Annotated in this window: 58 protein-coding genes and 1 pseudogene (1 of these 59 running past the window's edge); 38 read left to right on the top strand and 21 right to left on the bottom strand. The window is 35.8% G+C overall.

What is annotated here, in order from left to right:
- Positions 1–437, top strand: partial view of a DUF8464 domain-containing protein gene (locus AAKU52_RS11680; RefSeq protein WP_354333608.1) — the 3' portion only. The gene continues 502 nt to the left of window position 1, outside the view; 437 of the gene's 939 nt are visible here — the last part of the coding sequence; its start codon lies off the left edge, out of view; the stop codon is at positions 435–437.
- A gap of 186 nt (positions 438–623) precedes the next feature.
- On the opposite strand, the gene AAKU52_RS11675 is transcribed toward AAKU52_RS11680, so the two are convergent.
- The 6 genes from AAKU52_RS11675 to AAKU52_RS11650 all read right to left on the bottom strand — a co-directional run bounded on the left by AAKU52_RS11675 (position 624) and on the right by AAKU52_RS11650 (position 5077).
- On the bottom strand, positions 624–1070 hold the full coding sequence (locus tag AAKU52_RS11675) for a hypothetical protein (RefSeq protein ID WP_354333606.1): 447 nt from the start codon (positions 1068–1070) through the stop codon (positions 624–626).
- Positions 1071–1270: 200 nt separating this feature from the next.
- Complete coding sequence (locus AAKU52_RS11670) at positions 1271–1495, bottom strand: hypothetical protein (protein ID WP_354333604.1); 225 nt, start codon at positions 1493–1495, stop codon at positions 1271–1273.
- 1 nt (position 1496) lies between these two features.
- Complete coding sequence (locus tag AAKU52_RS11665; RefSeq protein WP_354333602.1) at positions 1497–2222, bottom strand: SOS response-associated peptidase; 726 nt, start codon at positions 2220–2222, stop codon at positions 1497–1499.
- A 57-nt stretch (positions 2223–2279) separates the two neighbouring features.
- On the bottom strand, positions 2280–3527 hold the full coding sequence (locus AAKU52_RS11660; protein ID WP_354333600.1) for a Y-family DNA polymerase: 1248 nt from the start codon (positions 3525–3527) through the stop codon (positions 2280–2282).
- Positions 3511–3945: a LexA family protein gene (locus AAKU52_RS11655; protein WP_354333598.1), complete on the bottom strand. Its 435-nt coding sequence runs from the start codon at positions 3943–3945 to the stop codon at positions 3511–3513. Before AAKU52_RS11655 ends, AAKU52_RS11660 begins: the two co-directional genes overlap by 17 nt.
- 361 nt (positions 3946–4306) lie before the next feature.
- Positions 4307–5077 carry a DNA-formamidopyrimidine glycosylase family protein gene (locus AAKU52_RS11650; protein ID WP_354333596.1) on the bottom strand — a complete coding sequence of 257 codons (771 nt, stop codon included), beginning with the start codon at positions 5075–5077 and terminating at the stop codon, positions 4307–4309.
- Positions 5078–5395: 318 nt separating this feature from the next.
- Between AAKU52_RS11650 and AAKU52_RS11645 the strand changes: the two genes are divergently transcribed.
- From AAKU52_RS11645 to AAKU52_RS11630, 4 genes are all read left to right on the top strand, one after another.
- Positions 5396–5713 (top strand): MGMT family protein, encoded by a 318-nt coding sequence (locus tag AAKU52_RS11645; RefSeq protein ID WP_354333594.1) that lies wholly within the window; start codon positions 5396–5398, stop codon positions 5711–5713.
- A gap of 689 nt (positions 5714–6402) precedes the next feature.
- Positions 6403–6966, top strand: coding sequence for a hypothetical protein (locus AAKU52_RS11640; protein ID WP_354333592.1), 564 nt, complete (start codon positions 6403–6405; stop codon positions 6964–6966).
- Between the two features lie 11 nt (positions 6967–6977).
- A complete protein-coding gene (locus AAKU52_RS11635) occupies positions 6978–7388 on the top strand; it encodes a hypothetical protein (RefSeq protein WP_354333589.1) in 411 nt (136 codons plus the stop codon).
- 247 nt (positions 7389–7635) lie between these two features.
- Positions 7636–8223 carry a recombinase family protein gene (locus AAKU52_RS11630; RefSeq protein WP_354333587.1) on the top strand — a complete coding sequence of 196 codons (588 nt, stop codon included), beginning with the start codon at positions 7636–7638 and terminating at the stop codon, positions 8221–8223.
- A gap of 169 nt (positions 8224–8392) precedes the next feature.
- Here AAKU52_RS11630 and AAKU52_RS11625 read toward each other — a convergent pair whose 3' ends face one another.
- Together AAKU52_RS11625 and AAKU52_RS11620 are read right to left on the bottom strand one after the other, a co-directional pair.
- Positions 8393–9619 (bottom strand): hypothetical protein, encoded by a 1227-nt coding sequence (locus tag AAKU52_RS11625; protein WP_354333585.1) that lies wholly within the window; start codon positions 9617–9619, stop codon positions 8393–8395.
- Positions 9620–9703: 84 nt separating this feature from the next.
- The gene (locus AAKU52_RS11620; protein WP_354333583.1) at positions 9704–10666 is read right to left on the bottom strand and encodes a hypothetical protein; all 963 of its coding nucleotides are present in this window, start codon (positions 10664–10666) and stop codon (positions 9704–9706) included.
- A gap of 525 nt (positions 10667–11191) precedes the next feature.
- Between AAKU52_RS11620 and AAKU52_RS11615 the strand changes: the two genes are divergently transcribed.
- The gene (locus AAKU52_RS11615; RefSeq protein ID WP_354333581.1) at positions 11192–12553 is read left to right on the top strand and encodes a hypothetical protein; all 1362 of its coding nucleotides are present in this window, start codon (positions 11192–11194) and stop codon (positions 12551–12553) included.
- 212 nt (positions 12554–12765) lie between these two features.
- On the top strand, positions 12766–13380 hold the full coding sequence (locus AAKU52_RS11610; protein ID WP_354333578.1) for a DUF2971 domain-containing protein: 615 nt from the start codon (positions 12766–12768) through the stop codon (positions 13378–13380).
- Between the two features lie 192 nt (positions 13381–13572).
- Here AAKU52_RS11610 and AAKU52_RS11605 read toward each other — a convergent pair whose 3' ends face one another.
- Complete coding sequence (locus AAKU52_RS11605; protein ID WP_354333576.1) at positions 13573–13980, bottom strand: hypothetical protein; 408 nt, start codon at positions 13978–13980, stop codon at positions 13573–13575.
- 529 nt (positions 13981–14509) lie between these two features.
- On the opposite strand from AAKU52_RS11605, the gene AAKU52_RS11600 reads away from it, so the two are divergent.
- From AAKU52_RS11600 to AAKU52_RS11580, 5 genes and pseudogenes are all read left to right on the top strand, one after another.
- Positions 14510–14851: a JAB domain-containing protein gene (locus AAKU52_RS11600; RefSeq protein ID WP_354333574.1), complete on the top strand. Its 342-nt coding sequence runs from the start codon at positions 14510–14512 to the stop codon at positions 14849–14851.
- A gap of 92 nt (positions 14852–14943) precedes the next feature.
- Positions 14944–16209, top strand: a complete 1266-nt coding sequence (locus AAKU52_RS11595; protein ID WP_354333572.1) for a site-specific integrase — start codon at positions 14944–14946, stop codon at positions 16207–16209.
- Positions 16202–17179 (top strand): tyrosine-type recombinase/integrase, encoded by a 978-nt coding sequence (locus AAKU52_RS11590; protein ID WP_354333570.1) that lies wholly within the window; start codon positions 16202–16204, stop codon positions 17177–17179. Before AAKU52_RS11595 ends, AAKU52_RS11590 begins: the two co-directional genes overlap by 8 nt.
- Positions 17166–18179 (top strand): site-specific integrase, encoded by a 1014-nt coding sequence (locus AAKU52_RS11585; protein WP_354333568.1) that lies wholly within the window; start codon positions 17166–17168, stop codon positions 18177–18179. The genes AAKU52_RS11590 and AAKU52_RS11585 overlap by 14 nt, the downstream gene beginning before the upstream one ends.
- A gap of 115 nt (positions 18180–18294) precedes the next feature.
- Positions 18295–18456, top strand: a pseudogene (locus AAKU52_RS11580) (JAB domain-containing protein); the annotation flags it as partial.
- A gap of 230 nt (positions 18457–18686) precedes the next feature.
- Here AAKU52_RS11580 and AAKU52_RS11575 read toward each other — a convergent pair.
- The 12 genes from AAKU52_RS11575 to AAKU52_RS11520 form a co-directional block, all read right to left on the bottom strand.
- On the bottom strand, positions 18687–20219 hold the full coding sequence (locus AAKU52_RS11575; RefSeq protein WP_354333566.1) for a reverse transcriptase domain-containing protein: 1533 nt from the start codon (positions 20217–20219) through the stop codon (positions 18687–18689).
- A 1271-nt stretch (positions 20220–21490) separates the two neighbouring features.
- A complete protein-coding gene (locus tag AAKU52_RS11570) occupies positions 21491–22687 on the bottom strand; it encodes an IS4 family transposase (protein WP_354333563.1) in 1197 nt (398 codons plus the stop codon).
- A gap of 74 nt (positions 22688–22761) precedes the next feature.
- The gene (locus AAKU52_RS11565) at positions 22762–23115 is read right to left on the bottom strand and encodes a hypothetical protein (RefSeq protein ID WP_354333561.1); all 354 of its coding nucleotides are present in this window, start codon (positions 23113–23115) and stop codon (positions 22762–22764) included.
- A gap of 4 nt (positions 23116–23119) precedes the next feature.
- Positions 23120–25816: a DEAD/DEAH box helicase gene (locus AAKU52_RS11560; protein ID WP_354333559.1), complete on the bottom strand. Its 2697-nt coding sequence runs from the start codon at positions 25814–25816 to the stop codon at positions 23120–23122.
- A 15-nt stretch (positions 25817–25831) separates the two neighbouring features.
- Positions 25832–27670 carry a site-specific DNA-methyltransferase gene (locus tag AAKU52_RS11555; protein WP_354333557.1) on the bottom strand — a complete coding sequence of 613 codons (1839 nt, stop codon included), beginning with the start codon at positions 27668–27670 and terminating at the stop codon, positions 25832–25834.
- A gap of 113 nt (positions 27671–27783) precedes the next feature.
- Entirely contained in the window at positions 27784–29448 is a 1665-nt protein-coding gene (locus AAKU52_RS11550; RefSeq protein WP_354333555.1) for an ATP-binding protein, read from the bottom strand.
- On the bottom strand, positions 29449–32352 hold the full coding sequence (locus AAKU52_RS11545; protein WP_354333553.1) for an SNF2-related protein: 2904 nt from the start codon (positions 32350–32352) through the stop codon (positions 29449–29451). It lies immediately after the preceding gene.
- 239 nt (positions 32353–32591) lie between these two features.
- A complete protein-coding gene (locus AAKU52_RS11540; RefSeq protein ID WP_354333636.1) occupies positions 32592–32939 on the bottom strand; it encodes a DUF1016 N-terminal domain-containing protein in 348 nt (115 codons plus the stop codon).
- Positions 32940–33117: 178 nt separating this feature from the next.
- Complete coding sequence (locus tag AAKU52_RS11535; RefSeq protein WP_354333551.1) at positions 33118–33720, bottom strand: recombinase family protein; 603 nt, start codon at positions 33718–33720, stop codon at positions 33118–33120.
- Between the two features lie 199 nt (positions 33721–33919).
- Positions 33920–34183 carry a hypothetical protein gene (locus AAKU52_RS11530; protein WP_354333549.1) on the bottom strand — a complete coding sequence of 88 codons (264 nt, stop codon included), beginning with the start codon at positions 34181–34183 and terminating at the stop codon, positions 33920–33922.
- 4 nt (positions 34184–34187) lie between these two features.
- Complete coding sequence (locus tag AAKU52_RS11525) at positions 34188–34940, bottom strand: ParA family protein (RefSeq protein ID WP_354333547.1); 753 nt, start codon at positions 34938–34940, stop codon at positions 34188–34190.
- Positions 34941–34997: 57 nt separating this feature from the next.
- Positions 34998–35399, bottom strand: a complete 402-nt coding sequence (locus tag AAKU52_RS11520; protein WP_354333545.1) for a helix-turn-helix domain-containing protein — start codon at positions 35397–35399, stop codon at positions 34998–35000.
- A 177-nt stretch (positions 35400–35576) separates the two neighbouring features.
- Here AAKU52_RS11520 and AAKU52_RS11515 point away from each other — a divergent pair, with 177 nt between their 5' ends.
- The 26 genes from AAKU52_RS11515 (at position 35577) to AAKU52_RS11390 (ending at position 57587) form a co-directional block, all read left to right on the top strand.
- Positions 35577–36146 carry a GNAT family N-acetyltransferase gene (locus tag AAKU52_RS11515; RefSeq protein ID WP_354333542.1) on the top strand — a complete coding sequence of 190 codons (570 nt, stop codon included), beginning with the start codon at positions 35577–35579 and terminating at the stop codon, positions 36144–36146.
- A gap of 34 nt (positions 36147–36180) precedes the next feature.
- The gene (locus AAKU52_RS11510) at positions 36181–37104 is read left to right on the top strand and encodes a response regulator transcription factor (protein WP_354333540.1); all 924 of its coding nucleotides are present in this window, start codon (positions 36181–36183) and stop codon (positions 37102–37104) included.
- A gap of 1090 nt (positions 37105–38194) precedes the next feature.
- Positions 38195–38596, top strand: coding sequence for a plasmid mobilization relaxosome protein MobC (mobC, locus tag AAKU52_RS11505; protein WP_354333538.1), 402 nt, complete (start codon positions 38195–38197; stop codon positions 38594–38596).
- A gap of 1 nt (position 38597) precedes the next feature.
- Positions 38598–40049, top strand: coding sequence for a relaxase/mobilization nuclease domain-containing protein (locus AAKU52_RS11500; RefSeq protein ID WP_354333536.1), 1452 nt, complete (start codon positions 38598–38600; stop codon positions 40047–40049).
- Between the two features lie 12 nt (positions 40050–40061).
- Positions 40062–40709: a ParA family protein gene (locus tag AAKU52_RS11495; protein ID WP_354333534.1), complete on the top strand. Its 648-nt coding sequence runs from the start codon at positions 40062–40064 to the stop codon at positions 40707–40709.
- Positions 40696–41103, top strand: a complete 408-nt coding sequence (locus AAKU52_RS11490) for a hypothetical protein (protein ID WP_354333532.1) — start codon at positions 40696–40698, stop codon at positions 41101–41103. Before AAKU52_RS11495 ends, AAKU52_RS11490 begins: the two co-directional genes overlap by 14 nt.
- 2 nt (positions 41104–41105) lie before the next feature.
- The gene (locus AAKU52_RS11485; protein WP_354333530.1) at positions 41106–41492 is read left to right on the top strand and encodes a hypothetical protein; all 387 of its coding nucleotides are present in this window, start codon (positions 41106–41108) and stop codon (positions 41490–41492) included.
- 37 nt (positions 41493–41529) lie between these two features.
- Positions 41530–41814 (top strand): DUF4134 family protein, encoded by a 285-nt coding sequence (locus AAKU52_RS11480; RefSeq protein WP_354333528.1) that lies wholly within the window; start codon positions 41530–41532, stop codon positions 41812–41814.
- 198 nt (positions 41815–42012) lie between these two features.
- Complete coding sequence (locus AAKU52_RS11475; RefSeq protein ID WP_354333526.1) at positions 42013–42324, top strand: DUF4134 domain-containing protein; 312 nt, start codon at positions 42013–42015, stop codon at positions 42322–42324.
- 5 nt (positions 42325–42329) lie between these two features.
- A complete protein-coding gene (locus AAKU52_RS11470; protein WP_354333522.1) occupies positions 42330–42641 on the top strand; it encodes a plasmid transfer protein in 312 nt (103 codons plus the stop codon).
- Complete coding sequence (locus tag AAKU52_RS11465; RefSeq protein WP_354333520.1) at positions 42613–45438, top strand: TraG/VirB4 family ATPase; 2826 nt, start codon at positions 42613–42615, stop codon at positions 45436–45438. Before AAKU52_RS11470 ends, AAKU52_RS11465 begins: the two co-directional genes overlap by 29 nt.
- A gap of 11 nt (positions 45439–45449) precedes the next feature.
- Complete coding sequence (locus tag AAKU52_RS11460) at positions 45450–46115, top strand: hypothetical protein (RefSeq protein ID WP_354333518.1); 666 nt, start codon at positions 45450–45452, stop codon at positions 46113–46115.
- 3 nt (positions 46116–46118) lie between these two features.
- Positions 46119–46769: a hypothetical protein gene (locus AAKU52_RS11455; RefSeq protein ID WP_354333516.1), complete on the top strand. Its 651-nt coding sequence runs from the start codon at positions 46119–46121 to the stop codon at positions 46767–46769.
- Entirely contained in the window at positions 46766–47431 is a 666-nt protein-coding gene (locus AAKU52_RS11450) for a hypothetical protein (RefSeq protein WP_354333514.1), read from the top strand. The genes AAKU52_RS11455 and AAKU52_RS11450 overlap by 4 nt, the downstream gene beginning before the upstream one ends.
- Complete coding sequence (locus AAKU52_RS11445) at positions 47428–48210, top strand: hypothetical protein (RefSeq protein WP_354333512.1); 783 nt, start codon at positions 47428–47430, stop codon at positions 48208–48210. Before AAKU52_RS11450 ends, AAKU52_RS11445 begins: the two co-directional genes overlap by 4 nt.
- Entirely contained in the window at positions 48207–49358 is a 1152-nt protein-coding gene (locus AAKU52_RS11440) for a TraJ family protein (protein ID WP_354333510.1), read from the top strand. Before AAKU52_RS11445 ends, AAKU52_RS11440 begins: the two co-directional genes overlap by 4 nt.
- Before the next feature lie 191 nt (positions 49359–49549).
- Positions 49550–50203 carry a conjugative transposon protein TraK gene (gene traK, locus AAKU52_RS11435; protein WP_502931029.1) on the top strand — a complete coding sequence of 218 codons (654 nt, stop codon included), beginning with the start codon at positions 49550–49552 and terminating at the stop codon, positions 50201–50203.
- Entirely contained in the window at positions 50181–50618 is a 438-nt protein-coding gene (locus AAKU52_RS11430) for a hypothetical protein (protein ID WP_354333508.1), read from the top strand. The genes traK and AAKU52_RS11430 overlap by 23 nt, the downstream gene beginning before the upstream one ends.
- Positions 50619–50624: 6 nt before the next feature.
- Complete coding sequence (locus tag AAKU52_RS11425; RefSeq protein ID WP_354333506.1) at positions 50625–51881, top strand: conjugative transposon protein TraM; 1257 nt, start codon at positions 50625–50627, stop codon at positions 51879–51881.
- A 10-nt stretch (positions 51882–51891) separates the two neighbouring features.
- Positions 51892–52740, top strand: a complete 849-nt coding sequence (gene traN, locus AAKU52_RS11420; RefSeq protein WP_354333504.1) for a conjugative transposon protein TraN — start codon at positions 51892–51894, stop codon at positions 52738–52740.
- The gene (locus AAKU52_RS11415) at positions 52740–53213 is read left to right on the top strand and encodes a hypothetical protein (protein WP_354333502.1); all 474 of its coding nucleotides are present in this window, start codon (positions 52740–52742) and stop codon (positions 53211–53213) included. Before traN ends, AAKU52_RS11415 begins: the two co-directional genes overlap by 1 nt.
- 13 nt (positions 53214–53226) lie before the next feature.
- The gene (locus AAKU52_RS11410; RefSeq protein WP_354333500.1) at positions 53227–53559 is read left to right on the top strand and encodes a hypothetical protein; all 333 of its coding nucleotides are present in this window, start codon (positions 53227–53229) and stop codon (positions 53557–53559) included.
- Between the two features lie 64 nt (positions 53560–53623).
- Positions 53624–55597 (top strand): type IV secretory system conjugative DNA transfer family protein, encoded by a 1974-nt coding sequence (locus tag AAKU52_RS11405; RefSeq protein ID WP_354333498.1) that lies wholly within the window; start codon positions 53624–53626, stop codon positions 55595–55597.
- Positions 55598–55757: 160 nt separating this feature from the next.
- Positions 55758–56411, top strand: a complete 654-nt coding sequence (locus AAKU52_RS11400) for a M23 family metallopeptidase (RefSeq protein WP_354333495.1) — start codon at positions 55758–55760, stop codon at positions 56409–56411.
- 1 nt (position 56412) lies between these two features.
- Positions 56413–56577: a hypothetical protein gene (locus AAKU52_RS11395; RefSeq protein ID WP_165825470.1), complete on the top strand. Its 165-nt coding sequence runs from the start codon at positions 56413–56415 to the stop codon at positions 56575–56577.
- Positions 56577–57587: an ArdC family protein gene (locus AAKU52_RS11390; protein WP_354333492.1), complete on the top strand. Its 1011-nt coding sequence runs from the start codon at positions 56577–56579 to the stop codon at positions 57585–57587. Before AAKU52_RS11395 ends, AAKU52_RS11390 begins: the two co-directional genes overlap by 1 nt.
- Positions 57588–57671: the final 84 nt, after the last annotated feature.

Genomic DNA, 57671 nt, shown 5'->3' with positions numbered 1-57671 from the left:
TTGGATTTGAAAATAAAAACGGCGGTTATGCCGTGAGGTCTAAGTTGTATAAGGGGAACTTAAACGGAGGGGGTATTTCTTCGTTTACCATTGGTGCAAACCCTCAAAGTATAAAGATGTTTGAAGGTAGCATGGATTTTAGTAGTTATCGAAGTTTAAATCCGAAAGAAAGCTTTTACGCAATTGTATTGAACAGTACTGGTAATCTCACACAAAAGCTAAGTCTGAATGTTAATGATAAGTCGATAGAAAAGAATGTCCCCGTACATCTGTATTTTGATAATGGGGTAGGAGGTAACAAAGCAACTGAAAAGGCTTTAGAGTTTATCAAGTTGGCCGAAGATAAAAGTTCATTTTACCGAGAAAAGGGGTTAGGCGATGTCAACGACTTTTTAGTACACCAAAAGGAAAACAGTATTAGCCAAATAAAACGATAAAATGACCTTTCCTTCATGCCAGTTCAAAGATACGGCAAAGTATAAATCAAAATATTTTGCTAAGAATGGTTTTATAAAATATATACAGGTAGTTTGTTAAACTATTAAGTAAGACTTTTTCGTTATCCTGGGCGAGTCTAAAATAAATTGATTGTTTATTTGCATTTTCCCATCGAAAACCTAGTGTCATTTTGCTTCATTTTCTTTAAAAATTTTATCTCTAAAGAAATTTCTGTTACTATAGTAAGGATGATCCAATGTAATAACCTTATCGTCACCTGGTCTTCTTCTGGGTTCAAGCAGGGGATTTACAAGTTGCCACCACTTCTCACTTAAGTCAAATTCGGTGGGATTAATCAAAATCTGCCTACGTTCTTCGTCATTTTCATGAACTACAATTGTAATCCTTTCAATTTCAACCTCGATTTCAGGTAAGCTTTCGAGCAGTGCATATAGCCAGATTTTATTATCAGCTTCTTTTTGCTCGCTGGAGCGCTTAAAATTAAATTTTCCAAGTTTCAATATTTCTATCTTGTTGTAGAACCAAAGTTTGATTATGAAGTCAGGAACCGCTTTTTTGATATTTTGAGAAAGCTTGTACGCGTAACTTTCCTTATTTATTTCATATTGCATTTAACTTTTTGCCATTTTGATCAGGATAATTTACGATTATTTGAGGCTCTAAATGTACAAATTCAAGTTGAAAATAATCTACCACATTATCTAAGTCATAGATGTTTGCCCCATGCTTTAAAATTATATTACCTCGCTGATGCTATCAGATAAAGCTTTGCTTTTGATCAGATTAATCAAATATTCTATAAGTGGTATATTTATAAATCTTCGTCCTCAATGTGAATTCCTATCTGTATTACTAACTCATTTGATATGAGATCCTTTGTAGTCCATAAAATGCTCCCATCTCCAAGGTCATCATTGAATTCAGGGAAAATGATTCCTGCATACTTTCCATCTATCGAAACGTGATAACTTTGACCATCGTCGCTATTCACTCCAACTTGTTTTTCCTCAATGTTAAAACTATATATCTGTTGCATATTATAAATCTAATTTACCTTGCATAGGTTCATCATCAGTGTTGTATGGCTTCGCCAGGTCGATGCCTTTATTAGGCATTTTTTTAGTACTTACCTTATTTACCTTGGGACTTACTTTAAAGCAAGACATACTAGCGTCAGGTAACGTTGTGCAAAGTTTTAATAATTCTTCGGAAGAGAGTTTTTTATTGAGCCAGCGTTTCTCAAACTTAAGTGGTAAAATCACAGGCATTCTTTTTTTTTTGTGAATTCTAGCCACCATTTTGTTAGCCACTGTGGTCATTATACCAAATGTGCGGAAAGCTTCATTGGTTTCTGGATCCACCCATTCAGACCAAAGCCCGGCCATAACAAATGTTTTCCTGTTATTGACTATAAATCTCCATGGTTGTCTTCTTCCGTCCGGGAGTCCTTCAAATTCGTAAAATCCATCTGCAATAACCAAACAAGTTTTGTGATTTTCGATTAATGGGGCAAATGTTGGTTTTTCCATTACCTCCTCACTTCTGATGTTCCAAGTATCGTATTCCAGTCTTTTGCTTTTGGCCCAATATGGAATTATTCCAAAGCCCATTCTTTGTATAAGATCTGGTTCGTCGGCTGTAATAATGAATCCACTCTCAGTAATAGCAATGTTTGAATCTGGCTGATATTCGCCCGTAAATTGAAACGGATAAGATTTCAATATATCTTTTTGTTCTGCTGTGAGGGTAAATCTAGCACACATGATTGTTAATTGTTCTTGTTTTGGTAATAATTAAACTTAGTCATTTTAATTATAATCTTATTTGACTTTGATAATATCTTTCCAACTTGTCGTATATCCTGGGCTTAGAAACTGTCTTTTCATCGCCCACCGCTGCTGTTGCCCAGCTGTCGCCATCCTGATAGTTCCTGACCCGTAATGTTTGTTAATGGTATCTAATACACCCGATAATTTATTGTTTTTCAGACCCTGGTATTCTTCAAACATATTTAACTGTACTTCTGTTTCCGATATTAATCCTGTTGCCATTACTTCTACTTTTTGATAAAGAAAACCCTTAAGATAAATTTTCTTTAAACCAGTCATCGCAGCACGAATGAGATCAGTGGTATTATTTACAGGATGGGGTAGATTTATAGTAATGCTCGGATACGCCTGGAGTTGATCAGTCTTGAATCTATTGGTAAGTAACCTAACAGATATCACCATCGTACACAATTTCTCCCTTCGCAATTTGACACCAAGCCTTGATGTATAGCTTGCAGTAGCTTGTTCCAAGTCGCCAAAATTATCCGTGACTTTTCCAAATGCTCGGCTCGTACACATACCCTTTTTTGGATCCAGAACTGTTTTTAAATGAAGGCAACTCTCACCCCATAACTCTCTCCACATTCTTGCCCCAACGATAGTCATGTTTTTATTTACCCATTCTGCAGGCAGGTTTCTCAATTGCTCTGCTGTCTCTATACCTTCAGATATTAATTTAATTGCATACTGCCTGCCGACGCCCCAAATGTCTTCTACCGGATATGATTTTAGTGCCTCGGTGATTTCAGCTTCGTTGTCCAAGAGCACAACACCTGACGGTGTCTTTTTTGCTAATTTATTTGCCAGCTTCGCTAAGGTCTTTGTCGGGGCTATCCCAATACTGATGGGGATTCCGGTATTTTTAATGGTTGTATCCCTTATATTCTTACCGTACTGATCAAGATTTGTAAAACCTGCCAACCTCAAAAAGCATTCATCAATGCTATAAACTTCAACCTCTGGAGTAAAACGTGCTAAATTTGTCATTACCCTCGCGCTCATGTCCCCGTAAAGTTCGTAATGACTTGAACATACCGCAATGTTATGTCTTTTTATTTCGTCTTCAATCTTGAACTTTGGTGCACCCATGGCGATGCCAAGTGCTTTGGCCTCATTGCTTCGAGCAATAACGCAACCATCGTTATTACTTAAAACGATAACTGGTCTAGCGTTTAGTTCAGGACGGAACAGTCTTTCACAACTGGCGTAGAAATTATTGCAATCAGCTAAAGCGAACATAACTTTTATATGGGACACAGTACCATGATACAACACCAAAAATTACCATATTCTTGCCTGTTACATTCAATGGGCTATTGTCGTTTGGTGAGGTAAATAAAATTCTTTCTTTATTCTTATGGACTATACAACGGTTAAGCCATTCACCATCCACATTACAGACGATTATTGATCCATCTTGAATATCTTTACTCCTATCCACGACCAAAATAGTGCCTTTTAAAATTCCATAATCACTCATTTGATTATCCTGAACCTCAAAATAAAAGGTATTTACTGGATCATCTACAATCTTTTGGGCAATATGCAAACGCCGTTCCATATAATCATCTGCAGGGCTTACAAAACCGGATACAGCACTTGGGTTTGCCAACGGCTCTTTATCAATATCACGGTTGAAATCTATTTCTCGGAGCATAAGCAATTACTTAACCACAAAATAATACTAAAAAAATTAGCAAAACAAATTTATTTATCAACCTTTTTTATAGTGAAATATTAATACAAAGACATTGATAGAAACACCTTAAGGCATAAATCTGCCTTTTGCTGATTACTTTTGATCTAAAATGTTTCGATAATTATTTCTATTATAAGCTTCATTTGGTTGAAGCACAATATGAGCGTAGCTCTTTTTTGGATTCAGGATTAGTTTTAATGGCAAAAATGCGTTCCAAGAGAGACGTCATAATCATCTAGCCCTGTTTCATCATTGAGTAATACAGGTCTTTGTGGGCCGGGCGCAGATTGGAATTAGTCCTAGAGTTCTGTTACATTCATCACCATTTAAATACTTTTTGGCTATCAACGTAATAGGATTTTCTAGCTCCTTTTTTATCAACGATAATTGTCTCATCTTTAAACGTTTTTTCAGTCTTGGGAAGGTGTATCTTCATGAACTCACGGTTCTCGCCTGTTAGCTGGCCAAGGCTAGATTTGTAGATGTTCTTGACTGCATCTGTCAAAACTGCTTTAATGGAGTTCAATAGTGCTTCAACCAGTTTAGACGGAATGGCGTTTGATATAGAATGCGGCGAGATTCCTGCATCATAAAGGATTTCATCGGCATATGCATTACCTATTCCCCTGATTGATTTTTGGTCGAGAAGTAACGTTTTAATATCAGTCTTCTTTTTCGCCAGTAATTCGCTAAATATGTTTTGATTAATACCCAGTGCATCGGGCACATTTGACACTTCAGGGTTCAGGGTAGGGGTGGCTTGCTTTTGCCAATCGGTCATGTATAACGATTCTCCTACAAAATCTAGTTGTAGAATAGGAAACTTTACTTCATCTCCTGTTTTTATAAATTTAAGCTCGCCATGTAACATTAGATGTAGCCCCAATGATTCTTTTCCGATCACAAGCCTTAATTCTTTTCCTTCTCTGGAAACTGATTTAATTTTATGGCCTACTAAAGCACTTTGTAACTTAGCTTCAGGTACGTTATTCTTGCGGTCTACATGAAGTGTTAAGGACTTAAGCGTTTTATCTTTTAATTCTCGTTCGAGGTTTATAGCCATTACAGCTAAATCGGGAAGTTCAGGCATATTGAATATTTAATGCTAAATTAAGCCAAATCATACATTATATATATTTGTTTTATCAACATGGGTAATGAAGCAAAATAAGATGAGCGAGAAGACTCCAAAGTAGATTTAAACGATACAAGTGAAGTAAGGTTGTTATAAAACAGATTAATGTGAGTGTAGAAAAAATACTAAAAAATGCTTAGAAAAGCAAGCTCGAAAAGCATAACAAAGATTTCTGATATATCACCAGAATAAATAAGATAGGGCGGCATAAGTAAGCAAAGTTAAATTTAGTTGCCATTGCTGATCTTATAATTTAATCTATTAAAAAGTAAAGTGCGGGATTTTTACACCAATGTTTATGAGATCGTAGACCAAATACCATTTGGGCGGGTTACTACCTATGGCGCCATAGCGAATGCACTTGGTGTCAGAAAATCCTCCAGATTGGTGGGTATCGCAATGAATCACTCTCATTGTGTTGCGCCAGCTTTGCCTTCCCATCGTGTGGTTAATAGAGTGGGTTTGCTTACTGGTAAACATCATTTCGCCGGAGAAAGATTGATGGAGCAACTCCTAGTCAATGAAGGTATAGTTATAATAAATAATCAGGTTCAAGACTTCAAACGAATCTTTTGGGATCCGCTAGACTAGCGCGAAGAATAATGTAGAGAGATGAAAAACGCAACTGGGTGAATCCAAAATTTTTGCTTTTATTACTTCAAGATATGATATTTAGAAAATTTCTCTATTTGTCTTGGTATAAATATTGAGTATTTACAGCTGAAAGATCAATAGAGGATAAACACATTCGTTTTGTAAAACTTTTTCTTTTTGCCGTGATAGGACTTATTAAGGATTGACAGCTTAAAAAAAATTAGAGTGAGGGAAGTGATACCTTCATTTCTACGTGCGAAAATGATCGATAAAAATTTCTTGCTTTCTCAAAAATCGACCGTTTAATGAGAAAAAGCCTATTGCATTAACTCATTACTTTTGCATCCTAAAATAACTCTTTCTAAAAATTCGTTATTTATCAACTGTCAGCAATACAATACGCGTTAAACTTACTCTTATAAATGTCAGTCCATTAATTTCAACTTAATTTACAGTAAATAAGTTTTTTAATTTACTATCGAGTTCATCATCATAAATATTTATGCCGATTATTCTGCCATTTCTATCCACCAAAAAATTAACATCAGGCACTTTAAAAATGGTTTCGACTATATTTTTATTTCACTAATAGTCGATCAGCTGCAGTTAAACTTTTCAGCTTCACCTTAATTATTATATTTGTTTCAACAACACAATTTTAATCAAGCAGACAACCAAAGAAAATTATGAAATTTTTTACAATACTTTTAACCCTCATCGTCGGCTACACCACCCTTTCAGCACAGGAAATAACCAAGCAGGAAAGAGGTTATTTTAACCTGACGGAACTTGGCTATTTTCTTGGGAATAATTCCATTATCCAAACGAAAGCAGGTGGAAGCGGAAAAAATGTTAATGGCGCACATGCACTTAGCCTCAGGAATATAAACGGTCTATTTGTAAATAACAATCTATCTCTCGGGATTGGTGTAGGTCTCGATGGCTACACATTCAATAATGACCGTTATCATTTCGATAATACTTTCCTCCTTTTCGGAGATGCCCGATATTATCTTAAAAACGAAATGAATACCTTTTTCGGCTACGGCGATCTAGGCCAATCAGTCGCTATAGATGACAATATACAGAAGGGTCTTTTTTATAACCTGGGTATGGGGTATAAGTTCAAGGTTGCCCCCACTGCGGCAATGAATGGAAGTATTGGTTACAATCATCAAAACATTAACCATACCTCTAGCATAAAAGAGAATTATTCCAGTCTCGTAATTAGGGTAGGTCTTCTCTTATAATCGATAAATCTATGAGGACTTACCTAATCCTATTCCTAACTGTCTTTTCTTTCGGATGCAAAAGAACAATGGAGACCGAATGTGGCACATTAAGCTGTCCACCAACTACAAATACGATATCTCTTTCTATAATTGGCACAGATGGTAAACCAACCAAAGCTTACTACCTTGAGACTTATAATACCCGCACAAAAGAAAAAAAGATCAATCTTCAAGACTCTCCAAACTATAACGGAGGGATCACTTATAAATATAGGCTATTTTCCAATCCTAGGAATTTCTCTTCTTCCGGCGATAACGTTATCGTTTTGGTAAAATCTGAAAGTGGGAAAGAATTCAAGTTGGTATATTTGGTTCAAGGAGGGAAATGTGCCTGCGAGGTTAAAAAATTGAGTGGGCCTAGTATACTAACAATTGATTAAAATCGATTCAGTTATCGTTCCTATAGAATAGCCGGTTTTCGAGAATAAGCAGTATTTTGTTACCATAAAACCCTCGTTATTTGATAATTGATTGTTGTCACTGAGGTACTACAATTTAACATATCAAATCTCTCCCTATTAAGCCTGATCAATCTTTTTCTTTTTTGCCGATTATCAAAAACTCATTCCATTAATCAAAGGCTTTTTTGCTATTTTTGATAATGAGTTTTTGATAATAATTTTTAACATGAAAATAGGCTACGCAAGGGTAAGTACATCAGACCAAAATCTAGATCTTCAATCTAGAGCGCTTACAGAATATGGATGCACGACAATCTACCAGGAAAAGATTTCAGGGAAGAATAAAGATAGACCGGAACTTAAAAAACTTCTGAAGAATCTTAAGAAAGGTGATCAGGTTGTTGTTTGGAAATTGGATCGTCTCGGCCGCTCACTAAGAGACCTGGTTGATTTAGTTGCACTTTTCCATGAACAAGAAGTGAACTTCGTGAGCTTGCATGATCACATTGATACCACCACAGCTACAGGTAGATTTACCTTTAACATTTTTGCTTCTCTAGCAGAGTTTGAAAGGGAGATTATTCGTGAACGTACGAAAGCTGGGCTTGATGCCGCGAGAGCCAGAGGAAAAATGGGAGGTAGACCCAAAGGTTTATCTCTGGAAAATCTGAAAGTAGCGATGACCGCTCTCGATCTACATGATACAGGAAAATATGCAATTTCTGAAATAGCTAAAAGGCTACAATTACCCATTGCTACTTGTTATCGATACATTAGGTATGTAAAGAAAATCGAAACTTTAACGAGCCTTTAAAACTCCTACTATACCTGAGAGCAGGTTTTACCGAAAATGGCTTTTGAAACAACTAGTGTCCGCTAATATTCTTCTTTATTCTTAATATATAAATTTGGAAACATTTACAGTCAAGCCGCGGCCACCCAACACGTTAGTCTAATTGTGATTGTAAATCGGAAGTAAAGCATCATTCACACATATAATCAGACTCTTTATCTGAAAAATTAGTGGTGCCACGAAGATAATCAAAAGAGCCAAGACGCTGGATTAAGGAGATGTTCGTTGATTCCTTTTCTTCTTCGATTGAACTTACATAATGATTGTTGACTATTATATGGTATTTTGGATCAATACGAATATCCAGCACACCTGTATCCTCAAAATCCCTTGCCAATAGATGCCAGTAAATTTTAATCTCTGTTGGATGATCCATTAGCGGTTGAATATAGATGCTTCCGCTAAAAAAGGAATCTCCCTGTACTAGTATCCCGTGCGAGGGTTGAATATAAAGGCTGTTGCTAGAATTACTGTATTCCTTTACATTGTTTCTGAAATGCTGATTAAACACACCATTACGGCTTTCTGCACCCACCTCTAGAAAATCCCCTTCAAATACAAGCTTGATCTTAAAATCCTCGATGACCCTTTGACCTGTATTTTTTATAAGCAGTTTAAGCCAACAGTGTTGGTGCCATTCTATTCGAGGGAAGAGGGCTTGCATATTTCTTTTGTTTTCTGTCTCCTTTAGCTTCATGTTTTCCATCAGCCGGTCGATGTCTATTGCACCATTGAGGAATCTTCCAGTGGTGTTGGGCAGCTTTACCGCTGGCGGTTTTTCAGCGGTAAAGCGTTCAATCGTTTTTTGGAATTTCGGGTAAAAATGTTTTGTTCTTTCCCCACTTGAAAAGTTCACGTCCATGGATGCCGGCCGTTGGAAATCTTCATTTTTTAGATACCAGTCGTGGACCTTGGGAAACTCAGTCAGCTTCCGTTCAATGAATTCCCAAAAACAGATTTGTATGGTAAAGAGATTCTGTTGGGCGTATTCAGCGCTTTTGATTCGCACATACTCTTCTACTTTCTGATCCTTAGGAAGCGAGGTAGCAATAACCAGCTTCTTCAAAGCAGGCTTAAAGTCTCGTGCCTTATCAATTTCCGCCTGTACATCGCTGATACTGATACGATTCGGCAAGCCATTGATCAGGTTTAGTTTTTTGTTCTTGCACTGTATGCCCTTGTAGCATTTCCCACCGTCTGTTGGACCATAGATATCAACTCCATGCTGTCCCTGTGCATTGTCTGAATTAAATTCGATATCATGTGGAATCTGCCAGATTTCTCCCCATAGCTTCAGACAAAGGGTTTCGAAATCCTGCCAGTTTTTAGGGGGATGGATGTTGGTTGGAGCGATCATATGAGTATAATGGATAAAATATATGGAAAGTTGCAGCCAAATAAAGCTTGGCGATAAAAGTTGGGAATCACGGTTATTGGATCATTAATCATCAGATTTGTCTGAAACCCATTGATGATACGAACATAGTCCGCCCTCATGTGCTTCTTCTAAACCTAAAGATGTGCCACAAACTCCACAGCTCTTTTCTTCCTGCTCATAGCCACATACGAGACAACAACCCTCATCAAAGATATAAGTTGATTTGAAACACTCGGGACATTCGACATACGGACCTTCTGATCCATCCATGCCTGCGATGTGGGATGCACCTGCCAGTTCTGCTTTAATGCATTCCTCCATAACATCTTCAAGATCAAATTCTTCTTGGCACTTTTTGCAGTTCAAAGAGAAGTTCTTTCCTACTTCATATTTTTCAACTTGCGTTGCGTGAATGAGGTCAGATCCACAATAAGGGCAACGCAGGTTCTGTATAGCATCTCCCAACGTTCCAAATGTCCAATCCACTTTTGACAATGATTTTATGCTTTCCGTCTTTTCCGTTTCATAGACCTCGTTGGTCTCCAAGAAAATATTCCATGATGCTGTTCCGAACAGATCAGCGGGTTCTTCCCTAAGATAAGTCACACAAAAATCACGGATAATCTTGAAGGACTTGGAAACTACCTCATTGATAAGGGAAGGGGATTCTTCTGCATAATAATGTTCGATGTTATTGCGCAGTATATTGATTTCATCGAAATCCCTCCAATTTACCTTAACCTCAAACTCCTTGAACCTATCTTTGATCTGTTGAACATCAACGGTTTTATTGCCCTTGCCTTGAAAGAAAAGCTGCCCATTGGCATCAATGGCAGGTACAATATTTTGTCTGATCAAAATCTCATCGCTATTCGCAGGGGACATCTGACTGAGCTTTTCTTTGAACAGCAGTAGCATCCCGGCAAAAATATTCCTAAGCGCCGAATGAGCTCGGCGTGGATCATTGCTTTTGAAATCTTCAAGACCGACCTGTATCGCCTCCACAGCATTGGTGAGAATATTCATTTTAAAGGAGTTAGTTAATTTTTGGAAAAATACAAAAATAAAAATTTATTACTCTAGCATTGCGATAGACCTAATTCATACAGTCTAAAATAAAATTTTAATAGTTGGGGGTTCAGTTTATTGGGGGAGGACTCTTTGATCAAAAACTATCATTGATTAGTTTGCTGGACAAAATACTTGGAGGTGTCAACTAAGATTTCAGAACTTACTACTGAAGAACAGCCAGATGTTAGACAAGCCGATTAAACTTTATTAAGAAATGAGGGAATAATGATAGATGAAAGTGTTGCCATAATTTCTTGGTAGATGAAGATAGAAAACTTTAAATTAAAGATTATAAGTTTTTCCTTCCGTGTAAAACTGAAAATGGAAGAACTTTGTTGACTTCAACAATCTGAAAATGAGAACAAAATTAATACTCGCAGATAAATAGTAATTCAATTACCGAAAAAGCTTCATATCTGCAATAACTATTGCATTTCCGGCGAACCTTCCTATATTGGTTTTATAACTAACACTTCTTAAATGAATATAGCACAAAAACAATCTATACTAAACACAGTTCAGTCCATATTGGAATTTGATTTTGATAATTTGATATCAGAAAATAATCCTTCAGGCAATATTGATGAAATTAAATTTGGAGACTATAATGTGGCGGAGTTTAAAAGTATTTATTTAAAAGTATTCAAACAGCTAAAAGTAGAACTTGAAAGTGGGCTAAATTTACTACTACCTAACCAAGAAACCTTCAATAATGAATTTGGTTCAGTGACATTAGACGTGGAGTCTGCTAATTTTTATTCCTACTTAATTTCTTTTGCAAATAGAGAAAGTGCTGCTGAAATTCTTAAAAGATTTGTTTACTACCAAATTAGGCAAGGATTTTGGAATAAATCAATTATAAAACAGCATAATGTAGATGCTGAAAAAATTTCCAATTCTCAAGATGAGCTAATAATTGCTCAAAGGCAATTGTCAGAAAATTTAGGAATTTTTGAAGAACTAAAAGAGAATTTTGAAAAACAGATAAAAGAATTTCAGATTATTTTAGATGCCAAAACTGCAGAAAGTTTAGAACTAACAACACTACTAGAAAATTCAAAAACTGAGAGTACAGAAATTACTACTTTGTTGACATCAATTACAGCTAAAGAATCTGAAGCCGCCGCTTCTTCCTCAAGCATAAAGACAAAACTTGCTGAAATTATTAACGATATTGGTTCGTACGAAGAGCGATTTGAATTGCTTGAAACAGATTGCTTGAAACTAGAGGCAAATCTAAAAAAAAGCTTAGAAGATGCAAAGACTGACATTGATATAGCGAAAGAAGGAAACAATTTTATACAAAGCAAAAAAGAAGAAATAATCAGGTTAATTGGATTAGCAGCAGATGGTACATTAGGTTATAAATTTAACAGCCGTAAAGATGATTTAGCCAATGGGATTAAGAATTTTTGGCGTTGGGCGGTGCCCTCCAGTATATTGATAGCACTTGGATGGGTAGTAATTATTTTCACATTATTGAGTGCCCATTTAGGTAACGATTGGATCAACTTGCTGGTTAATTTAATTAAAACGTCTCCAGCCTGGTTACTTGTTGGTTTTGTGTTTTCCCAATACGGCAAGGAAAGAAACTTACAAGAGGAATATGCCTTCAAATCTGCTATAGCAATGACACTGACCTCGTATTCGCAGATGTTATCTGAGGTTGATAGCAATATTAAATCTTCAAAACAAGAGATGTTACTTAAATCAATAGAAAATCTTTATACGCAACCCAAACTTCACATGGAAAAGCAAGAGAAGGATAAAATATTAAACACAAAAGAATTTTCCGAATCTTTAAAATCAATTTCTGAAATGGTAAAAAATATAAGAAGCTAAATATTTATATATCAGAATAATTTCATTAATGCCTTTAAAAAAGGAAAAGCAAATTTGTTATTTTTGGAGCTGGGGATTTAACCCTTCAACGTTTTAATGGTATAGATGATTTTTTCGACAATACAAATTTGACCCTCTTGCCTTATTTAAACTTTATTATTCTAGATCTTAAAGGTTTGATGATATTGGCTTACCTTTAATTGAGACAATTAATGAAAATACAGTTTATATTTTTAAAGCCTGATGAAATTGATAAACCAATTTCTAAAATCGCCATCGTTAATGGTTTATATCTGAAATCACAATTAGGCAAGAGTATATTTTGTCAGAGCTGGTCATTCACAAAAGAAAGTGATGCAATGTGGCGAGTCTATTCACAAGGTAAAAACTCAGTAAATATTTCTACAACACCGAGAAAACTATTTATCAGTCTTTTTGAAATTGATAATGATATTCAAAAAGTTTTTATTGGCAAAGTAAAGTATGTAAAGTCACTTGAATTAAAGACTTTGTACAGAAATAATGCTGAAAACTGGATCTTTCAAGAAAGAGGATTAGGAATTTGTAAGTCATTACTTTACAAGAGGTATCCTTTTAAACATGAAAATGAAGTTAGATTAATTTACAATACATTCTTAAATGCAGAAAAGCCGATTTTAAAGTATGATTTTGATCCTCTAGAGGTATTTGAAAATATAGTTTTCGATCCCAGAATAGAGTACTCACAATTTATGAGTAGAAAGGAGCAACTTAAAAAGTTAGGCTTTAAAAAGCCAATTATTAAATCAAACCTTTATAAGTTGCCGATATACAATACAATTAAGTAACGCAGATCGCTAAGCACGATAGTTGCAATTGTTACCTATTTAAAGTATAGATTTTTTTAGGACATGTATTAAAGGTCAGTTACCGTTTCGAAGAAGAATTCAATTTGCCCATTAATCATATAGCCAGAAATTTTGGGCGAGCTACCTACCCTAAAAATCAGTATAAGCTATAATCGTTGTATAATTTACACTTCAATCTTCTATGACTAGTCCACTTTCAGAAACCCAAAAATGAGTAATTCCTAATAATTTCAATTCAGGAGTTAAGTGCTCGATGGATTTTCTAATTGCCGTGTCGTCTGGATGAGCAATAGCAAATTTTGATTTCGGATTAACATATCTATTGTCCAATATTTTAACGATTGCTTTGCAAAAATGAGTTTTAATTTGACCGCTGTCAAAATGTTCTCTCCTTTTTGTAGGGGAATTATTTCCTGCTTTTGCTCCTTTAACTTCAATCATTAGTTTTTCACCTCGTTTAGATGCCAGGATATCACATCCACGCGTTTGTCCTAAACAATGACTGTCAATATTCCAACCGCCTTCTTCTAGATGAGTCATCAAAAGATAGATAGTTTCGTCTTCCGTTAATTTTCGCATAGTTGTTTGTTTTTAACGTTATCACTAAATTTTTAAGTATCCACTATTTTTGAAATATATCTGAATTACGTTAGCTAAATTTATCATTATGTTTCTAATATCTAATTATAAGTTGGTTTTATAGCACACGGATTAATTGGTAATTACATCAATACACAATTGGATGTGAAGGCAAATTTGTTTGAAAACCTAACGTTTAAGAAAGAAGTTTCATTACCAAAAAACGGTGGAATAATGATAATTTGTTACATCTAAGTGTTAGTCGTTTGAAACGGCAAGTTACCTTATAAATTTGATATTCATTTTTAACGAGCTGTAAATGTTCTAATAGCTAAACCTAGTGATTCTTTTGTCGTTTGGATTTATTATTCTTAAATCTGTGTTTTTCGCTTCGTTTCCCATTCCATTTTTTTTGTATGCAAACCTATAAAGGTTGGCTATAATTCGTCAACGGTATATAAACGGTTGAAGGAACCGCCATTGACAAATTGCCAACCTTTATTAAACGGTGCATAAAAAAAATAGAATTATGGAAAACTATCAATTGCATCAAAAACAACTTTCGAAGATTTGTGAAATCGAAATTGCCTACAACCCACCTTTTAGGATCTCTGACTGTCCGTTGGTAAGTAGCAGCACGGAACTGTATTCGATTTTACGTGATAATTGGAATCTAAATCAGATGTCTTTACGCGAAGAATTCAAGATTATCCTTTTAAGTACAAACCTGCGAATATTAGGAATTTCCACCATTGCTTCAGGTGGTACATCCGCTGTATCCATCGACAATAAACTCATATTTTCAACAGCCCTTTTGGCAAATGCAAGGGGAGTTATTCTAGCACATTATGCAAAGTATATGGTTATGTAAAGTTTCATTCTTATTTATTTGATTATGAGAAGAATATGAGTTAATTACTTTACATAAAAAAGTGATTTTTATAGCAATCAAAATAAATTGTTATGAATATATCATTATTAGAATTTGATGAGCTTACCTGCTCAATTGCAGATCAACTCCGGAAAAATTTCAATTATTCCCGCTCAGCAGTGGATAATTACCGAACCGAATGGAGAAAGGTTCGTGTTTATCTTGAAGCGACTGGCTACAGCTATTACTCGCCTGATTTAAATCTAGAGATTCAGGAGTATATGCTGAGTGAAAGACTTAATACTGACCGGAAGAAAAGTCATATTCAACGTAGCCTGCGAATATTATCTGAGTGCCACTTAACGGGCACTTTTAAAACTATCCCCATGCCTAAAAAACTTCTTAGAGAACTGGGCGGTTCTTTGGGATTGGTTATTTCTGACTTTCTAAGGCATTGCAGGGAACAACGCAGGCTTTCAGAAATCAGCATCAACTGTCATCGCAGAAATCTTGAGAAATTGTATGATTATGCTCTACTCAAAGATATCAATGCGTTTGATGCAATTGATCTTTCATTTCTCCTGCTTTTCATTAAAAATCTTGAAGGGAGGATGAAAACCGAAGTTCCGGTAACCCTGTCAACTTTAAGGGCTTTTATCGGCTACCTTTTCAATACTGGAATAATACCAAAAGATTATTCTGCTTTAATCCCCAGGGCAAGAACAATCAATCAGCCCAAATTACCCTCAACCTATTCAAAAGAAGAAGTAGCGCAGGTCATTAGGGCAGTAGACCGTTCCACCGGTACGGGAAAAAGAAACTACGCCATCATCCTGATGGCTGCGAGATTCGGACTTAGAGCCTCAGATATTGGAAGATTGCGCTTTGATCATCTGGACTGGCAGCAGTCCAAGATAGAAATGGACCAGTACAAAACCGGAAAGAAGCTGATCCTGCCAATATTGGCAGATGTGGGCAATGCCATAATTGATTACCTGAAATATGGGAGACCAAAAATGGACAGCCCTTATGTTTTCCTTACCGCCAGACCTCCCTTTGAGCCCTTTCCTTCCAGCAATGTGGTCACCCACATTGTACAGAGAGCTTTTCTAAAATCAGGGGTGTCAATTGCCAATAAAAGATTCGGTCCGCATTCACTACGCCATAGCCTAGGCTTTCAGCTGCTACAGGAAAGTGTCGTTCTGCCCATAATCTCAGAAGTACTGGGCCATCAGAGTACAGAATCAACACGGTATTATCTGAGAATAGACCTGGAATCCATGCGCCAGTGCGTACTGGATGTGCCTCCGGTAGACAAAGCTTTCTACCTACAGAAAGGAGGTATCTTTTATGGATAAGCTCTTTATCAGTATTTATGGCAAACATATCGAAGAGTTTATAGCGCTAAAAAGAAAACTCGGGTTCAAGTTTATCGCTGGCGAGATATACCTGTCCCAGATAGATCAAATGGCTGAAACCTTGGGCGAAGAAAGCGAGGGAATAACCAGAGAGTTTGCGAAAAGATGCTACGAAAAGAAACCTTGTGAAACGAGGTTGACTAGCTATACAAAAGTAAGTTTCTTGGCTCAGTTCTCACGATACCTTCAGGATATCGGTATCCCTTCCTTTGTTCCAAAACTGCCACCCTTTCCCCACTCATCCTTCGTTCCCCACATCTTTTCGCAATTAGAGGTTCAGGCAATTTTTGAGGCATGTGACCGGCTCAGGTTGACAGACTTCCAGCGCCAGACCAGTTTGTTCTGTATGCCGGCATTATTGCGACTTTTATACGGTACAGGTATCCGTATCTCAGAAGCCAGGTCTCTTAAAATAGAAGATTTGGATATAGAAGCCCAATACCTGAAGGTACGAGACAGCAAGAATGGCAAGGAGAGGATTGTTCCTTTATCGGATTCACTTACACAGGTTTGCAGAGATTATTTATGGTATAGAAAAAGGCTTACAGGAGCAAGCCAATCAGAATATCTATTTGTCACGTTGAATGGAAATAAGGTTGGCCAAAGTGTAGGTAGCTGGTTTAGAAAATGCCTAGCCGAGACAGATATTACCAACAATACCGGAGGGTCTCCGCGTATCCATGACCTCAGGCACACTTTTGCTGTTACTTCTCTGGCAAATATGGCCGATCAAGGAATCGATATGTATGTTTCTCTACCGATCCTTTCCAATTATTTGGGACATCAGTCCTTAAAATCCACCGAATATTATGTGCGCCTGACCGCCAATATGTTTCCCCAACTCGTTCAACAACTGGATACGATCTGTTTGGATGTATTCCCTAAATTCAGAAACTATGAAGCCGACTAACTTTGCCCGATACCTTTCAGACTTTATTGCCAGGTATCTTATCAGTGAAAAAGGAGCCTCTAAGAATACCGTCGCTGCCTATCGGGATGCTTTTATCCTTCTCATAAGGTATATGGAGGAAGTTGAAAAGTTAAAAGTGGAAAAACTGGAACTCAACCATATTACCAAAGAAACAGTATTGGGTTTTCTGGATTGGTTACAGGTTGAACGGAAGTGTGGCAGTTCGACCCGCAATGCCCGTTTGGCAGCGATCCATTCCTTCTACTCTTATCTCCAGCATGAAAGTATTGAATACCTGCATGAAAGTCAGCGTATACTATCTGTAAAATTCAAAAAAAAGCCAAAGGAAACCATAACTTACCTAACGCTTGAAGGTATAAAAATCCTTCTTGAACAGGCCAATATTACTACACGCAGAGGCAGAAGAGATCTTGCATTGCTCTCATTGATGTATGATACTGGTTCCAGGGTTCAGGAAATCATTGACCTTACTCCGGCAAATCTCCACTTGACATCCCCTGCTACTGTGACCGTTATGGGCAAAGGGAACAAAGCCCGACTGATACCTATGCTCGATATTCAGACGGAACACCTTAAAGCCTATTTAAGAGAAAATAAGCTGGAGGACAGGTCAGCAAGTCTTTATCCTCTTTTCTCAAACTCAAAGGGAGAAAAACTGACCAGAGCAGGAGTAGCCCATATCCTGAAAAAGTATGTCGAAGCAGCCAGAAATAAAGATGTTCTGCTTGTTCCAGAAAAATTAAGCTGCCATTCCCTGAGACATTCAAAAGCAATGCATCTGCTACAGGCTGGGGTAAACCTGATCTATATCCGCGATATCCTGGGGCATGTTTCCATCCAGACAACGGAAATATATGCAAGAGCTGACTCGAAACAGAAACGGGAAGCCTTAGAGAAAGCGTATGTGAACGTTAACCCGGAAGAGAAACCTCGTTGGGAAAGCAATGAAAGCTTGATCGATTGGCTGAAAAACTTCTGAATATTATGTAAAGCTATGGCGGTCTATTTTACTGACATACAGTATTATGGATTGTCAACTTTACATAACCATATACTTTGCATAATGCGCTTTATGTAAAGCTTTACATAAAGCGCATAATCATCCATCCGGTAATTTAGTGCCAAGTCAGGCTGATATAAAAATTACCAATAAAATCAAGGAAGGAGGCAAAATGTTGGATATCGAGATCTTTGACCACATCATCGTAACTAAAGATAATGGTTACTACTCATTTGCAGACGAAGGGATGTTATAGTCCCATCGTTTAAAAGGTTCGTTTTCTGATACAGCTACTGTTCTTGTGGTAGCTAAAAGGTCTTACAGCTAAAAGAAAAATAGAGATTAAGATTTGATACTTTGGTGAATAACAACTTACAGGCTACTTTACTTTTCGGGAAACAAAGTTTCCACTTGCTTCTCATTGGTACTTTTTTTTTACATAAATTCAGAAGTAGTTATGTTCATGATTAAATTGTGGCATGTAACCTATTTTTTTAATTTCTTATTTCTGGCATTTGAAAATTCCTGGCTTGTCTTCTTTAATTCCTTTTCTAAAATTGCAATGTGTGCAGAAAGCTGTCGTTTGATGGATTTTGAATCCAATCCTAGCCTTACTACACCTTCCGAGTTGGTATATTCTTCCCTTGCTGCGTTCTGGGCATAAGTGATAAAATTGCGCTTGCCAAAATGGGAGTATCTAAAGTACAATTGCTTTTTCGATATTTTTTCTTTTTTAGAATTTTTCCCATAAGCCATCATCATAGTTTTAAGTACCCGGCCTTTGGCTTTCCTAAAATATCTGGATAGACTTCCTGGTCTAATATAAATGTTCTGCCCATTGAATTCAAACCCAAGATACTGCAAGCTTTGGTAGTATTGCTGTTCATTGGCTTTTGTTGTTGTACGACCTCCAAGCTTTTTAATATTAAACCCTCTTATTTTTCCAGCGTCATTAGCCCTGAATTCGATAATTTCAGTTTTTTTTATGTTGATACTAAGCCCATACTTGTTTTTTATCCCACTGATCACTTCGTTGTTGAGGTATACGACATCTTTGGATTTACAGATAATCAATAGATCATCACAGTATCTCATGTAATGGAAACCCATTAGTCGACCCAAGTTTGAAAGCCAACGATCAAAATCCACCAAATAAATATTGGAAAGTACAGAACTCATTGGTGAACCTTGAGGAATCCCCTTGTGAGAATAGCTTCCATCTCGGTTCAGTTTTGGTTTATTACGTACTATAAGTTGTCTTTTCCTAATTAAATTAAATTTTTCTATGTAAGACGGTCCAGCAAGATCATCGGGTATGAGATCCAGTAAATTGTGGCATTTTTCAGCTTTTTCTGTATCAACACCAAAATGGTTTAGAAAACTCGCCTTACCTACATAGGAATATGCTGTTAGAGATTTAAATACTTTATATTGATCAAGCGGAAGTTCCTTTTCGCCGATTAAATCGCACCATTTAGCTTTCAGTTGTTCATGATCAATATTATCAAAGTAGCCCGTAATATCTAGAGCTATTGCAGCGCACTTACCTTCGTTTGATATCATTGACTTTACAGCATCAAAGGCGCGTTTAGCAAATTGGATATTACAGTCACCACCAAGGTCGGAACGATAGGCCATCACGCAATGATCGAAACGATCCCGTTTGATAAAGTCCTGATAAGCTTCTGTTAGCGCAAATGCATAATAAGAATATATATAAGAATCAAAATGAGAGGAAAAAGAAATAGGACGGATTTTGGTCTCAAGCCCATAAGTGTCAATAGATTCATCAAATTTATATCGAGGAGTTTTTACCAATATTTTTAAGTGTGGCGCAAACGCATGACTCCCAACTTTTTTTAACGTTGAATCCTTTAATAGCGATTTGATTTTATTATTTTGCTTGGCAAAATTAAAGGTATTGTCAAACTGCTTGTAAGTTTTTGGCTTATCAGCAGCTATTACCTTTTCAACAAACTTTTCCCAAAGCTTATCATTGTATATAAACCGGTTATGCATCAGTTTTTAATGGGACACTGACCAGGTAGGTACATCAGTTTTAACTATCCTGACCAGTGCACAATGTACATTCATTGCTCGGTAGGTGACTGCCTCAAATCACCGGAGGGTTTTAACCTCTACTTACCCCAATCCACCCCTGGCCAATCATCCTTTAACAAATGTGGCACTACACATTGAAAAGACCACGTGTCTCTCCAACCTTTTTAGGATTACCGGCCAACAACTGATGTCAGCTTCCGTTTGCCCCAAAACCTTTCTGTGTATGTTTCGACTCAGATCGGGTATTCCAGGGTTGCCCCTAGTAAGGTCTTTTAAACAATTATGTCAATGTTATGAAAATACTTCAATTCATCCTACAGATCACAACAATTGTATTCTACCTCTGTACAGGGGTGGAAGTGCAATTGCCTGATATTTATAATCAGAAAGAATACTTGGAAAGTTCCCAAATATTCAGTACCTTAAACGACACACCCTCTAACCAACGCTAGAGGCAAACTACATATATCAAATTATTAGCCAATTTGGTTTTGCTGACAAAATGTCCCATTCAAGTGTGGTATTATATCATCTTAGACTAAATGCTATTGAATTGCCTTCTGAATTTGTCATCACTCATATGGGCGGAACACCACACAAGATCTATAACTAGCTCTAATGCAAATTGATACAAAAAGCCTTCAATGACATATAAGCCTACCTTAAACATACAAAAGAGTGTTAATCTGGCTCTCAGGAATAATTGATGCAGATGACCAAGGCCAATAGCCATGCACTGCATTAAGAGTCGAAAAACATAAAAAGTTAGATTTAATTAACATTGCTGGAAGGATTTCAGGGGTCAGGTAAAGCTGCCTTCTAATATTTGATATATTTATAAGAGAAATGAGCTTTACTATTTAAATATCTCTCATTTAAAAGACGGTGCGACATGATAATCTGACTGTTCAAGGTCGGAAAAGAATCTTCGTTTTATGAGACATTTTTTCTTTTTGCCGTAATTGGTGTTATTAAACATTCAGCTGAAAGAAAGATATACAGTAGGGGAGGAATACTTTCTTTTTTTGAGACTAATAATTAATGATATAAAATTAATTCGTCTGTTAAAATATTCTCGATCGTTGTAAATGTATGTCTATATCTATTTTTATTTATATATGATCTCATATAAACTATCATTAGTGTCCGATTAAGTTTTAAGATTTCTCTAGAAGTGGATTGGTTTATGATTAAAGCTATGCTGTTCACTTGTGTTCAAATAGAAGCCCCTATGTTTTAAATAGAGATAATTGAGTTTTTTTTAGGTTGTTTAGTTCTATCCAGTCTGCACCAGGTGATTTTAAGAATTTGAATAGGTCTATATAGGTCATTAAATGATAACGGATGACGGACATCATGTTTGAAAATGCCCATTTCCTTTTGGCTTTTCTTTGTATTACAAGCATGATCAGCTGAATAATCAGGCTTACCCATATCTGTATTTCTATCGCATTTTGGTTATCACCAAGAAAATATTTCAATGGAAAATTCTGCTTGAGTCGTTTAAAAAGGGTTTCTATCTGCCATCGCTGTTTGTAGATATCTGCTATTGTGTCCGCTGGAAGCTCGAAATTATTAGTAATAAACTCATATAGGCGAGCCTGCTGCTGGTGATAAAAAGCTATTCTACGCAATTTGATCACCGTTTTATCCTTGGTTACCTCAATAGTCTCATCCTTCAGCACGCCCGGATGGGTCTCCTCGCTGATATCAAATTCTTCTAAAGATTGATAGACTGCATTATCTTTTTGTCTGGTTACAAAATATACACCCTCTAAACTCCAATTGTGATACTGGATATAATCAAGATATCCTTTGTCAAAAACTACAAAGGAGCCTTTCTTTAGTTCCAGTTCCTTTAAAAAAATGTGATCATGTGTTGCAGCTGAACTGAAACGGATGAGGCAGGGTACATCTTCGCAGGCATTGATCATGGTATGCATTTTAATACCACCCTTCTTTTTTCCGGTAAGTGGGTTGCGTCCCACACCCTTTAAAACATCACTAAATAGGCTAATTGTCGTAGAATCTACAATCTTTAAATCCTTTATCGGCAGTGTTCTTGGATTGCTGTCCGATAAAAAATTCTTGTACTGGCCATAAATAGCATGATAAATATCTGCGAATACAATACTGGAGCGCTTTTTATTGGCATCGGACAGGGTACTCCTTTTTGGAAAGCCGGTTAAGCCCAAATGATTGATCTTTCCCTCACAGGCAAGCATAATGCTGCTTACCTCTCGCAGGGAACTGCTCCCAGATAATGTAGCGAAGATCATTGTAACCAGATGGTCATAGGTTTTAAAGCGCTTATAATACCGGTCACTCCGGCGTTTTTCTGCTGTCCGATTAATAATCCCAAGAGGAAGGAATTTTAAAACCTGACTGATTATGGGTTGTCCGCTAAAGTTTTTAGATTTGTTCATGCTTTATAGTGTCGTAACTTAAAAGTATGAATTAATGGGGTAGCGAAAGCTATCTCATTAATTTTTTCCGGACACTAATGTTTTTTAATATATAGTTTATAGTTGAAAAATGCTGGAGAAACTGCAAATCCTAATATAAATCCAATATATAAATTTTCAAAAACAGCATATTCTATCAAACAAACAAAGAACGCTACTATTGAAACGATAAAATACGAAATTGTGTTAAGGTCTCTATTTTGTCTGAACCTCGGAAATAACATACATAATAAGGCCGAGTACCAAAAACCAATTTGAAAAAAAGCGACAAGACTAAAGAGCACCAATAATCCCCTACTTGTTCCTGTTTCGCCAATTTCAGCAGGTGCAGAAACAAAAATATACCAAAGACCTCTTTGTAATTCATTTAAGATATTATGTATTGTCATTATATCAATTATCAAATTTTGCTATTAAATAACTTAAGCTAATTGTTCTGCCAACTTCGTTGTGAGGAACTAAGATATACTTCCAAGGTTTACCATCATTTTGAGAAGTATATTCTGTAGCATATTTACAATACTTTTCTGCAGCTACTTTTTTCGCTAAAACATCTGCATCTTTTATTTTATCTGATGCTTTTGGTTCAATCATATAAATACAATCAGCGGTTTCTACTATGAAATCGGGATGGTATTGTTTAGAGTTATTATCCCAATAAATTCGGAACTGCCTTGGAGCTGGACGCAACCATTTTAATACTGAATCATCATTCTCTAAAACGAAAGCTAAGTCTTGTTCCGTTTTAGAATCAAACTTATACTCAAAATGGCATGCTTTCTCAAAACCTCTAAACACATATTTTGGTATGAAACTTACCGGTGTTATCACATCACGGTAATCTCTATAACCAGCATTTACTAAAGCTGAGAAATTCCACGGTTCTATTACTGTAAAAGCTAATACATTTGGAGCCACGTAATCTTGGACTTCAACCACAAAATGCCCTTTCATCTGTTCGTAAATCTTGGAGGCAATTGCTGATTTAAATTGAAAAATAGTTTCAGATAAATGTTCCTTATCTACTATGTTATCTGTTACAGCATTAAAAGCTTGTGTTGCTAAATGATAAAGCAAATCAGCATTGTCATCATAATCCACCTCGGGATAATCTATTAATGATGCAATAATATTATTTATTGGATTACCATAAGACCCGCTGGATTTTGCTTTGATGGTTTCTATTTTTTGATCGGTTAAACCTATTCTTATAATTTCTTGCTCTAAAGCTTGGAATGAGAAATCGGTGATATCTAAATCAAAGTTGTTAAAACCTGCTATCACATCTCCTTGTACCAAATCCATCCTTGGTATTTCTATGATGTTATTTTGGTAATCGGTAACAATTTTTTCGTACGCTACTTCTGCTTCTTCTAAAATTTGAACTGCAAAAAGATTCGCTTGGCCTTTATTCAGATTGGCCTCTATTTGCTCGATAACTTTTTTCTTAACTTCTGGCTTATTAAGATCTTTAACATTGCGGACTTCTGGCAAAGAATTAAAGTTTGGTAAAGCATAAATAATTGCTTTTTTAGCATCTAAGCTATTTTGTGCTTTTTGTTTTGAAACGTTATCGGGTATTACATCTATTTGTTTCTGCTCTTTTTCAAAAGTAATTTCTGTTTTGGGCTTTGAAGTAATGACTTCTGTTTTGACATTTAAATCCTCTTCATCAATTTCTATAAAACTAATTTTATTTAAAATAGAATTTGGATCTTTCGCTGCTTCAATAACCGCATCAAAATTATCATGTGCTACAATAGTTAGTTTATCTATTTTATCTACACCCGTTCTTTTACCGTTGTAAGGTAAGCGTAAACCTCTACCAATTGTTTGTTCTACCAACACCGCAGCGTTTGCTGCTCTTAATGGTACAATAGTATATAAATTAGTTACATCCCACCCCTCTTTAAGCATATTTACATGTATTACCACCTCAATGTTACTTTCTGGATTTTCCAAAGCGATAAATTGTTGTTCGACTTCTTCTTGCTTACGGGTTGATGAATCTATCTGCAATACTTTACCTACAAAAAGACCGTCGTAAAAGTCTTCTGAATTGATATAGTCAAATACTTCTTTAGCGTGGCTAATATCCTTACAAACAACTAATATGAAAGGTTTAACCAATTTAACCTCATTATTTTTTGCATAAAGCTCTAACTCGGTTTTGGTATCTAAATGAATACTTACTGCATCTTCCAATTTAATAAGCTCAACTTCTTTTTCAGTTAAAGAGCCCTTTAAAAAGTTTTTACGCTTGGCAATCGCAGGTGCTTTTACAAACTTACCATCTGCTAAGGCTTGCGCTAAGGAATATTCGTAAACAATATTTTTAAACGCTTTTCCTTTTTCATCAAAAGGCGTAGCGGTAAGTTCTAAACCCAGAATAGGCTTTAACTCGTTAATGGCATTTTTAGAGGCATCTGCATGGTAACGGTGTGCTTCATCCATGAGGATGACTAAATCATCTAAACTTGAGAGGTATTGCCAATAGGATTCGCCCAGGTATTCGGATAAGCGTTTAATTTTAGGGGCTAAACTTACACCACCCTGGTTAGTGCCTCTATTATCTGAATTGAATTTAGCGATGTTAAAAATATTTATACGGATTTCGCCATCCTTAAATAATCCGCCTTGTTGCGCATAGTTATCGCCAGTAATAATTACAGGGCGGTTGTGCACAAATTCTGAAATACCATTAAACACATATTTCTGATAAGCAGGATTTCCAAAGTCTTCTATCAATTTATCGTAAATGGTTAAGTTGGGTGCTAAAATGAAAAAATTCTTTATCCCTTTGCTTAAATACAAGTAACTTATAAAAGCACCCATTAAACGCGTTTTGCCTACCCCGGTTGCAATTGAAAATGCTATTGAGGTAAAATCACGCTCAAAATTAGTGCAGGTTGGAAACAGTGCTTTTACTTTAGCTAATTCTTCTGCTAAAAAAGCTTCAGCTTCTTCATGCTTGCTTGGTGGTTTACTTAAATTTAATTGTTGACTAAGTTGTACTAAAATATCTAAAGAATCCTGTAAAGGTTCTCTTAATGATAAACGAAGTTTTATATTATTGGCGATGTTATCCATTGATGAGGTTAATATTTAGAATAATGAGGTTTGGGGTGTATTGTCTCGATGATTGTCTCTGATTTCCTGTACACTTGAAATGTTCTCCAAATCATTTTCCTGAGCATTTTCTTCTTGCTCCTCTTTTGGTAGATTTACAATATTTAAGCTATAATCATCTTTATTAAACTCGCAACGGTTTAGCAACATTTGCGGTATTTTTTTGATGGTAACATTTACAAATTTACTTTTACATTCTTTTTGAAAAGCTTTGCAACATATTAATAAGCTTTGCCCCTCTTGCATTTCTGTTGCTATGCTATCTAATGCTTCTACCGTTAAAAATTGTGTAGAGGTAAAAATAAAATCATTTTCTGAGGAATTACCCTGTTGCCAATATTTGTGCTCGTTTGGTTGATAAGTAAAACCTTCTTGCTTAGCCATTGCAGCTGCCAACATAGTTGGGTTGTAATCTTTGCTTATAACCCAATTGCCAAACTTATCTTTATTTAATAAACTTGGTGCGAGGGTATAAAACTTAAAGCCTCCTCCGCCTTTCCATTTAACAGCCTTAGTTATACCACCCTCGTCAACACCATCTATTACTTTTTTCAATCTTACATTACAATGAGTAAAAGATTGGTTACCCATTTCAATACCTATATATTTACGTTCCATTTTATGAGCTGCTGCTGCGGTTGTACCCGAACCTAAAAAAGAATCTAGAACCAAATCCCCAGGACTGGTAGCCATATTTAAGACGCGACTAATTAAGCTTTCTGGTTTTTTACCATTTGGGAACTGTACACCACCTTCTTTTGTAAGGTTATTTATAGTTGATGTAGCATCCCAATATGTACCAAGCCGATTTTTTTTATATAAGACACCATCAATTGTCTCTCCTACGTCCCTTAACCATGCAAATAATCTGCATTGTGGCCCCTTATAAAATTGTTCGTAAATAGTACCTTTATTCTTACCAGTTTTAGGAACATATTCGATTGAAAGCAAGTCATCATGTATTGAGAAAGTATCTCGAGCATCGATTATTCTTTGTCTAATAGAAGATTGGGCATCTTTAGCTTCAAAGATTTGATTAGCATATTTAAAATAAGCATCTTTTTCAGAAATATTTTCATCGTTTATTATTTGATTTATTGTTTTGAATATTGGATTCTCTCTTACATAGATTTTAATCTCATTTTGATCACCATCGACAGTAGAACAAACATATTTTTTAATACCCTCGTAATACAAAATTGATGTATACTTCCAACTTTTTCCTTCCTCTCTATATTTTGAAACTAATTCTGCAACAGGGACATAGTCGTAAACACCTTTGAATGGAGATAGTTTTTCATATTCTTTAGCGTATATATGAACATATTCAATGTTTTTCTTTAATCTCTTATCTTCGCCACCACCAGATGCGCCAGCAATGTTTTTCATATTTACAGAAATCGTATTTATGAAGTTCTGACGCCCAAAAACATCATCCATTAATACTTTTAAGTACGCCGCTTCCTCATCGTCGATCTGGACAAATATTGTCCCATCTGTAGTCAATAAATTCTTTAACAACTTTAATCGATGACTCATTAAACTCAGCCACAGCGAATGCTCTACCCCATCATCATAATGTTCAAAAGCATTACCTGTATTATATGGCGGGTCTATATAAATACATTTTACTTTACCAGCATAATCTTGTTCCAGGGCTTTTAAAGCTAACAGGTTATCGCCATGGATAAGCATGTTTTCGCTATTTTGATCTCCGTAACTAAACTCTGGGTTTTCTATTAAAATACGAGGTTCTAGCTTGGGTTCATCGCCTTTGCCAATCCAAGTTAGTTCTAGTTTTTGTTTTTTGGTCATATATATGGGCAAAATTGTCTGTCGTTTATAAAATGCTATTTTTTACTATGTATAAAAAAAAAGAATTAAAAACAAATAAGCACCTTTAAATCAGATACTTAAAATAATTGTATTTAATTTTCTTTTTCGTTTCTATTTTTTTTAACCAAATGATAGGTTCTGTAGGTTTTACCGCCAGAATGTTCGAGAATATCTTTTTTCACCATTGCATAAACTAGCTTTCTGATATCTTCAATTGGTACATCTTCTAAACGTTTATGAATATCTGCTAATAAGCTATTTGGATATTTGGATAAATCCTCTTCAATTAAAGCCTGTAATCGGTGTGACTCTATTGTTTTAAGTGTTGGCTTAATATTGATTTTAGAACTACTTATTAATTTTGGATTAATTAAATATTCTGTACCTTTTTTAATACCTCTAGTAGTTAGAATAGCTTTCTCAACAAGTTTGGAAACGTAAGAACGTAGCCTGTCTTCATCACTAAGTTGCAACTCTTTTGTTAAAATAGTTGTTGGTATTTTCTTGTGACGAGCTACAATACCTAAAACAATAAATTCTTTTTGGGACAACTGGTATTGTTTAGCAATGAAATCCATTAATAATAAAGCTTCCTCGTCCAATATTTTAGAATATTGAACAACTTTTGTTGTATTAAAATCGGAATATACTATTGGGAATTTCTTACTATCTCTACTCGATATCTCATACATTAAATCATAACCGCTACCCTCTCCTTCCATTAATTTTAAATCTTCTAAAATATTAATTAGGTGGGGATTTCTTCGAATTGTTGAGTGAAGTATATTGTCAGTAGTAATACCTAAAGGTAGGCCTCCAGGATTTGATATTTCCAATCTATCTGGGTATGATTTTATAAAAATATCACCAGAAATAGTATAGCTTTTATGTGCTATTGCATTGATTAAAAGTTCTCTAATTACTCTTTCATCGTAATGTCGGATTTTATTTCTAAATAACCCTAGAGGAAACTCATCAAAATATGTAAGTTCTATTGCTTGCTTTTCAATACTTAGCAATAGTTCTTTAGGATTAAGTGTGCAATCGTTCCAATCTTCCTTTCTAATCTTTTTCTCTAAATCATCGTAAACAATATACTGTACGGTTATGGGATATAGTATTCTACTACGTTGCGCTGGTGTGCCAAGCCACAATACTCCAAGATTTGTAGCAATTGAGTTATAAATAAGATTATAATGCTCTGCTATTTCCAAATCAGACATCTGTTTAACAAAAGTTTTTACTCTATCTGAATCTCGTATCTGGTTGGCAAACCATGAAATATTATCTTTAGGGAGTTCGTTTAAATTCACTGCCCGTAGTTGTGTTTCCCACTGAAAAGCATCTTTTTGAGCAGCCAACCTCATAACTTCATCCCCTCTAACTGGCTGACATTGGTTCCCAACCCTTATATAGATTTTTCCATCGGATGTTGTGGCAATTGTTTTTAAAGTTGGCTGTACTGTAATGTGAAAAAATTCACCACTATTAGAGTGTTGTGCCAGATCGCCTAAAACAAGACCGACACTATAGCAAAGTGACCGTAGCTTAGTTATTGTATTATTGATAACAACTGACGTAATTTTTTGCCCTTTGGGTGGTTCTTTTTCCTTATCCTCGATGCCAATAAAAATCTTCCCCCCTTGTGCATTGGCTAAACAAACACAAGTCTGAGCCAAATCTTTAATACCTGCATCTCCACCGGTAGTAACTTTTTTTAAGCTCTTATATTCTATTACAATATTCTCATCTTCCACTTATATCATCCTCCATTTAAAAGTAAATAACTCTTTTTGCTCGATCTTTTGGCTGAGCATTTTTTCGATATTGGTTAAAAGCGCATCCTTTTTATCGTCTATTTGATCTTGCGCTTCAAAAAGGGTTTGGCGTTTTTCGCTACGTTTTTTCTCTAGTTCTTTAATTTGACGTTGTGCTTTTACTTTAGCCCCTAAATCAAGCATCTTTTTAGCTTCTGCCTTACGAAGTTTAATTTCGGCATCTAGGTCTTTAATTTCCCTATCCAAGCTGATTTTCATATCATCTGCCCACTGGTCTAATTTATCCATCTCTATATCGAAGAAATCTCTATTTCGGCTAGCATTTTCTGATAATACTTCTTGTTTTTCTTTAAATATGAGTTCTTTAAATTTATTATTAGTTTCAGCGGGTAATTCTATCGAACTACTTTCACGAGCATCAATGGAGAAGAAACGGGAAGCGGTGTCTTTATCAATCAATTCGCCTGTAGCTGTAAAGCAAGAGATCAACAAATAATCTTCTTGTTCAAAAGAGTTAACACTAAGTGTTTGTACTTGAAGCCAACCTGATTGACTAACAAGGTTTTCTAGCAGTGTTATCTTTGTGGGCGTGTTGGTATAATCGAAAACGAGTTCTTTTACAGGTGTACTTTCTTCTTTGCAAGCTGTTAAAATACGCTTAGCCAATTTATGCCCTATCCTATAAATGTTTGTATCATCAGGCACATGAATATCTGATTTCCGCTTTCCTTCTTCAGGGCGCAAAATCATGTAAGGGCCTTGATGAATATTTTCATCAGGAAATGGATTTTGGTTTAAACTAAAAGAGAAATCATCATTATTAAATGTTGCCTTATCTTTTAAGAAGAACTGTGTCGTAAGCCAAAGCTTCTGTTCAAACCGATTTAAGTTTGCTTTAGTTTCTGCAAAATTTACTCTTAACTTTTCTTTTACTTCCTCATCAAAATTTTCTAAAAGCGTAGTTCTTACAGCCTGTATTTTTTCAGATATTTCTGGTTGCAACTCTTTTTGCAAATCATCAAAAGCTTGCTTTATGGTTTCGGTAGTACGGCAGTTTTGATAAATTTGTGCAATGCGCTTTTCAAAATCGACACCATTACCAATTGCGCCTAATATTTCATCGCTTGAGCCAAAAACCCCTTCAAACAATTGAAATTTTTCTTCTAATAACTCGTAAACTCTAATATCTGCTGCGTTCGCAAGATTTAGAAAGTTAACAACGACTACATCAAACTTTTGACCGTAACGATGGCACCTACCTATTCTTTGTTCGATACGCTGAGGATTCCAAGGAAGATCGAAGTTTACGACCAATGAGCAAAACTGCAAATTAATTCCTTCGGCGGCTGCCTCGGTTGCTACCATTATTGTCGCTTCATCTTTAAAATAATCGACTATCGAAGCTCTTTTATCGGCAGTTGGCGAACCCGTTATTTTATCAGTATCCTTATGTTCTTTTGCCCACGCTTTGTAAATTGCATTAGATTTAGGATCGTTATTAGAACCATTAAATTGAACTACTTTATCTTTAAAACCACGAGCTTCCAACAGATTAATTAAAAACTGTTGCGTTCTTCTCGATTCAGTAAATATTAAGGCTTTTTGGTTTGCCTTTAATCTTTCTAATTCTTTAAATCCTTTATTCAAAGCTTCAAAAAGCTTTTCTGCTTTGCTATTTTTTTTAATTACATAAGCCAGTTCCCTAAATCTTTTAAGATCTTCGATTTCTATTTTAATATTTTCTAAATCTTCATCAGAGTATTCGATTAAATCAATAATATCCTCTACCTCTTCATCCTCTTGCCATTCATCCTCTTGCTCCGTTAAGCTTTCGTAATCTGCTTGCACATCTTCAAATAAATTTGGCGTATGATTGATTAAAATATCCTCTAGCTTTTTAACTAAGGTATCCAGAGTTCCATAAATGGCATAGGTTGATGATGCTAATAATTTACGAAGAATTAAAGTCATTAATTGCCTTTGACTAGATGGCAGAGCGTATAGTTTTGGTCTCTGTAAATATTCAGATACCCAATCATATAATTTTTGCTCTTCATCAGATGGATAGAACTCTTCTCTTATCGCTTTTCTATTGGTATAATTTATATATTCTAAAACTTGCCGGCGGAGTGTTCTTTTACAAATTGGTTGTAATCTGCTTTTTAATTCATCATAATCATCTTCATCCAATTGTTTACTATATTGGCTTTTGAAACTTTTTAAATCACCGAATATATAATCGTCAATAATGCTCACTAAACCATATAACTCTAATACTGAATTTTGCAATGGTGTGGCTGTAAGCAATACTTTTTTTCTATCGGCTAATGCACTCTTTATGGCGTTGCCAATTTTATTGGATGGTTTATAAACATTTCTTAATCGATGTGCTTCATCTATAATTACCAAATCCCATTTGGTTTGTTCTAAATAAGAAGCCTTATTTTTTGCAAACTGATAAGAACAGATAATTATACTATCTTCTCTATTAAAGGGATTTAAGAAACCTTCCTTTATTGCCTGATTAAAAGATTTAGTTTCTAAAATTGTAGAAGAAAGAAAAAATTTATCTGCTAATTCCTGATTCCATTGCTTTCGCAAGTTGGATGGACATATAATCAACAATTTTCTTTTACGCTCGGCCCACTGTTGGGATAAAATTATGCCAGATTCAATTGTTTTACCTAGACCAACCTCGTCCGCTAAAACAGCACCATGAGATAGCGGTGATTGAAAAGCAAATAAGGCTGCCTCAACTTGGTGCGGATTTAAATCTACCTGCGCATCTTGTAACGAAGCCGTAAACTTACCAATATCATTAGATGGCAGTTGTCTGGTAAGTTCATGAGCAAAATATTTAGCGTGATAAGAGGTTAATTTCATTCAATCTAAATATGAAATGGTATCAAGTCCCTCACATTGAGAGATAATGGCTAAGATAAATAATTAAATTTTAGTTTACACCCAAATGTTAAACAGTCTAGGGCAATAAATACTTTAATCCAAAGCTTTTAAACCGTGCTAGGTTTTTTAAATCATATGCGATCTTGATAAAAAAATTCATATAAACCATCTTTTAATGTCTGCTGAGCGAGTTCAGATAGATGGTCAGGAAGTGTATTCTAAAAATTTGTGATAGCCTTTCCTTGCCTATTGTAGGTATTTGTTTTTATCTGAAGAGCTAACACATCTCTGCTCCAGCCATTTTCCATAGTTTCTTGGATATAAAAGTATGCTTCGTTAACATCATTTGCTTTACTAAAGATGAGTATGTTAAGCCCCCATGGAATCTGCATTATGGGATGTTGTGGTTTGATATCATCAAGTGTTTGTAATTGTCCAACAGCTTGTTGGACAATTGAAGATTGATAAAATTCAAAAAATTGCTTTGCATAAGAAAGATTGGTTCTGGAAAGACCTTTCATGTTCGGAAATTCAGACTTTAAATCCCTAGAAACTTGTTCTAGAATCTTGTTCCCCCCAATTACTTAGAGCAGTTTTCTGTGAAATCATTTTGCCCAACTCTAAATAAAAGCCGACTACAGCTGAGTTCACGGCAACGGATGTTTTTAATTGTGCAGATCTAACTTTGGACTTGAGGTCTTTAAGCCAATCCTGATATTCCTTTGTTACGTTATTCATCGTTTTTTATCTTTTCACCATCTTTTTTATTTCTTCATTGGTGTGGGTATCGAGAATCTTTGCATATCTATAGAAGGTTGGTCTTGTCAACTGAAGCCCTTTATAAATTTCCTCTGGAGTTTTATCTAGGTCTTTATAAACAGAGCGCATAACCAATAATTTGGCAATCGTATCTTTCGCGAAGCCTTTTGGCCTACCTCCGATACGACCTCTAGCTCTTGCAGATTGCAAACCAGCATTTGTTCTTTCTCTAATCAATTCTCTTTCATATTCCGCTAATGAAGCCATTATATTTAAGAAGAGCCTGCCGTTGATCGTTGAAGTGTCAACTCCATCTGTCAAGCCTTTAATAATGATTCCTTTTTCACTTAAACTCAAAACTAAATCAATAATATGTGTTAAGCTTCTTCCTAACCGATCAAGTTTCCAAACAATTAGTTCATCACTTTTTCGGAACTGAGCAATCATTCTATCGAGTTCAGGACGAAACTTTGTTGCTCCAGAAATCGTTTCTTTAAAAATAATTTCGCATCCTGCCTTTTCGAGTGCTTCGATTTGCAAATTTAGATTTTGTTCTTTTGTAGAAACTCTGGCATATCCAATTTTCATAATTGTATCAATAAAACCTTTATTAATATTTATAATAGATTTTGTTTAATGATACAAGTTTGTGAGATGTTGCCCGTTTTGAATCTTAAACAGTTTTAAAGATATAATAAAATCTCATAATACCACCGTTTATTGATACGGCGTCAACGCCAAGTAAACTAGTACATCCGTACTAATGTATTATAATCTATTGATTTAATTATATATTATATTTTTCATGTAAGGCAATCATGATTATCTCCTTTACCGATGTATCACGGTCGAGTGCAATAGTTTTTAGCGCCTTCAATGTAGCTCTCGGTATTCTTAGAGGGTAATTAGACAAGTCGACATCATCTTCTTTAATTTGTTCTTCTTTTGCTGTACTTTTTGACTGCAAAGGGGATTTTATAAGGGCGTTAACTCCATTACCTATATTTTTATTATTACTTTCTAAGCCTCCAAAGTCTTTAGTCTTTGCCATAATCTTAAATTTTTGTTAATAGTTCGTCCACTAAATCTGAATAATCCTTTGCTCCATTTGACGTGGGTGCATAATTAAAAATATCTTTGCCCGACACAGGAGCTTCGGCAAGGTCAACATTGACACGAATTATTGTTTTAAAAAGCGTATCATTAAAATGTTTCTTTACGCTTTCTGTAATACTTTTAGTTAATAATCTTTGCGGATTACATTTAGTAATAAATACCCCACCAATTGCTAGTGTCGGATTAAAATGCAATTGCACAGTTTCAATAATCGTTACCAACCTATCAATTCCCCTGTAAGAATAAAAGTCTGCTTCTAAAGGTACAAGTACCGTATCGCATGGAACAAGAGCATTCATTGTAAGCATTCCTAAAGCTGGTGGACAATCGATGATAATGTAATCGTAAATTTTCTTTAACGGCTCAAGTAACGTAGCAAAAATACGCTCACGATTTGGCCTTGATACAAGTTCCAATTCTGCACCCAGCAAATCCAATGAAGATGGAATTATGTGCAAATACTCCGAAATTTTCTGAATAGGTAGAGGGGTTTTATACTTAACATCACTGAGGCTTTCGTATATTGATGTTTCTACGTCTCGAATGCCTAAGCCCTCTGTTAAATTTGATTGTGGGTCGATATCTACAAGAAGTGTCTTTTTCTTCAATCGAGCCAAACCAGCACCAATGTTTAGGGCAGAGGTGGTTTTACCTGTACCCCCCTTATGGTTTAAAATAGCTATTGTTTTCATTAGTATACATCTTTATACAATGATACAAAGAAACAATAATATAATGACGTTATGACGTCATTTATTTTTTAGTTGCTTTTCCAAACTTTCTATGGTTTTGTCTTTCGAGTTTAATAGTTCAATATAAAGATCACGCTCAGCTTTCAATCGGTCTATGTCTGCCTGTAAAAGTGCGATAGTACTGTCTTTAGTATCACTACCCATTGGGGTAGATGAAATGCTCAGTTCCGTTTCATCCGTTGGCATTTCTATATAAAACATTTCCCCCTTACCGTCCAAAAAAGTTATATTAATATGATGGACGAGAATTAACATTTTTTTTACTGTACCTGATATCCCATTTTTCCCACGCTCGATGTCAGAGTATCCCCCCTGAGTCAAGCCTATGGAATTGGCGAAGTCGTTTTGGTTAAGTCCAAGAGCTTTTCGAATTTTTTTTAATTGAACAATTTCACTCATTATTTAAAATAGCTTCGCTTTTTTTTTAATTAAAATATATAGCATAACCGTGTATTGCCGTTATTAAAAATATACTGATCCCGAAAACAAAATGGGATTTTTTACAGTCTCTAAAGATATGAAACTTTAGAATAATGTTGTATGTGCGTTTTTATGCATAGAGATCTACATATACCGATGATAAAAGCTATAGAAGAAGAAAGAGATTTAGTAATTGAGATTTTGACAGATTCGTTTGAAGATAACCAAAGCATAAATTTTATTATAAATAATGACGAGAAACGAGTACAAAGAATACGGGCTTTAATGGCATACTCTTTTGATATGTGCAATTTATTTGGGGAAGTCTATTTAAATGACGAGAAGACTGGGTGCGCTTTAATAATGTATCCCCACAAAAAGAAAACTACCTTAAAAGTGATTTGGTTAGACCTGATGCTTATTATTAACTGTATTGGTATTGGGCGAGCTAGTAAGGCAATGAGTAGGGAAACGCAAATAAAAAAACGTTATCCAAAAGAACCGTTCTATTACCTTTGGTTTATTGGTGTGGACAAATCAGCTCAACATCAAGGAGAGGGAAGCAAACTGCTTTCCGAAATCATACAAGATTCAGAGAAACAAAAACTGCCTATCCTGTTAGAAACTTCAACCGCAAAAAATATCCCGTGGTATCAAAATTTTAATTTTGAAATTTATGATAAGATAGAGTTTACGTACACATTGTTTATGCTTAAACGCCCCTAGAGTTATCATCTAATCCTTCTTCTGTCATTTACCTATGAAAGTTCTCAATTCAGATATGGAACTGGTAACGCTGGTCTTTTTAATTAGCGAAACTATCCTATTGTTATATCAAGTCCTTTTTTACCTCCAAAACCCTATGGATAAAAAACAGAGTTACTATTTATTGCTCTTGTTTTTATTTGTGATTTATAATCTTCTTGGCGGTTTATTTCCTGATCCTAACCAAAATTTATCAATAGTGCTTCAGAATATTTTGGCCTATGGAAGTGGATTTGCGGTAGGGTGCTATATTCCCTACTATTTTTATAAAACCTACGGTTTACGTTCTATACGCTTTCATGCAGTTTGGGGTGTTGGCATGTTCTTATTTCTACCTTTTGTTCTATTCATCGTGATTGAATATATGATATCAGGCAAAATTATTCAATCGGTCAAACACGGAATGATTATACCCTTTATATATAGTTTTTATGCTATGTATAATATTTTCATTGCCATCCGTAAAAAATTAAAAGAAGACGGGGAAAAGAATTTTCAAATCATGCTTTTTTTTGTTTCCCTTATGCCTTGGATTTCGTTGCCAGGCATCGCCTATTTTCAGGGTAGCCAAATCTTAGAAGTTTCTGTAATGAATACAAGCTTTGTGTTCATCTCATTATTATTTTTCTATACTAATGTCAAAGAAGCTAGGAAGAATAATGAAATACTTTCACAGCTATTGTCGCGTGAAAACAACTTAAGCGCTGGGGAGAAATTCGACTTAAAATGTGAGAGTTTTAAGCTAACCAGCAGAGAAAAAGATGTCGTAGAGTTAATCTGTCAGGGCCTGAAATATAAAGACATTGCAGATCAGCTATTTATTTCCGAAAGAACGGTTACGAAGCATAGTCAAAATATATTTCTAAAGGTCGGAGTGTCCAGTAGGTATGAGTTAAATAGGGTATTTGTCACTGACTAATACCTTATTACTACACTTCTATTTATACGCAATTCAATATATATATATACATATAGGTAATTATACGTATATATTTATTCCCCTATTTACCAGTCGTTTACAAATGAGTACGTAGAATTACTTACCATATAAATACTATGCCAACCATATATAAATAGTAGTTTTTGCGTATTTTTTCTCATTCAATCTATCGCCAATTTTGGATTATCAATCTCTATTGGTAATTACCAGACTTCGCCCGATCTCTTTAATCTAGGAGCAAACCAAAATCGAACCTGATAAGCCACTTACGTTATTGATTTACAAAAAGCTATAATTTTATTACACTGTAAATCAGTATAATGCAATTTAAATATAGCAAAATATAAGAAAAGTTTTGCAAAATATAGCAAAACTGTATATTTGTATATCTATATATATTATTCCAAAATATATGCAGAAAAGGCAAGTACTTTGAATGGCAGGGAAGAAACGTTTTTGATGATGAATCAAAAATTATGTGCAGTTGTAATAACCCAAATTCATACGAGTATGAAATCGGCTTATCTTCAATGAACCATAGGCAGGCAGTTTTGTCCGTACGGTAAAGTAACGACGTGTGTATTCCTAAAAAAATTGTATACAGGCAGGATTAATTAGTTAATCAATTGAGGTCATACTCTCTGCCTGTACTAAAGCTTTTGCTTCAACTTTTTCTTTTTGCTGTAAAAGATTTTTTTCAAAATGACATATATATCTATCTGTTTATCTATAGGGTTACACGCATATACATCTATACGTTGATATATATTCTTATATATGGTTTTAATTTAAAATTTTTGGATGATTGGAAATAATGGTTATGGTCTAAAGGGATGTCCATATCGCTATATCTTGAGCGACCGTAATTCAGGCGATTTTAATGCCAAAACAGTTTGTTGTTTTTCATATTGCAAGATGTGTTTTCGTGTATCAAAAAACTCTACGGGTTTTTGGATCACTTTAACCTCTTGCCCATTCATAAAATCCATTCGTACCTCATTAGATTTTAATAAATGGGGGTAGGGAAAAATTCGCAACTCATTTTTCTTATTACAAATAGCACAATATTATGGGTAGAAATAAAGGTGGTAGACCTGAAAAAAAACCAGAAGATAAAGCGACACAACAAGTACATCTTAGGTTAACTCCAAAAGAATACTCCGCTTTAGGACAGCTGGAAAATGATACAGGTTTGAACAGAACAATGCTTTTTAAAAAGCGAGTTTTAGAAAATCAAAGTTTCATTGTTACAAAAGATGTTATCAATCAGTTATCAATCATCGGGGCAGACATTGGCAGGGTTGGAAGTAATATCAATCAATTAGCTAAGCACGCTAATACGATTACTAAGACCCATGATCTACCGCCAAACGTAGTAACTGATTTCAACAATCACATGAAAATCTTTCTCGAGCAGGAAAGCGAGTTACACAAGCTTTTCCGTTTAATGTACCGAATTATGAAAGGATAGTATGTTAGCAAAAATTCTTAACAGTAGTAGTTCTTTCAACGGAGTTAGCTACAATACCAAGAAAACTGAAAAAGATTTGGGCGAGCTGATGAAAGTTGAAAATTTCGGCTACCTGCAAAATGTTCCAAACCTCATGCCGGAGGAATACAAAAATTACCTTAAAGCTTATTCATCCATCAATTCGGAAGTAAAGGAAAAACAATTTCATGCGATGATATCATGTACTGGTAGGGAGTATGATAAACAGGAATTGACAAAAATTGCTGATGCCTATATGAAAGAAATGGGCTACAGCCAAAATCCTTACATGGTCATCTTCCATAAGGATACCGATAACAATCATGTTCATCTTGTGAGTAGTAGAATACAGCCCAACGGTTTGAAAATACCCGACAGTTTGGAATATCTAAAATCAGCCTCGGCCATTCAAAAAATAATGCGTACCGATATTAAGCACGACACCGCAGAAACTATTAAGAGGGCTTTCGCTTTTAACGTGTCTAGTTTACCCCAGTTTAAATTATTGCTCGAGCAAAGGGGCTTTCGTACAAGTAGTGATGAAAGCAAAATTATCCTAAGAAAGTACGATAGTATTCAGGGGGAAATACCGATGCATGAGGTAAATAAAAAGATAGGGCAATATAATCCTGATAAGAAAAGAATTGCCCAAGTGAGGAAGATCGTCGCAAAGTATAAAAAATCAAACAGTTCTGAAATTCGGCCAGTATATGAGCCATCCAGAACCAAAGAACTTAAGCAGGTTGGTTATACCTCTGATCTTGCCGATAAACTAAAGAGGGTAGGTCTGGATATAGTATTTCATGGTAAAAATGATTTACCGCCTCATGGTTACACAATCATAGATAATAAGGAAAGTGTGGTTTTCAAGGGTGGGGAAATAATGCCATTAAAAGAATTTATCAAACAAGGGGAGTTCCAAAAAATTGATACACACGTAATAAAGGTTGATAGCTACAAAGAACAGGAAGCGGTTAACAACATCTTTGCAGATAAAGATTTTGAGGTATCACTTTCACAAATCCCTAAAGAGAAACTACACGAAATATCAGCTTATTTAAAATCAGCAATATATGAGTTCGGTTCAATAAATGAGGGTTTAAACTTTCATAAACTCGAAATACACACACATGCTGGATCTCTCTACGTAATGGATAAAGATAACGGTTACCTGTTAGATGTTAAAAGGGTAACTAGTGAAAAGGAGTTTTCAATCTTGGCAAACAATGAGGGGTTATTACAGCAAAAAGAAAACGACTCAAAATCAATACAAAAAGATTATTCGAACTTTTCAGAATTAGAACCACAAGAATCAAGCAGTTTACTAGAGGCTATTGAGGGCTTTGATCTGAATATTTCAGATGATGTAGACGATAGCCAAATACATGGACGAAACAGGCGCAGAGAAAAAAAGGCAAGAATTAACACACGCTAAACCACAACTATTATGATAATATTATTTGCAAACCAAAAAGGGGGAGTGGGTAAGTCTACTCTAGCGGTACTCTTTTCAAATTATCTATCCTTAGTGCAAAACAGGGAAGTTGTCATATTTGATATGGACAACCAACAATCTATTTACAATAAACACCAAGCCTCATTAGTTTTAGAGAACCCTCCGCTTTACGAGGTTGAAACATTAGAAATTAATCAATTTGATATTATCAGCAGTGTATTCAAGGAAAATCAAGATCAGATTGCAATACTAGATGTAGCAGGTAATATTGAGAATGATGCACTAATTCCAATATTTGAAGGGGTGGATTTAATCATTAGCCCTTTTGCCTATGATGAATTTTCAGTCAATGCAACCATTGACTTTTCATCTGTAGTAAAATATCTTAACAAAGATGTACCCATAGTTTTTATACCGAACAGGATTAGAGCCAGCGTAAAATATGAAACCTTAGAAAGTGTCAATACTGGTTTACAGAAATTTGGTGCCGTAACCCAGCCAATAGCTGAAAGGATAGATTTTCAACGTATAACAACCTACGAAACACCCCCTACTGTCATACAGGTTGTTGCTCCTGTATTTGAATTAATCTATAATGAATTTTTAAGAAGTAAAGCCCATGACAATGCAATCCATTAAAGCGTTAACCGCACAAGTGCGACAGGAGCGTGATAAACCAGTTGATCAAAATTCTTCACAGGGGGAAAAAGCAACTGAAATATATAAAGAAGAAAGCCCACCGCAAATAAAAAATGAATCACCAAAAAAAGATTTGTCAAACCGACCAACGTCAAAAGGTGGCGATTTGGAAAAGGTAATATCTGCCATCCGTGAACATAAAGTAATGGGTAGCAAGAAGATGCTGATCAGAATTGATGACAAACATTCAGCAATACTAGGCCATCTAAAAAATGCACTTGATATAGATGTTACCCAATTTATAAACTTCCTTTTAGACGATTTTATGGAGCGTTACCCCGATATAAAAACTGAAATCAAAAATTCACTTAAAAATTCACTTAAAGATTTATAATTATGAGTTGGTCAAAATTTACTCTTATTGTACTAGTTGCTTATGTCCTTTATTACCTTATCAATATTATTATAGATAGCATCAAGTCACAAAGTACCTCGCCATCCGCAAGCAATTCTGATGAACTAACCTTTCACGAAGATGTTTTAGCTACAGAGGTTGAAGATCATATTCCAATTCCTATTACACAAGAAATTGCTTCCGACGATGACGTGCAAGAAGAACCCATTGCAAACACAGTTTGGGAGAGGGAGGATGAAGATACAGAGGAACTAAATCTTTTATCCCACAACATCAACCAATCAACGGGTGGGATTACTCAAATGTCCGATTTGATCAAATTGGCAAAAAGTGAGACCATCGATGTAAAACGTTCATTTGTATTTTAATATGAAACGAGACAAAATAATTGACCATTTAAAGGTTGTGATAATCACAGCCTTTTTTTGTGCGCTCTGTTTGTCTACTTTTTCTCAACCTGGTCTACAAGAAATAGGTGATGCAACTAGAGAGGTTAAACGTAGCTACAATTCTTTAGTCAATTTGTGCTACGCCGTGGGCGCTATTACAGGTCTAATAGGTGGTGTTAGAGTTTACTCTAACTGGAATACAGGTCAACATCATATTGATGCCCAAGTTGTTGGTTGGTTCCTATCCTGTATTTTTTTCGAAATAGTAGCAGTAATGATAGGCGCACTTTACGGGGTTTAATAAAAATCTTATCGTTTTCATAGCGGAGCATCCGCAGATCACGTCAGCTATACCCAAATTTTAATAGTTTTTCTGCACAAAGCAGCTCTACTCGAGCACAAAAAAGATAGCATTTACATACTATCCAACCAAGAACATTTCAATGTTAAGTCCATAAATTTTTTAATCATTTAATCTCTAATCCTTATTTTTTTCATTATGAAAATGTCAAACAAATTTAAAAAAGCGTTCGCCCTCGCATTCTTATGTGTTTTAAGTGGACAAGTAGCAATGGCAGACGGTGTAACGGGTATCAATGCCGCTAACACTTCATTGCGTCAGTATGTAGACCCGATTGCCACACTCTGCCTTGGTATCGGTGCCGTAGTTGGTCTTATTGGTGGGGTTCTAGTTTATATTAAATGGAACTCGGGTGATAAGGATATCAACAAAGAACTCATGGGATGGGGCGGTAGTTGCCTTTTCTTAGTTCTAAGTGCGGTTGTCATCAAAGCTTTCTTTGGAGTTTAGCAATAATGGCAAAACAATTCAACATTTATAGGGGCTTGCAAAAGCCCCTTATCTACAAAGGTTTTCAAGGAAAATTTATTGGTTGGGGTCTCGCTTCACTGGTGATATCCCTTGTATTGGGCGGTTTGATAGGTAGCTTAACAAGTATGGCACTAGGCGGATTTGTTTGCGTAGGTGGTCTAATTGGTGGGCTTTATTTTACTGCACAACAGCAGAAGAAAGGATTACACTTTAAAACTAGGCATACGGGTGTATTCCAGTTTGGTTCGGATTTTAAAAAATTGAGAAATGGCACAAAAAAGAAAAACGGAGTTTAGTTTGCCTTATTTTGGAACAGATGAAGTAGGCAAATATCCAACATTGTACAATCTAAAGGGTGATTATGCGATTATCATCAAAATGAATAACCCAGTCCTGCAATACTCGGCAGACCCATCGGCATACGACAGTTGCCACCAGTTATATATTAATATGATTAAGATACTGGGAGAGGGTTACGTTATTCAAAAACAAGATGTTCTTACAAAAAAAATCTACGACAGAAAAGATGCGAAAGTTTACTTGCAACAAAAGTATGATGAACATTTCAATGGTAGAGAATATACAGAACTAACAACATATTTAGTAATAACCCGAAAGGGAAAAAGAGGAAGTTTCTATTCCTACAACCCCAAAAATTATAAAGAATTTGAACAAAACATCGGAAAACTTGAAGACTTGCTGAAGCGAAACAACCTGTCACCGAAAGTGCTTAATTCAAATGAAATCGATAATTACGTGATGCGTATCTTATCAATGAACTTCAAAACAAAAAACGTTTCATTGAACAACATGAGTGCTGGGGAGGAAGAAATTAGAATGGGTAACAAAGCCATTAGAAGTATCAGCCTTATAAATATCGATGTCATTGATTTGCCTGAAAAGGTATCGACCCATCTTGAACGAAACGATAAAGACAGTTTAAAAGGTTTTCCAATCGACACAATGGGTTTCCTTTATAATGTACCCAACTATGAAACGATTGTGTACAATCAGGTTATAGATATTCCAGCACAAAATATTACCCAGAGAAAGCTAGAGTTAAAACGCAAAAGGCATTCGGGAATACCTGACCCAGCAAATTCAATGTGCGTGGAGGATATTGATCAATTACTGGTTGACGTTGCACGAGAGAACCAAATGTTGGTCAATTCGCATTACAATATTTTAGTTTGTGCGGACGCTGAAAGGATACAACAGACCTGCAATTATATTGAAAGTTCACTTTTTGAACAAGGTATTGTTCCTAATCAGAACGCCTATAATCAAATGGAGCTGTTTAGATCGGCACTACCATGCAACACTGTTGAGTTAAAAGATTACGATCTGTTTTTAACAACCTCTGATGCCGCCCTATGTTTTTTTTTTAAGGAAGCCTTGTCCAAGGATGAAGAAAGTGGTTTCCAAATCAGATTTACCGACCGACAAGGCGTACCCGTAGCTATTGACCCTGCCGATTTGCCGATGCAAACGGGTAGAATAAATAACAGAAATAAATTTGTTCTTGGCCCGAGTGGTTCAGGCAAATCTTTTTTTATGAATGCATTGATTGAGCAGTATTGCATGTACAATAATTCACCCGACCCTAAATGGCTGATGGATGTTGTTATTGTGGATACAGGACACTCATACTCGGGCTTATGTAATTATTACGGTGGTAAGTACATAACTTATTCAGACGAAAAACCGATTACAATGAACCCCTTTGCAATTAATGAGGGTGAGTACAACATAGAAAAAAAGGATTTTTTAAAAACCTTAGTTTCCCTATTGTGGAAAGGAGCAGAGGGCTCGGTAAATCAGGTTGAAAGTGACGTTATTATGCAAGTGATTTCATCCTACTACAGTAATTTTTTCAGTAAGCCTCTTTTTGTAGACCTGACAGATATCCAAGAAAACGAAATTTTTAAAGAAGCTGAAGCAGAAGTAGCCGAGTTTGATTATTCTGATAGAGCAATTTTAGATGTTGACGACATTAAAAAACAGGCACAGAAACTTACGAATGATTTTGTCGGAACACCTGATGAAAAGCTTGATCAATATGTAAAGGAATATGATCGAATTTATAATTTGGCCAAACAAGCTACTATACAATTGCTTAGAGAGGATGAAGCTGATGATGTTTACAGCCGAAAATTATATGAAGCCAAGGCAAAGAACAAAGAGGAATTTAAAAAGAAGAACGTTGTTGAACTCAATTTTAACTCTTTCTATCAATTTGCGTTATATAAAATTCCGGAGATCAAAGAACAAGAAAGAATACCTTTTGACATTGACGAATTTAGATATGTACTTAAAAAGTTTTACAAAGGTGGAGAATTTGACCAAATCCTAAACGAAGAGGTAGACGGTTCTTTATTTACAGAGCCGTTTGTTGTTTTCGAGATAGACAGTATTAAAGAACATAAAGTTTTGTTCCCAATCGTAACCTTAATCATTATGGATGTTTTCATCCAAAAAATGAGGTTTAGAAAAGATCAGAGAAAAGCACTCATAATTGAAGAAGCGTGGAAAGCAATAGCTTCCCCCTTAATGGCAGGATATATTTTATACCTCTACAAAACAGTTAGAAAGTTTTATGGTGAGGCAATTGTCGTAACACAAGAGCTGGGTGATATTATCGGAAACGTTGTTGTAAAAGACAGCATCATTAGTAATTCGGATACTGTTTGCCTATTAGACCAAACCAAGTTCAAAGACAATTTCGATGAAATTGCAAAATTGCTTTCCATCAACCCCCACGAGAGGAAAAAAATATTTACCATTAATCAGCTTGATAACATAGAGAACAGAGACAGGTTTAAAGAGGTTTATATTAGGAGGGGGTCAGTTGGAGAGGTTTACGGTGTAGAGGTTTCTTTGCATCAATATTTAGCATTTACAACAGAAAAGCCCGAAAAATCAGCAGTAGAGATTTACAGCAAATATTATAACGGCTATCAATCAGGCTTAGAAAATTTCGTGAACGATTTTAAACGGTCGAACATAAAGCTAGATATCTTTTTCAAGAAGATCAATAGTATTGGAAAGCCTTTCTATTGGGAAAATCGGATTGCTCAATTCGAGTTAAATTAAACACTTATCACATGAAAAAAGTAATCTTATTAGGCCTTTTTTGCCTCGGTATAACTTGGGCAAAGGCTCAATCCTTGTATATTGATCCTGCTGTATCGGCGGCTACAGCTGCTCACGCAAGTATCATCAACACCCAGTTAAATGTTACTAAAGATAAACTAACATTGGTAGAGCGGGGACAGTTGGCGGTAACAGGTCAACTCGGAATAGTCAACGATATGCAAAACCGTATCTATCGGGGTTTATCCGAAGTTAATTCAATCCTTACCAATCTTTCAGATGTACAGGAAATTTCTAGGATAGCTATAGGGATGACTGATGATATCAATAAGGGCTTAGCAATCGCCCGAAAGAACCCAGTCTTCTTAGTCTTTGCCGAAGAACAGGCCAATTTTTTTTATCAAAGAGCCACAAAACTAGCCCTTGAAGTAAGCAGTTTCGCTCTAAAGGGGGGGCAGGATAATTTGATGGACGCAGGTGAGCGGTCTAAGATGATATCTCATATTCTTACAGAGGTACTGATTTTACGGTCATTAACATATGGGATGTATAGGGCGATGTATTACGCTCAAATGCGGGGCTTATGGAAATCTCTTAATCCATTTCAGGGTTACGTCAATATGGATGATCAAATGCTAGACGGTATAATACAAAGAAGAAAATACTTAAAATACTAAGCCATGAAAAGATTAATATTTTTATCAGTCTTGTTCCTGCTAGCTTTCAGAAGTTACAGTCAGTTAAATGTTCCCCTACTACATCAATTGGTCGAGAGCAATAAGACTGAATACGGCAAGCAGATCGAGGCTAAAAACCAACAGGCAAAGAACACAGCAGTCGAATCAACCAATAAAACTTTAATGACAAGTGTCAAAAACCGATATCGAACACTACAGGAAAGATTTGCTAAAATGTCAATTATTTTTGATGCTGTCAACATGGGAGTAAGCGCAACCCCTTTGGTAAGAGAAATCATCAAAGAGCAACAGAAGATAGTAGTTTATTCCCAAAGTGATCCTTTACTCATACCAATTGCCCTCGACAGTGAGGTTATTTTTGTGCAAAAAGCTAATTCTTTGGTTAATTATCTCATAGGGCTTTGTGCTGTAATCGGTGATGTGAACCAAATGAAAGTTTCTGATAGGCGTATACTTTTTCAGCATATACTTGATGAACTGCGAACTATCTCATATTTATCAGGAGGTGTAGCCAGAACATTGCAAGCTTCGGTCTTGAAGAAAAGAGGTACAGACCCTTTTTCAGATTACATAAACAGGGAAGAAACTTTGGTCAATGACATAATGAATAATGTAAAAATCCTCAAACAATGAAAAGGGTTTGGTTAATGTTGGCTTGCTTGTTTGGTGTAACAAGTACCTACGCTCAAAGGGTCGTCTTAGATAGAGGACATTTAAATCAAGTTAATGCCAATGCCTCTGTAAGGCTGGGAGCTGAACTTGGCTATCACGCCTCTTTGGAAAAGATTAGACGTAATACTGATGATATTGGTATAAATCTATCCAGTGTTGTTTTGGTTCAGACCATGATCAACCGCTCCTTGACGGAAGTCAACGAGGCATTAAGGGATGCAATTCAAGTTCGTCAAATGGGCTACCTGATCAATGATATATTCAAGAACAGCAGTGAGGCAGTAGAGTTGGCTCAAGGGAATCCAGCTTTGCTATTGTTTGCGGAAGATATTGCCCAGCAGTTAAAAATGAGAGGTATAAAAATGGTTGGCGATGTTTCGAGTTTCATTCTTGATAATAAACAAGATGTAATGATGAATTACAATGTTCGTGATGAATTGATCAGCAAGATTGTGAAAGAACTACAGATTATGAATGCTATGATTTATACCATTAAGCAAAATATGTATTGGGCGAAACAAAGAGGCTTGATGAAATCTCTAAATCCTTATAATGAATATATAAACAGAGATGTGCAAAAGCTCAATGAAATTATTACTAAACGTAGAATATTGGGACAATGAAAAAGCTTTACTTACTAGTAGGTTGCTTATTTTTGTTTATAAGCGCCAACGCACAAAAGAAAATTACTGATAAAGCTATCATCCATCAACAGGAAAGGATGGTTTATGCGCAGTGGGATGATGATAAATTTGACCCTGAATGGAGCTGGTGGAAACCTAGTTCTTGGACTGCCTATGCTATGACTTGGTTATTACATCCGAATTATAAGGATACAGACCGAAGACCATTGAAAGCAGGGGGGGAGCAAACACAACGTTTGGCATTAGCAACCGCAATGCAGGTAACAAGTGATTATTATAAAAAACAATCTGATACCCTTAGAAACATCGCCTTAGCAGAGTTTACTAACTATTCAAGTACTGTTGCCTTTGCAGATCCACTTTATCAGATGTATTACAAAAAGGAGCTAAAACCATTAGACGATATCGTTAAAAATGCCTTTACGGGCGTACCTGCAAAGGTTGTTCTATATATGGCCGAGAGTGGGGCTTACAATTGGTACTTAACTGAAATGAATAGCCTATTAGATCGCTATAAGCTTGCAAAATCTGTCGACATTGATAGGGGACAAAGAATTTTGATGTACCATAGAATTATGCTTGAACATCGAAAGCTTGCTGAAACATGGAGGCACAAGTTAGATATGGCTGCTATGATGCTCGACTTTAAAGAAAAACTCAAAAATCAGAGGGAAAACAAAAACATCATAATTGAAAATCCACAAACGGCCGAACAAAGGCTAAACAACATAATGGGAAGGAGGAAAAACCTAAAATGAGAAACAAAATTATTATTCTATGTATCCTGATGGTCGGGGTACTTACATTTCACGCACAGGCTGACCCAGTAGTCGGTGATAAGTACAAAGAGGCAGTAAGCTTCATGCAGGGAAATGATCTATATGAAAGTTCTGTTATGAAATTCTTTAGCAGAATGCGGGATTATGCCTATGGAAACTGGGCATCATTCATATATGATGCACAAGGGTTGGCATGTATTTTTATGCTGATTTTCTTTTCTATAAAAAGTTATGAAATGATGTCAGGCGATAAGAATTTAGAAATAATGCCTCTACTTCGTCCTTTTGGTTTGATGATGGTGATCATGTGGTGGGGGGTTTTCGTTCGCGTCATTGCTTACCCCACAGAATTAGTGGCTAATAAAAGTCAGGCAATGTTCGAAAGTCAAATTACTGTAGTTAACAATATGCGCTACGAAAGAGCAGGGTTAATGATACAGGTTAGCGACGAACTATTAAAGATGCAAGCAAGTACCGAAATAGCAGAGAAAGAGGCTGATGAAACAAACAAAGGCGTTGGTAAGCAGATTGTGGAGAATGTTAAGGGCTTTTTTGCGGACAATATTTATAACCCCATAGTTGAAATGCGGATTAGAATGCAGACGGCCATTCAACTTTTTGTTACCCAAATGATAGAATTATTAGGCCTTTGGATTTTAAGGATATGCGTTTACATTGTCTTTATGCTACAAATCATATATGGAACGATTTTGGTCATACTCGGGCCTTTTTCCGTTGCCGTAAGTGTTCTGCCTGCTTTTAGGGATGCATTCACGACATGGATAGCCCGATTTGTATCAGTCAATTTATATGTTGGTGTTGCCTACCTCATTCTTTATGTTGTAGGAATGTTGCAAGAATATACAATGGGGATAGAAATAGACAAGTACAACAGTTTACTAGGTGGTGCTAATACAATGGAAAAATTAGCTTGGTTTGCAGGTAATGGGCTATTATCGTTTGGCCTAGTAATCGTAACTTTTTTAGTAGGTGCTATTGCTATAACAACTGTTCCTAGTATTAGCACATGGATTATCTCAACATCTGGTATTACTTCCGCATCATCAACAGCAGCTCGCACAGGCTCGCAAGTTGCTCGTATCGCTTCCAAAGGATTATTAAAATAAAATACTATTATTTAGTGTTGCCCAGGAATTAAAGCGCCATCCAAAACGATAGTGTTTTTGTTGAGGATCCCGGACTGCAGCTTGACAAAACACTATTAAAATACTATGACAGGGTTAGTGATCTGCTACAGCTCCACCAATAGAACAATAGTATTTACCTTTTTACACACAAATAAACGATCAATAAGGGCTTGAATTTTCAAGCCCTTTCTCATTTAACCCCATCTAATATGCTAATCAAAAACATTGAACATAAAATTAGACTAGCCTTAGTTATCTCCGTTGGAAGTTTTATAGCATCCATACTGATATCAGGTATTGTATCATTCTTTGCATACAAACAGGTTAGCAATGCTAGGGAGAATATATATATTCTTGATAACAGCGTTCCCATATTGGCTAAACAAACCAATATGCAACTTAACCGACCTGCTGAATATAAAGCCTCGGTTGATTTATTCCACAGTATATTTTTCTCTCTTACCCCTGATGATAAGTACATCGATTATCAAATGAAAAGAGCAATGTATCTTATAGACGAAAGTGGGGCATTACAATACAATAACTTAAAAGAAAAAGGTTATTTCTCTTCCATTCTTTCATCTAGTTCGGTCTTGACTCTACAGACTGACAGTATAAATATTGATATAGTGAACAAAAAATTTTTCTACTATGGTAAGCAAATTATAGAGAGACGAAGTTCAACTGTAACCCGTTCCCTTATAACAACCGGCGGATTAAAAGATATCCCTAGAAGTGATAATAATTCGCATGGTGTATTGATAACCAACTGGAAAACTTTAGAAAATAAAGACTTGACCAATGTTCAAAAAAATCAGTTCTAATCAAGACAAAGATGTAACAGTTACATCTGAAATCAAAAAAGAGTTCAGCAAATACTTTACGGTAGCAGAACAAAAAAGCACAGCATTTCTTACCAGCCATTCTAAACAAGTTTATATAGCTATGCTAGTTGCTATTGCCTTTTCGTTGATTATGTGTTTCGTAGTGTTTTCACCCAGTCAACGGCAAAAAGACAAGATGCCCCACTATGTGAGAGAAAGTGGGGGAGTTGCAACCAATGTTTCTGATGGAATAGGCCAAACCTATAAAGCAGGTGAAAAGGTATTTGATCTGATCAAATTGAGGGAACAGGTAGAGCAGGTTTTGAAGAAACCCAAGCTTACCCACCAAGACACCTTATTCTTAGAAGAGGCGATCAAACAGTTCGAAATCCACCAACAAAAACCTAAAAAATAGAAAGCGATGAAAATAGATTTTAAAAAACCGAAATATGTTATCCCACTAATCGCACTACTTCCATTGTTTGGACTTTTTTACTGTTTCAAATCTTTTAATAAAGATGATGAGAGAATAGCAGAAAAAACGCCTGAATTACAAACAGGTATCGCATCGGTGTCCGATGAAGTTAAAAACAAAGATATCGGAACAAAATTAGATGCTTTCAAGAATAGCTATAAAGAGGGAGACGGTTATACTGCTATAGGCAATTTAGCCGATGATGTTGATGATCGAGGGCAAGTACAAGGACAATATAACGATAGAGAGAAATATATGCTAGATAGCATTGACAATGCATTTAAGGCCAAATATGCCCAGTCAAACACCAAAAACGGAAAGAGTAGCGGTTATTCGGCTTATTCAGGACGTAATAACATCCCTCAAAGTATGTCTGCCTATGAAAACCGAAACACTGGGAACAGTATGAGCAGGGAAGATAAAGAACTAGCAAACGCCTTATCAAATCTGCAAGGTCAGGGGAGAAATGGAAACCGTATCCCCGAAAATAACTCGAGGGAAAAATACGAAGACCCAATGCTACTTTTCAGAGAACAGATGAAAGTAATTGACAGTATAGGAAAGACCAGCGACCCTGATTACCAAGCAAATAAAAAGCAAGAGGACTTATTGAAAAAGGTTGATAACGTTTCTGTCAAACTCCCGAAATTAGACGTAGTAAAGGCTACAGATGTAAACGAAGCTTTCAATACAGTTACAGTTTCCAAATCTAATAACTTTATTAAGGCCATCATTGACCAGTCAATTACAGGTTACGCAGGTTCAAGGGTTCGCATCCGTTTACTGGAAGATATCAAGGCAGGTAAACACCTAATTAAAAAGGGTACTTATATCTATGCGTTGATATCAGGATTTGACGAACAGAGGGTTAAACTCACCGTCCTTTCGGTAATGACAGATGATAAAATACTACCTGTTAAATTGGCTATATACGACTTGGACGGTATGGAGGGGCTTTATGTACCCGCATCATCTTTCAGGGCGTTCACAAAGGAAATTAGTGATATAGGTTCAAGTGTTCAGGTGCAACAAAATCCAGAAAATGCAAACCAACTTTATATGAGTGCCTTATCAAAATTGTTTACCTCAACATCTACCGCAGTATCTAAACTGATCAGGCAGAACAAAGCGAAATTAAAGTATGCTTCTTATGTCTACTTAATCGACCCTGATGAATTAAAAGAACAACAAAACAACTATTAATCTTAGACACATGAAAAAGACATTTTTATTTTTAGCCTCATTTTTTCTTTTTTCCATCAATAGCTTTGCACAAGAAAAAGGTACGGACGGAACTCTATTGAAAAATAAGCTTGAAAGGATTTACTTAACAAAAAATGTATCATTACATTTTGTATCTCCCGAGCCTATTCAGTATGCGGATATTTCAACAAAATCAATGTTGGGAGATTTGCCAGTAAAGAATGTTCTACGCTTGAAGTATATTCCCGATAGCGTTAAACAATACGGTTTTGTAAACCATAGCTTAGGAATTGTAACTATCGTTGGGGAAAAGTTTATAGCCCAGTATGATGTTTGGTACACAGAGAACGAAAGCAGTGTTCAAACCCAAATTGAAATTCTACCGAAAAATACTAACCCATTAGATGTAGGAACAATGCCTATGTCACAAAATGACTTGCATAATTACGCTTTGACTGCTCTAAAGAATGGCACGAAGAACCATGCCGTAAGGTCAACAGCTTACGGAATGACTGGACAAATTAACAACGTTTATACCGTAGATGATTATGTTTTTGTTGACGTAACTTACACGAACTCAACAAATTTAAAATATGACATTGACAAGTTCAGGTTTAAGATTGATGATAAGCGCATAACCAAGGCTACAAATGTTCAATCCATTGAACTTAAACCAGCTTACCAGCTTTACGAAAATTCAGCCTTTAAACATAAATATAGAAATGTGTTTGCCTTTAAAAAATTCACATTCCCTGATAACAAGGTTCTCACTATTGAACTATCCGAAAAACAGATTTCAGGTAGGGTAATCACTTTACAGCTTGATTATTCGGACGTTCTTAATGCAGATACACTCTAATGAAAAAGGCTTTATTTATTGCCTTCACAATATTTCTGCTAGGCACAAATGTTAAGGCTCAAAACGGAACAAAGTTTTTAAGCTTAAGGGGCGGTTACTTTTTTAACGATGCCTTTTCCACTACTCTAAGCTTGGATATCAGCACGAAGTATTTTAATCAAAATGAAATCTTCGCAGAGTATTACCAAAAATACGGAGAAGTAAAAACCAAATCTGTTATGGGTGGCCTTGTTCTTAAACCTGTTCTATGGCGTAATGTAAATACAGCCGTCAGGTTAAGAATGGGAGCAGGTTTAGGTTCTAATACAGAGAAATTTATTTTGGCACCCCAAGCAGGTTTCGAGTTTGCCCAAAGTATAGGTCACGGTTTTGATTTTCTGATCATCAACCGAAACCAGTATGTTTTATTTGGCAATTTATCCGAACGGTGGAGGGTTGGTTTGGAGGCAGGTATAAGAATACCAATAAACTAAAAATCTATTCATTATGGAAACAACAATCTCTTATCAGCCATTTATCAGGACAAAACATATTTTAATGCTTTTGTTAGGCTTTACGGTGCTATTAGTATTCTTAAAAATTGATAGGTATGTTAATGTATATGTTGCAATTTTCTTTATGCTAGCAAGCATTATAGCAGTTGAAATGGTTCTAGGGTATGTGATTTATTACTCCCTTATTTCAAAGGCCACCCGCTTAAGACATTGGACTAAAAAAACCAAATATATAGCGGTCATTTTCTGCCTGATCGCTTTAGTCTGGTCTGCCATTTTGTTTTTTATAAGCGATAACATCATTAATATTTTACTCCATAACTAACGAATAATTTTAATCAAAAAGAGGCGGTACTTGTTACCGCCTCTTTTGTTTCAATCCTTTTTAAATGGAAGAAAAAAAAGAGTTACAGCAATTACACGGCCTGTTGCAATTCGTTATTTATCTCTCTTTATTTTTTGAGATTTTAATGTTTATCTATGCCGAGCCTGTTTTTATATCAGGAAAGATGGGGAACGGGTTTGCTACTATTTTCAGCAAACTTAGTAACATGAGTTTGTACAAAAACATTCTTGTAAGCAAACTATCTATTTTGGTTATAATTTGCCTTGTTAGTATTGGAACATTGAGCAAAAAAAAATTAGACTTAGACCCCAAAAAACATATTGTCTACCCATTGACCATAGGATTAATGCTGTTCTTTGGCAGTGTGTGGTTTCTCCATTCAAATGGAAAGTATGTTTTCCCCTATACTTCATTAGCTGATATCGGTTTTATAACATGTTCCTTGATAGGAGCAATTCTGATACATACCTCTATGGATAATATTAGTAAGATCATTCGGAGTAATTTTGGTAAAGATGAATGGAATATCGAAGGGGAGAGCTTTATGCAACAAACCAAGGCCGTAATTACTCCATATTCCGTAAACATTCCAATGCAATTTTATTATAAAGGAAAGGTTCACAACGGGTACATTAATATTGTAAATCCTTTCAGGGGTACGATATTAATCGGTACACCTGGTTCAGGAAAATCTTTTGGAGTGGTAAATCCCTTTATAAGACAAATGATCGCAAAGGAATACACAATGTGCCTTTATGATTTCAAATTCCCTGATTTAGGGCAAATTGCCTACTACCATTATCTATTGGCAAAGCAGAACGGTAAAATGAAAGATTTTCAATTTAACGTAATCAATTTAGATAAGGTAGAGAAAAGTAGACGTATTAATCCACTTAGAGCTGATTATATCGTAACGTTGGCCGATGCATCTGAAACGGCAGAGGCTATTGTTGAAAGTTTGCAAAAAAGTGATGGTGGCGGTGGAGCTGATAAATTTTTTACGCAGTCGGCCGTAAACTTTTTGGCTTCTTGTATTTACTTTGTATCCAGACATGAGGGAGGGAAGTATTCTACATTCTCCCATTTACTTGCGTTCTTAAATAGAACCTATGAAGAAATATTTCAGTGCTTAACCACATTCCCTGTACTTGAAAGTTTACTATCTCCCTTTAGATCAGCACTTGAAAAAAAAGCTTATGATCAGTTGGAGGGGCAGATCGGAACATTAAAAATTTTCATATCTAGGTTGAATACGGAAGAAACTGCTTGGGTGTTTTCTGCTGATGATTTCGATTTAAGAATAAGTGACAGAAAAAACCCATCACTGTTAATCTTGGCTAACAGCCCAGCAACGCAAAATATTAATTCAACCTGTTATTCGGTTGTGGTAAATAGATTGACCAGACTAATAAATACAAAAGGAAATTTACCGACCGCCATAATTGCAGATGAAGCCCCAACCCTATTTATACATAAGGTTGAAAATTTGATTTCAACGGCAAGAAGTAATAAGGTGGCTGTTCTTTTGGGTTTACAAGAATTACCACAATTAAAACAACTTCAAGGAAAGGATACTGCTACAACAATGACCGCAGTTATCGGTAATGTTCTTTCAGGTTCGGTAAGAAATAAGGAAACATTAGAATGGTTACAAACCCTGTTCGGCAAGAAAAAACAAATTGGTGAGGGATTAAGCATCGACCGTTCTAAAACATCGGTTTCCCTGAATGAAAAATATGAACCCTTAATACCTAGCGGTAAAATAGCTTCTTTAAATACTGGGGAATTGGTCGGTTTGATAGCGGAGGATGTAGGGGGAGAATTTACAGGTAAATACCAAACCTCTAATATCCATTGCAAGGTCAATCTTAATATGGCCGATATCAAAAGAGAGGAAGATAATTATAGGGATTTACCAAACTTCTATGATTTTAAAGGTAACAAAGCAAAAATCCTCAATGCAAATTTTATGAAAATCAGGAAAGATGTTGAGGATATCATCGCCTATTATTCATAGAATACTATCGTTTCGATAGTGGAGCAAGTGCAGATCCAGTGTGCTGCACTTCCAAAACAATAATGTTTGGAAGTTCTGCAGATCTTCCGGAAGAAAAGAAACACTATCGTTTTTGGAATCCTGGAATAAATCGGCTACCTCAAAATAATAGTAAAACGTTATGAAAAAAATTATAATTTACTCATTTGTGCTTTTTCTTTTTGCTGTCCTTAAGGTCAATGCCCAGCAGTTCAATTCTATAAGGAGCATTGAGCAGGTTAATTCTGTAGGTATCAAATTGAAGCCAGTTGAAAAGGAAAAGGATACAATCACTAAGGTAAAGATTGTCAGAGATACAATGTTTGCAATCAATAGCTTACCTGATAAAGAACCTTTGGAAATTTCATCGTTACCAATTGATAGGTTAATATTAACATCATCCTTTGGCTTGCGTATCCATCCAGTTTTAGGTGCTGTAAAATTCCACAACGGAATTGATCTTTCTGCAGGACAGGCCGATATCTATTCTGTTCTACACGGTACGGTAGTAGTTTCCAGTTATGATAATATCATCGGTAATTATGTTGTAGTAAATCATGGCTTGTATGAAACTACTTACGGCCATCTTTCCGTCAGGTTCGTAAAGGTTGGAGATTTAGTTAAAGCAGGAACGGTTTTAGGAATTAGTGGGACAACAGGTAGGGTAACAGGGGAACATTTACATTTCATCGTCAAATTCAAAGGAAATAGCATTAATCCACTACCATTTCTCAAAGAAATTCTTTCCGTAAACAGGAAAGATCAATTAACAGATTTTTTAACTCAAAACAGATAGCATGTCGAAAACTAAAACTGAAATTTCACTCGAAAACAAATTGCAATTGGTAGCCAATGGCGAAGATGTTGAATTAAATAAGGCCGAGGCCGAATTGTACGGTGTAGACGTTGCCGATATCCTACCCGATGAAGATTTAATAAATGATGGGGAGGGGGTAGAATAATGGCAGAAGAACCAAAAAAACTATATGAGTTAGTTGCAGAAAAGATAATCGAACAACTTAAAGAGGGTATTGCTCCGTGGCAAAAGCCGTGGAATAGTGCAGGTACAGATTATGTAATGTCTTACAACGCTGTTACTGGGAAAACCTATAAAGGGTTAAATTCCCTTTATCTCCATTTATTTAGCCCCTATTCTGACCCCCGTTTTGCAACTTTCAAACAGGCTACAGCCGAGGGATGGGAAATTAAAAAAGGCTCAAAAGGGCTGATGATAAATTTTGTCAAAACTCACGATTTAAGAAAGAAACTTGATGAAAAAGGAAAGCCCATTTTAGATGAAAAGGGTAAACCTGTAATGATTAACGTTAAGTATAACAACCCCATCGTTACCAAAGCTTGGGTTTTTAATGCAGAACAAATTAAAGGTATCCCACCGCTTCCTATTAAAGAGGTCAATGATGTTGAATTATGGGAAAAGGTCGCTAGGGCAGAAAATATTGTAAAAGCTTCAGGAGCGAAAATTGAACACGTTGCAGGAGATCGGGCCTATTATACCCCCTTGTTTGATAAAATACAGATGCCAGATAGAAAACAATTTGAGACGGCAGATCGGTATTACTCAACGCTTTTACACGAATTAGGGCATTGGACAGGCCACCATTCAAGGCTAAATCGGGATTTAGTTAACAAATTTGGTACTCCTGAATATGCCCGTGAGGAATTAAGGGCGGAAATTGCATCAATGATGCTAGGCCATGAATTGAAAATCGGCCATGACCCAAAACAGCATATTGCTTATGTAGACAGTTGGATTAAAATTTTGACCGACACCCCTTACGAAATCCATTCCGCTTCGGCAGATGCTCAAAGGATTGCTGATTATGTTATCGGCTTTGAACAAAAAAAGGATATTAAGATCGAGGTTACAAAAGTAGAAGCCTATAATCCGAACACATTGCAATTGGGAGACGAGATTAAATATAATTCTGCCACTCAAAAAGGGGTCACGTAAATTTTCTGGGGATTAGTTGTTAAATTTGTTCAAAAAACAAGGATGGATTTTTCACTATCAGGTCAATTTTTACCAACAGATTTA

This window comes from Pedobacter sp. CG_S7 (assembly GCF_040544395.1).
Classification (GTDB): Bacteria; Bacteroidota; Bacteroidia; order Sphingobacteriales; family Sphingobacteriaceae; genus Pedobacter.
Note: the sequence above shows the minus strand (reverse complement) of the source record. Positions and strands in the feature narration are given on the sequence as shown.

Coding starts and splice junctions, on each gene's coding strand:
- AAKU52_RS11675 (WP_354333606.1), bottom strand. CDS start 1,070: ATGCAATATGAAATAAATAAGGAAAGTTACGCGTACAAGCTTTCTCAA.
- AAKU52_RS11670 (WP_354333604.1), bottom strand. CDS start 1,495: ATGCAACAGATATATAGTTTTAACATTGAGGAAAAACAAGTTGGAGTG.
- AAKU52_RS11665 (WP_354333602.1), bottom strand. CDS start 2,222: ATGTGTGCTAGATTTACCCTCACAGCAGAACAAAAAGATATATTGAAA.
- AAKU52_RS11660 (WP_354333600.1), bottom strand. CDS start 3,527: ATGTTCGCTTTAGCTGATTGCAATAATTTCTACGCCAGTTGTGAAAGA.
- AAKU52_RS11655 (WP_354333598.1), bottom strand. CDS start 3,945: ATGCTCCGAGAAATAGATTTCAACCGTGATATTGATAAAGAGCCGTTG.
- AAKU52_RS11650 (WP_354333596.1), bottom strand. CDS start 5,077: ATGCCTGAACTTCCCGATTTAGCTGTAATGGCTATAAACCTCGAACGA.
- AAKU52_RS11640 (WP_354333592.1), top strand. CDS start 6,403: ATGAAATTTTTTACAATACTTTTAACCCTCATCGTCGGCTACACCACC.
- AAKU52_RS11635 (WP_354333589.1), top strand. CDS start 6,978: ATGAGGACTTACCTAATCCTATTCCTAACTGTCTTTTCTTTCGGATGC.
- AAKU52_RS11630 (WP_354333587.1), top strand. CDS start 7,636: ATGAAAATAGGCTACGCAAGGGTAAGTACATCAGACCAAAATCTAGAT.
- AAKU52_RS11625 (WP_354333585.1), bottom strand. CDS start 9,619: ATGATCGCTCCAACCAACATCCATCCCCCTAAAAACTGGCAGGATTTC.
- AAKU52_RS11620 (WP_354333583.1), bottom strand. CDS start 10,666: ATGAATATTCTCACCAATGCTGTGGAGGCGATACAGGTCGGTCTTGAA.
- AAKU52_RS11615 (WP_354333581.1), top strand. CDS start 11,192: ATGAATATAGCACAAAAACAATCTATACTAAACACAGTTCAGTCCATA.
- AAKU52_RS11610 (WP_354333578.1), top strand. CDS start 12,766: ATGAAAATACAGTTTATATTTTTAAAGCCTGATGAAATTGATAAACCA.
- AAKU52_RS11605 (WP_354333576.1), bottom strand. CDS start 13,980: ATGCGAAAATTAACGGAAGACGAAACTATCTATCTTTTGATGACTCAT.
- AAKU52_RS11600 (WP_354333574.1), top strand. CDS start 14,510: ATGGAAAACTATCAATTGCATCAAAAACAACTTTCGAAGATTTGTGAA.
- AAKU52_RS11595 (WP_354333572.1), top strand. CDS start 14,944: ATGAATATATCATTATTAGAATTTGATGAGCTTACCTGCTCAATTGCA.
- AAKU52_RS11590 (WP_354333570.1), top strand. CDS start 16,202: ATGGATAAGCTCTTTATCAGTATTTATGGCAAACATATCGAAGAGTTT.
- AAKU52_RS11585 (WP_354333568.1), top strand. CDS start 17,166: ATGAAGCCGACTAACTTTGCCCGATACCTTTCAGACTTTATTGCCAGG.
- AAKU52_RS11575 (WP_354333566.1), bottom strand. CDS start 20,219: ATGCATAACCGGTTTATATACAATGATAAGCTTTGGGAAAAGTTTGTT.
- AAKU52_RS11570 (WP_354333563.1), bottom strand. CDS start 22,687: ATGAACAAATCTAAAAACTTTAGCGGACAACCCATAATCAGTCAGGTT.
- AAKU52_RS11565 (WP_354333561.1), bottom strand. CDS start 23,115: ATGACAATACATAATATCTTAAATGAATTACAAAGAGGTCTTTGGTAT.
- AAKU52_RS11560 (WP_354333559.1), bottom strand. CDS start 25,816: ATGGATAACATCGCCAATAATATAAAACTTCGTTTATCATTAAGAGAA.
- AAKU52_RS11555 (WP_354333557.1), bottom strand. CDS start 27,670: ATGACCAAAAAACAAAAACTAGAACTAACTTGGATTGGCAAAGGCGAT.
- AAKU52_RS11545 (WP_354333553.1), bottom strand. CDS start 32,352: ATGAAATTAACCTCTTATCACGCTAAATATTTTGCTCATGAACTTACC.
- AAKU52_RS11535 (WP_354333551.1), bottom strand. CDS start 33,720: ATGAAAATTGGATATGCCAGAGTTTCTACAAAAGAACAAAATCTAAAT.
- AAKU52_RS11530 (WP_354333549.1), bottom strand. CDS start 34,183: ATGGCAAAGACTAAAGACTTTGGAGGCTTAGAAAGTAATAATAAAAAT.
- AAKU52_RS11525 (WP_354333547.1), bottom strand. CDS start 34,940: ATGAAAACAATAGCTATTTTAAACCATAAGGGGGGTACAGGTAAAACC.
- AAKU52_RS11520 (WP_354333545.1), bottom strand. CDS start 35,399: ATGAGTGAAATTGTTCAATTAAAAAAAATTCGAAAAGCTCTTGGACTT.
- AAKU52_RS11515 (WP_354333542.1), top strand. CDS start 35,577: ATGATAAAAGCTATAGAAGAAGAAAGAGATTTAGTAATTGAGATTTTG.
- AAKU52_RS11510 (WP_354333540.1), top strand. CDS start 36,181: ATGAAAGTTCTCAATTCAGATATGGAACTGGTAACGCTGGTCTTTTTA.
- mobC (WP_354333538.1), top strand. CDS start 38,195: ATGGGTAGAAATAAAGGTGGTAGACCTGAAAAAAAACCAGAAGATAAA.
- AAKU52_RS11500 (WP_354333536.1), top strand. CDS start 38,598: ATGTTAGCAAAAATTCTTAACAGTAGTAGTTCTTTCAACGGAGTTAGC.
- AAKU52_RS11495 (WP_354333534.1), top strand. CDS start 40,062: ATGATAATATTATTTGCAAACCAAAAAGGGGGAGTGGGTAAGTCTACT.
- AAKU52_RS11490 (WP_354333532.1), top strand. CDS start 40,696: ATGCAATCCATTAAAGCGTTAACCGCACAAGTGCGACAGGAGCGTGAT.
- AAKU52_RS11485 (WP_354333530.1), top strand. CDS start 41,106: ATGAGTTGGTCAAAATTTACTCTTATTGTACTAGTTGCTTATGTCCTT.
- AAKU52_RS11475 (WP_354333526.1), top strand. CDS start 42,013: ATGAAAATGTCAAACAAATTTAAAAAAGCGTTCGCCCTCGCATTCTTA.
- AAKU52_RS11470 (WP_354333522.1), top strand. CDS start 42,330: ATGGCAAAACAATTCAACATTTATAGGGGCTTGCAAAAGCCCCTTATC.
- AAKU52_RS11465 (WP_354333520.1), top strand. CDS start 42,613: ATGGCACAAAAAAGAAAAACGGAGTTTAGTTTGCCTTATTTTGGAACA.
- AAKU52_RS11460 (WP_354333518.1), top strand. CDS start 45,450: ATGAAAAAAGTAATCTTATTAGGCCTTTTTTGCCTCGGTATAACTTGG.
- AAKU52_RS11455 (WP_354333516.1), top strand. CDS start 46,119: ATGAAAAGATTAATATTTTTATCAGTCTTGTTCCTGCTAGCTTTCAGA.
- AAKU52_RS11450 (WP_354333514.1), top strand. CDS start 46,766: ATGAAAAGGGTTTGGTTAATGTTGGCTTGCTTGTTTGGTGTAACAAGT.
- AAKU52_RS11445 (WP_354333512.1), top strand. CDS start 47,428: ATGAAAAAGCTTTACTTACTAGTAGGTTGCTTATTTTTGTTTATAAGC.
- AAKU52_RS11440 (WP_354333510.1), top strand. CDS start 48,207: ATGAGAAACAAAATTATTATTCTATGTATCCTGATGGTCGGGGTACTT.
- AAKU52_RS11430 (WP_354333508.1), top strand. CDS start 50,181: ATGTTCAAAAAAATCAGTTCTAATCAAGACAAAGATGTAACAGTTACA.
- AAKU52_RS11425 (WP_354333506.1), top strand. CDS start 50,625: ATGAAAATAGATTTTAAAAAACCGAAATATGTTATCCCACTAATCGCA.
- traN (WP_354333504.1), top strand. CDS start 51,892: ATGAAAAAGACATTTTTATTTTTAGCCTCATTTTTTCTTTTTTCCATC.
- AAKU52_RS11415 (WP_354333502.1), top strand. CDS start 52,740: ATGAAAAAGGCTTTATTTATTGCCTTCACAATATTTCTGCTAGGCACA.
- AAKU52_RS11410 (WP_354333500.1), top strand. CDS start 53,227: ATGGAAACAACAATCTCTTATCAGCCATTTATCAGGACAAAACATATT.
- AAKU52_RS11405 (WP_354333498.1), top strand. CDS start 53,624: ATGGAAGAAAAAAAAGAGTTACAGCAATTACACGGCCTGTTGCAATTC.
- AAKU52_RS11400 (WP_354333495.1), top strand. CDS start 55,758: ATGAAAAAAATTATAATTTACTCATTTGTGCTTTTTCTTTTTGCTGTC.
- AAKU52_RS11395 (WP_165825470.1), top strand. CDS start 56,413: ATGTCGAAAACTAAAACTGAAATTTCACTCGAAAACAAATTGCAATTG.
- AAKU52_RS11390 (WP_354333492.1), top strand. CDS start 56,577: ATGGCAGAAGAACCAAAAAAACTATATGAGTTAGTTGCAGAAAAGATA.